Here is a 47,705-nt window from a genome sequence, read left to right as displayed (position 1 = left end):
TTAAAAGAGTTACCAAAAGAATTTAGAAAACGTGTTTTATTAGGTTTTTTATTTAGTGAATTTGACAAAAATGAGTTTAAGAAAAAATATAAAAAACCTTTAGATATTGAGCAATTATACGATGTTGCTTCTTTAATATTATTACCTAGTCAGACAGAAGGTCGTGGTTTACCAATTATAGAAGCCGCAGCATGTGGAACCCCTATTTTTTGTAGACAATATGAACCAAGAGAAGTTTACGACCAAGTTATTGGTCGTCATTTAGATGAATCTTTAAGATTAAATGTCTTAGAATTTAAAGGGTCTAAAATTCCTAAAATTTTAGCTGAAAAAATATGTGACCATGTGTTTTATCCTCAAAACAGAATGGTAGATGTTACTCATAACAGAAGTGTTATAAACAAACGTTATAGCATTGCCTCTTTAGAAAAAAATATGCGCTATATTTTAGAACGTTTGTTTTTACAACTAGACGCTATTGGTATTAATCAAAATAATCAGGTAATCAATTTATTAAAAGAATATAAAGCTTCTGTAAATTTTGAAAACGAAGATTTAAATGCTATTCTAAACAAAAAAACAAGACATTATTTACCTGGGTATGGTAGGTTATCTTTTATGTTGTATTTAAAATCTTTAATTGACCCAAGCTTTTTTAGAGTTGAAGAACAGTTGGTAAAAGGTAAAGTAATGAGGTATGCAAGAATGATGGAAAATGACATTCCAGATTTGGTAAATACCAACCTAAAACAAATTCATAAATATTATAATGCCATAGATGATATTTTTAAATATGTAGAAGGAGAAAAATCAATAAGACACGATCATGCACTTTCTTACAGACATCGTAACAAAAAAGCATATGCATACCAAGATTTTACGTATCAAGAAGTTACAGGTTTGGTAAATATGATATATAATGATATTTTTAAGCCTAAACATTTAGCAGATTTAACTTTAGCACCACAATTTTTTGCTGACTGGGAATTGGCATTATTTCAATTAACTAATAGCAAGTTTTTAAGCATTGATGATCGTAAAATTTTAACTAAAAACTTAAAAAATAATGTACCAAAAGGTTATTTTCCTGGGCGTTATATTAAGCATGAATTAGAATATTTTGTTTTACAACCCATTCGTGCACAATTACACCTAAGTATAGAAGAAGAATTAACAAAAGAAATTTTAAACCCTAATATAGATACTTTAGAAAAAGTATACATATTTATACATGAACCTAGAATTACAAAATGGTTTTCTAGTGCCAATATTAAAAAGTATTTAGAAAGTGGTATAGAACCAGAACTTGGTTTGTTATACAAGGCTGGTGTTGTACAAATAGTAGAAACTAAGCAATGGTCAGAAGGTGTACATTTTCCGCAAATGGGTGTTAACGCTCTTAAAATTCTTAGAAAAATAAAAGAGGCAAATGGCTTTATTATTACCAATGGAGAATATGCAGCAATGATGACTGACATTATTGAAATTGACCATTTTCATATAGGAAAAGCGCAATATGAAATGACTGCAAAAATTATGGGAATTCCTAAAGACAGTGGTTTTATTCAATTTGTACCAGCAGGTGTAAGAACAACATTAGCTTACCCTACTCCTATACAAACAGCTAAAGATTTTAATACCGCTTTAAATAGTGACCTTTTTAATAAACTTAAAGAGCAAATAGGTGAAAAAGAATTATTAGCAATCATAACCAAAGATGCTATTGATAACGGAACACCAATTAATAAGTTGTTAAATCAAATAAAGCAGAAATTAAAAACTACGCAAAAAATAGAAAAAGTAAACGCTTCTTTTGTAGGTGGTGTTTATGATGATGGTTTGCCATGGAGTGGTGTATTGGCAGAAATTGATACTAAAAAACATCATTGGAAATTTGCTGCACATATTGCTAATAAAGAACCAAAAAATGTACCTGCTTTGGTAAAAGAATACCAAAAGAAAAGCAAAAACAAACAAAAAATTGAATTAGCTTGGAATGGTGGATATATATTAAATCCAGAATTGGTTGGTAAATTAGGTTTACCAGAAACCTATATTGGTTCTCCTTTAGGCTTATTAATTATGGATGGTAAAGTGTTTTGTCCTCCTTTATTTAACAAACCAGCATTTATCATTTATAAAGATGGTAAAGTTGATATCAGAAAAGTAAATAGTAAAGCAGGCTTTATTATTAAAGATAAAAATGAATCGATTGAATTTACTGCACATAACTATAACAAACACAGCACTACATCTCCTTGTTTTTATGATTTATCTCACTCTCTAGAAACCATTACTGGTAATGGTAACTATATTGTTAGAATTGCAGGAAATACCGTAAAACAAATAATAAAGACAAATAAAAATGAAGAAGTTTCTTCTATACCTGTAGGAATTACATTATCTATACCTGCAAATTTATTTATAAAAAGCATATTTAAAGAAGGAACCACTTTAGATATTAAATTATTAGAACCAGAATCAAATCATTTTAATTGGAATGAAATTTCTTATGCTATTGAAGCAGGACCAATGCTAATTGATGAAGGAAAGCAGATTTTAAATATGGAAGATGAAGGTTGGAAAACTAAAAATTCTATTAAAACTCAAGCTGCTAGATTAGATTTTACGGATATGAGAGGACCTAAAATTGCTGTTGGTATTACCAAAGAAGGCAAATTAATGGTATTGATGGTAAATGGAAGAATTAGAGAATCTGTAGGAGCTACACATTTTGATATGGTAGACATACTTTTAAAATTCGGGATGGATAAGGCTATGGGCTTTGACCCTGGAGGAAGTAGTACTTTAGTTGTAGACGGAAATATTATGAACATTTCTCCATACAATAAAAACTACGAGAATGATATCTATTCTTTACCTCCGCAACCACGTTTTGTTGCCAATGCTATTGTTGGGTATATAGATGATTAAATATTAAGTCTAATTTTGGATTTTTAATAAAAAAGCTCAAGTTTTTAAACTTGAGCTTTTTTATTTTATATAAAATTCTTGCTTTTTTTTACAAAAATAATTATTATTTATGCTTTAAAGTTAATCTTACGCATACGTAAGCTTTCTGGGGTAACTTCTAAATACTCATCAGATTTAATATACTCCATATTTTCTTCTAAAGAAAAATCTACTTTAGGAGCAATTTTCATAGCGTCATCTGTACCAGATTTACGCATATTTGTTAATTGCTTTCCTTTAATTAAGTTTACTGCTAAATCTGAGTCTTTACTATTTTCTCCAATTACTTGACCAATATAAATTTCTTGGTTAATATCTATAAAGAAACGCCCTCTATCTTGTAAACGATTTAATGCATAAGCTGTTGCTTTACCAGCAGCAGAAGAAATAATAGCTCCTTTTACATCTTCTGTAAAATCTCCTTTGTAAGGTCCGTATTCTGAGAAACGGTGATTAATAATTGCTGTACCTGCAGTAGCTGTTAAAATTTTATTTCTTAATCCAATTAATCCTCTAGAAGGAATAGAGAATTCTAAATGTTGCAAATCTCCTTTTGGTTCCATAATTAATAAATCTCCTTTTCTAAGAGATACTAAATTAATTGCTTTAGAAGCCATATCTTCAGGTACATCAATAGATAATGTTTCCATTGGTTCATGCTTCTTACCATCAATTTCTTTCAGAATTACTTGTGGTCTTCCAACTTGTAATTCATATCCTTCTCTACGCATAGTTTCAATTAATACAGATAAGTGTAAAACTCCACGTCCAAAAACGTTAAATTTATCCTCAGAATCTGTAGTCTCAACTTTTAACGCTAAGTTTTTCTCTAATTCTTTAAATAACCTATCTCTTAAGTGACGAGATGTTACAAATTTACCTTCTTTACCAAAGAATGGAGAGTTATTAATTGTAAATAACATACTCATTGTAGGTTGGTCAATTTCAGTTCTCGGTAACGCTTCAGGATTTTCTAAATCAGCAATTGTATCACCAATTTCAAAACCTTCAACACCTGTTATAGCACAAATATCTCCACAAGGAACTTTATCTACTTGTACTTTACCCATTCCTTCAAAAACATGTAATTCTTTAATTCTTACTTTTTTAGTAGAACCATCAGCTTTACATAACATATAATCTTTTCCAGCTTCTAAATCTCCTCTAAAAATACGTCCAATAGCAATTCTACCTGTAAAAGAAGAAAAGTCTAAAGAAGTAATTTGCATTTGAGCATCTCCTTCGTTATATTTTGTTTCAGGTATTGAATCTAAAACAGCATCTAATAAAGGAATAATATTATCTGTTTCGTTTTGCCAATCTGTACTCATCCAGTTGTTCTTTGCAGAACCATAAATAGTAGTAAAATCTAATTGTTCTTCTGTAGCCTCTAAAGCAAACATTAAGTCAAAAACTTTTTCATGAACTAAATCTGGAGTACAGTTTTCTTTGTCTACTTTATTTACAACTACAATAGGAGTTAATCCTAATTCTAAGGCTTTACCTAATACAAAACGAGTTTGTGGCATTGGTCCTTCAAATGCATCCACTAATAATAAAACACCATCAGCCATTTTTAATACACGTTCTACTTCTCCACCAAAATCGGCGTGACCAGGAGTATCAATAACGTTAATTTTTGTATTCTTATAGTTTACAGAAACGTTCTTAGAAAGAATTGTAATTCCTCTTTCTCTTTCTAAATCATTATTATCTAATAATAAATCTGTACGTTCTTTACGATCATCTAAAATTTTAGCTTGATCTATAATTTTATCTACTAAAGTTGTCTTACCGTGGTCAACGTGGGCAATAATTGCGATATTTCTTATTGATTGCATTTGTGGTTTCTTAAATTTCGTGCAAAAGTAGTTGTTTAAATGTAATTTATTACTATTTTATATGTTATTTTAGGTTGTAATTCATTAAAACACTAAAAATAAATGTCAAAAAATTAAATTACAGGCTTAAAAACAACCATTTTTTAGGTTTAATAATTTACAATTTATATTCTTTTTGATAAAAAAATCAATAGCTGTTTTACTTCTTTTTCCGGATGCACAATACACAACCAATGGTTTTGAAAAATCTACCTCATCAAATTTATCTTCAATTTCATCTAACGGAATGTGTTGCCCTCCTATATGATAATCTTCTCGTTCCCATTCTTCTCTAACGTCTAATAAATTATACTTTTCTAAATTATTTTCTAATTCTACTAAGGTAATCTCTTCGTTTTTTGTTTTTATTCCACAGAAAAAATCATAATCATCTTCTAATTTATCAATAACTATAGCATTGTTTTTTTCGTATTTTAAAATGAATTGACGCATATTTAATGTATCATAAATCAATAGTTTATTGGTTAAAACATCTCCTATTTCACAAATTAATTTGATAACTTCATTTGCTTGTAAACTTCCTATAATTCCCGGTAAAACACCTAAAACACCTATTTCTGAACAATTAGGAGAATCGCCTGGTTTAGGAGGAGTTGGATACAAACACCTGTAACTTGCACTTTTTTTGTAATTAAAAACACTTACCTGACCTTCAAACTTAAAAATAGCTCCGTAAACCAATGGTGTTTCTGTAAGAACAGATGCATCATTGGTTAAATATCGAGTAGAAAAATTATCACTTCCATCCACAATAATGTCATATTGTTTAAATAGAGTAACAGCATTTTCTTTGGTTAGTTTTTCTTGATAAATATCAAACTTTATAAACGGATTTAATTTACTTAATCTATTTGCTGTAGAAACTGCTTTTGACTTGCCAATATCATCAATAGTATACAAAATCTGACGTTGTAGATTACTTTGATCAACCACATCATCATCTATAATTCCGATTTTTCCAACTCCTGCTGCTGTTAAATATTGTAAAACAGGGCAACCCAATCCACCGGCACCAATCACTAAAACTTTGGCTTGTTTTAATTTTAATTGTCCTTTCTCGCCTATTTCATCTAAAATAAGATGACGATTGTATTGCTTTTTTTCTTCTAAAGTTAATTTCATATAAGACTACACACTTTCAAATTGTTCCCAATCTTTCCAAACCACTTCTAATCCATTACTTTTTAGCATCTCTACAATGGTTTCTGTACTTCTTTCGTCCGAAATCTCGAACTGTTCCAAAGATTGAGGAGCAACAGCATAACCTCCTGGATTGGTTTTAGATTCTGCACTGATGGATGTAATACCTAAATTTACAATATGATTTCTAAAAATCTCACTTTCTCTTGTAGACATTGATAATTCTACATCTTCATTAAACAATCTAAATGCACAAATTAATTGTACCAAATCGTGATCGCTCATTGCTACTTTAGGTTCTAATCCGCCAGAATGCGGACGTAATCTAGGAAAAGAAATCGAATATTTTGTTTTCCAATAGGTTTTTTGCAAATATTGCAGATGTAACGCTGTAAAAAAACTATCGGCACGCCAATCTTCCAAACCAAATAAAGCGCCTAAACCAATTTTATGAATACCTGATTTTCCTAAACGATCTGGAGTATCTAAACGATAATCAAAATTAGATTTTTTACCTTTTGGGTGATGTTTTTTGTATTCTTCTCTGTTATACGTTTCTTGATACACCAAAACTGCATACAAGCCATTTTGTACCAAAAGTTCGTATTCTTCTTGATGTAAAGGTTGTACTTCAATCGTAATATTAGAAAATTGAGACCTTATTAATTGTATCGCGTTTTTAAGATAATGTACACCAACGGTTCTATTAGCTTCTCCTGTAACCAATAAAATATGATCGTAGCCTTTGTTTTTTAAAAACGCGACTTCTTTTAATATTTCTGCATCTGTTAACGTTCTTCTTGGTATTTTATTCGTCATACTAAAACCACAATACGTACAAATATTTTGACACTCGTTACTCAAATACATGGGTGCATACATTTGTATGGTATTTCCAAATCGTTTTTTAGTAAGTTGCTGACTTTTCTGTGCCATTTGCTCTAAAAAAGGTTGGGCTGCAGGAGAAATTAATGCTTTAAAATCTTCTAAATCTAACTTATCTTTTGCCAAAGCATTTTTTACCTCAACCTCCGTTTTATCATAAATACTGGCTAATGTAAAATCCCAATTATAAGTATCAAAAAGTGATTTAAAGTGACTCATAATTTTAATTTAAAAATGATGTTAACGGACTACTTGCTACTGCTTTTTTACTTACCGGAGCCAATTTTGCTTCAAAAGCCATTCTACCTGCTTCAACAGCCATTTTAAATGCTTTTGCCATTGCAGTTGGGTTTTGAGAAACTGCAATTGCCGTATTTACTAAAACTGCATCTGCACCTAATTCCATTGCATACGCAGCATGAGATGGCGCACCAATACCAGCGTCTACAATTACAGGTACATTAGATTGTTCTATAATAATTTCTAAAAAATCTTGTGTTTTTAAGCCTTTATTGCTCCCAATTGGCGCTCCTAAAGGCATTACACATTGTGTACCTACTTCTTCTAAACGCTTGCACAAAACAGGATCTGCATGAATATAAGGCATTACTACAAAACCTAATTTCACTAATTCTTCTGCAGCTTTTAAAGTTTCTATAGGATCTGGTAATAAGTATCTAGGATCTGGATGAATTTCTAATTTCACCCAATTTGTACTCAAAGCTTCTCTAGACAATTCTGCTGCAAAAATGGCTTCTTTTGCAGTTCTTACTCCAGAAGTATTTGGCAATAAACGGATGTGGCTTTGTTTTAAATGTGATAAAATATCATCTTCATTATTTTGTACATCTACTCTTTTTAAAGCAACCGTTATCAATTCACTTTCGGATGCCAACAATGCTTCTTCCATCAATTTAGAGGAACTAAATTTACCGGTTCCTGTAAACAAACGAGAAGTAAATTCTTTATCGGCTATATTTAATTTTTGATTCATTTTTTTATTATTTTGAATTGATGTCCGTTTGAGCGCGGTCGACAACTCTTAGTATCTTGGTTTAACTAAGAATCTTTTAGCTGAACTCCATAAGACATTTACTTTTTAATTTAAAACTTCTTGAAATTTAGCAATACTATTTACATCTTTGGTGATGACTCCAGAAACTGCAATTCCGTAAATACCAGTTTCTAGAATAGAGGAAACATCGTTTAATGTGATGCCTCCAATGCCTATAATTGGTGTTTCTGTTTTTAGTTCTTTTAAGAGTTTTCTATAACCTTCAATACCTAAAACCTGACTTAAATTTTTCTTAGTTTTTGTAAATTGAAACGGACCTAAGCCAATATAATCTACCTTCTTTTCAATCAGATTTTTACAATCTTCTAGGGTATTTGCGGTACCTCCAATAATTTGCCAAGATTCTAATTCTTTTCTTACTTCTAAAGGACAAGCATCGGTTTTACCTAAATGCACTCCGGCTGCTTTTACCGCTAAAGCTACTTTATAATAATCGTTGATTATTAATTTTGTCTGAAAATTATCTGTAATCTCTTTTGCCTTTTTTGCCGTTTCTAAAACTGTATTTTCATCAACATTTTTCAATCGTAATTGCACCAATTCTATACCTGCATTACATGCATTTTGTATGTTGTTTAAATGCTCTTGTGGCGTTGCTCCTTGAGAGATATAATGTAATTTATTAATCATTTTTTATAAGTATGAATTCCTAAAAGGGAATTGTTTGAGTTTAAAAATTGTTCTGTGTATAACTTCGCTTGTTTGCAAGCATCTTCTAAAGTCATTTTTACTACAAAATTAGAAGCCAATGCTGCTGATAAAACACAACCACTACCGTGTTTTTCGGATACTTCCTTCGCTGTTGGCGGAATATTAAGTTTTACAATTTTACTATAATACACCTCATCCAAACCTTTTTTATCGGTTCTATGACCTCCTTTTAGATAAATATTTGTTTTTTCTGATATAAAATCGATAGTTTCATCTATGGTTTTATTGGGGAATAATTCTTTTATTTCATTGTAGTTAGGAGTGATAAAAAAACAGTTTTCGAACACCTTTTCTAAAATGAATACATCTTGCTTTGTATGAAATGTAAAACCCGCACTTGCGCTTAAAATAGGATCTAAAATTATTTTAATTTCAGGATTTAGTTTTTTTAATTTTAGAATGACTGTTAACAAAATTTCCCAAGACTGAATAATGCCAATTTTTACAACAGGAATTTTAAAACGATCGAAAAGTGTTTCTATTTGGTTCAGAATAATAGATTCTTCTATCCAAATACAATCTTTAAAAGTAATATCATTTTGAACCGTAACAGCGGTACAAACTGATAATCCATACAAACCATGCGTTTCAAATGTTTTGATATCTGACGTTATTCCTGCTCCGCTGCTAGGATCTAAACCTGCTATCGTTAATATGTAGTTTTTTTGATTCAATTTTTTATTTTTTTAGTTCTCGACTGCGCTCGAACTGACATATAATTATTCATATTCGAGACAAAGAGGTTCCTTCTTTCTTTCGTCAATCGGAATGACTTTTCATTAAATTAACGAGTAAAACTTCTCTTTTATACTTTTAAAACTCTCTAATGAGTTTTTTGCATTCCAAACGCCACCTAAAACACCAACTCCATTAAAACCTAATTCTAAAGTTTGTTTTATAGTGTCTGTATTAATTCCGCCCATTCCGATAATGGTTTTATCAATATTATTCACATCAAAACCTCTGCCTTCATATCCTTCTTTAGAAATAGAAGAAAAAACAGGACTTAATAAATGATAATCAAACTCAAAATAGCACCCTTTTAAAACCTCAGGATCGTGAAACGAAGAACTTATTGTTTTACCAAATAGACTTAGATTTTTAAAATATTCACTTGGGGTATCAATATGATCGATTCTCTTTTGTTCTTGAAAATGAATGCCTTTTAAATTAAAATCGTTTATTAATTCGTGATAATAATGCACCACAATTTTATTGTGATATTTTTTATCTATCTTATTTAAGTAGTTACAATGTTCTTGATAATTTTTATTTGGTTTTCTAAAATGATAATATTCTAAACCTTCTTGAAATAATTGATGAAGTATTTCAATTTCATTCGGAATATCATTTTCTGGTGCAATAAGAACTATCATAATATTTTTGGTTTTGATTTTAAAAAATGAGATTACTTCTTCGTACCTCCTCGTAATGACAATAATTTTTAACTTCTTGTAATTACGAATCTGTTGATTGAGTTAGGGATTAAAGTGGCATCCTTTTGCTTTTTCTGCAAAAGATATAACGGAAAGCCCGACCACGCTTTTTTTCTAAGCGTGGGAACTTCCTAATAATATTACAAATACACTTCTGATCCTTTTTCTTTAAACTCTTTCGATTTTTCTTCGAAACCTTTAGCGATGACTTCATTATCTACAATGTCGTTTTCGGCAGCAAAATCACGAACTTCCTGAGATATTTTCATAGAACAGAATTTTGGTCCGCACATAGAACAGAAATGTGCAATTTTTGCTCCTGCTGCAGGTAAGGTTTCATCGTGATACTCACGAGCACGCTCTGGATCTAAACCTAAGTTAAATTGGTCTTCCCAACGGAACTCAAAACGCGCCATACTCAATGCATTATCTCGGTGTTGTGCTCCTGGATGTCCTTTTGCCAAATCTGCCGCATGCGCCGCTAATTTATACGTTACCACACCCACACGAACATCTTCTTTATTAGGCAAACCTAAGTGCTCTTTTGGTGTAACGTAGCACAACATAGCGCAACCGTACCAACCAATCATAGCAGCTCCAATTCCTGATGTTATATGATCGTAACCTGGTGCAATATCTGTTGTTAACGGACCTAAAGTATAAAAAGGCGCTTCGTCACAAACTTCAATTTGCTTTTCCATATTTTCTTTAATCATGTGCATTGGCACGTGACCAGGGCCTTCTATAAAACATTGTACATCGTGTTTGCGAGCAATCTGTGTCAACTCTCCTAAAGTTTCTAATTCAGCAAATTGCGCTTCGTCATTAGCGTCTGCAATAGAACCAGGACGCAAACCATCACCTAAAGAAAAAGCAACATCGTATTGTTTTAAAATTTCGCAAATATCTTCGAAATGTGTATATAAAAAACTTTCTTTATGATGTGCCAAACACCATTTTGCCATAATAGATCCACCACGAGAAACGATTCCCGTTACACGTTTCGCTGTCATAGGAACATAACGCAACAAAACACCAGCATGAATGGTAAAATAATCGACACCTTGTTCGGCTTGCTCGATTAAAGTGTCACGGAAAATCTCCCAAGTTAAATCTTCTGCAACTCCGTTTACTTTTTCTAAAGCTTGATAAATAGGCACGGTTCCTACAGGCACAGGAGAATTACGAATAATCCATTCGCGCGTTTCGTGAATATTCTGCCCTGTGGATAAATCCATAATATTATCTGCCCCCCAACGGCAAGCCCAAACGGCTTTTTCTACTTCTTCTTCTATAGAAGATGTGGTTGCAGAATTACCAATATTTGCATTGATCTTTACCAAGAAGTTTCTTCCTAAAATCATAGGTTCTGCTTCTGGATGATTGATATTAGACGGAATTACAGCACGCCCTCTTGCTACTTCACTTCGTACAAACTCTGGAGTTATTTTATTAGGAATTGATGCTCCAAAATGTTCACCTTTGTGTTGCTTTCTTATTTCTGTCATTTCATCAATTCGTTGGTTTTCACGAATTGCAATGTATTCCATTTCTGGAGTAATCATACCTTGTTTTGCATAATGCAATTGGGTAACGTTTTTCCCTTTTTTTGCTCGTAATGGTTTCTTTAATAAAGAAAAACGCATGTGGTCTAAACTTTTATCGTTTAAACGCTCGTTGCAATATTCCGAAGAAAATTCGTCTAATTGCTCTACATTTCTTCTGTCTAAAATCCATTTTTCACGAATTCTTTCAATTCCGTTATGGATGTTAATTTCTTTATTGGGATCGGTATAAGGTCCAGAAGTATCATACACCGTTATAGGCTCGTTGGGTGTTTTGCTTTTTGTGATAGAATCTACAGTATCACTCAAAGAAATTTCTCGCATTGCCACTTTAATTTGTGAGTGCAACTTACCTTGAACATAAATCTTTTTTGAATTTGGAAAAGGGTTTCTTGTTACTTGTCCTTTTTTAGGAGCTGTGTCTTTTTTCTTCATTGTTAACAGAAATTGTTGTTTGTTTTTTTGTAAAATTAAGTAATTACTTATCGGCTAACCGCCTTGTGTAGATTTAATAATTAAAACAACATCTTCTTGCTGAAGAGTTTTAGAAGACCAATCCGTTCTTTTTACAACATTGCTATTAATGGCAATTGCAATACCATTGGTTTTTACTTTTAAAAAGTCTACCAATTCTTGTAAGGTTGTGTTTTTAGAAATGTCTTGCGTTTCGTTGTTTACTTTTATCGTCATCATAATTGATTTAAAGTAAACTTTAGAAGAAAAATAGATACAAAACCGTACATATATAAATGTAAAGCATGCATTTAAGAATGACTTTTTCCTACGTTGGTATTAACCAAATCAGGTTCTAAGGATATTTCTCAAACTAGTTTAACTAGCTACTCCTAAAGTTTAATAGTTCAAATATATTATAAAAAAATAATATAAATGATGAAGATGGTATTTTTTATTTTTTGTCTTCTGGTAAATCATCTTGAAATGCCGAAGGTAAAATGTCTGGAATTAATTTGATTAAAAGCGGTAATAATAATGCGCCACCAGGTAATAAGAAAACAGCTAAAGCCGGTACAGCCTTACAAATATCTAGTAACTGTACCTTAATTTTTTCTTTTTCTTCTTCTGATAAATTAGACCGTGTAGATTTCTTAATTAAATAAACAGCTTCTTTACTTTGCTTTAATTCTAAATCAAGTCTCTTTTTATTTCTAATCAACAATAACTTTATCTCTTCGATACTTGTCATTATAATTTCCTTCTTTTTCTTTCTGTTTTTAAAAGATTCAACTCTCTACTTGTTTGTCCTGCAACCGAAGTGTTTTCTTCTGCTCTTCTTATTAAATATGGCATTACATCTCTAACAGGGCCAAAAGGTAAATACTTTGCCACATTATAACCTTGGTCTGCTAAATTGTAACTTATATGATCACTCATACCAAATAATTGTCCAAACCAAAGCCTTTTATCATCTTCTTTTATCTGATATTCTTTTGCTAATTGCATCAATAAATAAGAACTATCCTCATTATGAGTCCCTGCAAATAAAGCCATTTTTTGATGCTCCATCATGTATTTTATTGCAGTATCATAATTGATGTCTGTAGCTTGTTTGTCTGTACAAATTGGTGATGGATATCCTTTTTCTTCGGCTCTTTCTCGTTCTTTTTCCATATAAGCCCCTCTTACCACTTTCATCCCAATATAGAATCCATTTTGTTGTGCTTTTTGATGAAGATCTTTTAAATACTCCATTCTATCATGTCTATACATTTGTAATGTATTAAAGACAATGGCTTTTTCGGTGTTGTAAGTTGCCATTAATTCTTCTATTAATTCATCCGCAGCTTTTTGCATCCAGCTTTCTTCTGCATCAATTAATAAAGGAACATCTTTTGCTACAGCTAATTTACATACTGCATGAAAACGATCAACTACTCTACTCCATTCTTCTTGCTCCAATTCTGTTAAACTTTCTCCTTCTGTTAACTTTTGATATAACGCAAATCGTCCAAAACCCGTTGGTTTAAAAACTGCAAACGGAATTGATTTTTTTTCTTCACAAAAAGAAATGATTCTTAATATTTTTTCTAAAGCGGCATCAAAACTAGCTTCTTCTTCTTTACCCTCTACAGAATAATCTAAAACACTATGTACGTTTCCTTTTTTATACATATTGTCTATAATTGGCAAACAATCATCTTCTGTTACACCACCACAAAAATGATCAAAAACCGTAGACCGGATTAAACCTTCTATGGGTAAATGCGCTTTTAACGCAAAATTAGTTACAGCACTACCAATCTTTACCATTGGTTGACTTTGAATCATTTTAAATAAAAAATACGCTCTCTCTAATTGAGAGTCCGATTTTAATGCAAAAGCAACTTCAGTATTATCAAAAAGTTTCATTTTCTATCTTAAATTATAAAAACAAATATAACTATAGAATGGTAATATTTGTTTTTTTTATTTTTATTTTGCACACTTAATAAATTACCAATGAAATCTATACAAGCAGTTACATATCCTGTTCATTTTCAAGACAAAGCATATAAAGAACTTTCTGATTTAGTGAGCAAAAACAATTATTCTACAATCTTTATTTTGGTTGATGAGAATACTTTTGATCATTGTTACCCTAAATTTATTCAAAATTTAAGTACTGATAAACAAATTGAAGTTATTGAAATTGAGTCTGGAGAAATTAATAAAAATCTAGAAACTTGTGTTGGTGTCTGGAATGCGATTACCGAATTGGGTGGTGATCGAAAAAGTTTATTAATTACTTTAGGTGGTGGTGTAATTACCGATTTAGGTGGTTTTGTTGCTTCTTGTTTTAAACGTGGAATCGATTTTGTAAACATTCCTACTACTTTGCTTTCTATGGTAGATGCTTCTGTTGGTGGAAAAACTGGTGTAGACTTAGGTGTTTTAAAAAACCAAATTGGTTTGTTTGCAAACCCAGAAATGGTTATTGTAGATACAGATTATTTAACTACTGTTACAGAAAGAGAAATTAAATCTGGTACTGCAGAAATTATTAAATATGGTGTTACTTATGATATTACACTTTTTAATGAAATAAAAGACAATAAAAACCTAAAAATTAGCGATTTAATATTTAGGTCTATAGAAATTAAAAACGAAGTTGTTTTACAGGATCCTAAAGAACAAAACTTACGAAAAATTTTAAATTTTGGTCATACTTTAGGGCATGCTATTGAATCTTTTTACTTAGAATCTGAAGACAAAGAAAATTTAACTCATGGTGAAGCTATTGCTATAGGAATGGTTTGCGAATGTTATATGTCGTCAAAATTATTAGGTTTCCCTTCAGAAAAAGTAAACGAAGTAAAAGAAGTTGTTTTATCTATTTACAACAAAACAAATCTTTTAAAAGAAGATTTTTCTAATATCATAGAATTGCTGAAACACGATAAGAAAAATGTTAATGGACAAGTAAATTTTGTGCTTTTAAACGATTTTGAAAACCACAAAATAGATTGTAAAGTTCCTGAAGATTTAATTATGGAAAGTATGGAGTTTTATAATAAATAAAAAGCCCAACCTATATTAAAGATTGGGCTTTAGAGCTACTTGAATGTTTTGGGGGGAAATCATATATTTTATCAAGTAGCTTATTAATTAAAAACCTCCACTTCCTGGGGCTTCTGGAGCACTTTGTGCTTGTGCTTTTTGAGGATTTAGTATCATATAAGTCCCTAATGCTGTTAATGCAGTATATTTACCATAATTCCCTATTTTTTTGAGGGCATCTTTACGCGTAATTTCTTTGTTATTTTTCATCATATTTAGGATTTAAGATTCTCTTTAATTATTCTATAACTATTTTTTGATTCATTTTTCCTTTATCAGTATATAACTGAACAATATAAATACCTTTTGCTATTTTAGGAATCAAAATATTTTTCTCTTTTTCTGCAGTAAACAATTCTTGCATCATTTGTTTTCCTTGTATATCAAATAGCTTTACCATAGCTTTTTGATTTTGTAATCCTGAAATTTTTATGGTGTTATTATCAACTTTATAGATATTAATTGTTTCAGACAAAATAGTACTTGTGTTTAATATAGAACTACTATTTGTATGTATATAAAACCTTCCTATACCATTATATGTATCTGAAAATGTTGCTTTATAATTGGCTTCTGACTCACCTAAAAGAGTAAAAGTATTAGTTAATTTATCTTCTAAATACACATCTAACTTACTTGGTATATTTAACACATCAGCAGAAAAAGTAATTTCAGTTCCTAATTCTGCATTAACACCTACAGGAATAATCATATTTTCATAATTACTATTTGGTAAAGATTGAATTGCCAAGTCTAACCCTTTATCATCTGTTACTAAATGTGTGTATACTTCAAAACTATTATTTCCTGTACCTGAAAAAATAGAACTGTCGTACCCATTATCAAAGCCAGTAGTAGTTCCGTTTACATAATAAATATCTGTACTTTTTGTATTAACTTCATTAGTAATTGCTAATTTAATTTGAAACCTTTTATTAGTAGTTTTACTAAAAATATCTGTTGTTTGATGACTCTGCATGTCCTCTGTTAAAGAAAATGTTCCTCCACCAGGTTTAGCACTCACAAAAAAACCTTGACCAGGGGCAATAAAACGGCTACCTACCTGATTTACTGCCACATAATAACCTACTGATTGATCCCAAAACCAAAGTGTTTCTTCATTTAATACAGAAGAATTAAATGTTAAAATATTACTACTACTATCTGCATCAGAGTTAGCAGGAATATAAGATGGATAAGGATTTCCTATTAAATTAAATTTATCTGCTGATCCTTCTTGTATAGGAATATAAATATTTCCTGTTGGTATTTCACCTGTAAAAGAGACATTGCCTGGAGTAGAAAGTTTTGTTGAATATCCAACTCCAGAATTCATAATTCCTGTACTAGCTGTGGTTTGGTAATTCCATGCAGAACCATTATTTAAATAAGGTGCTAATCCTATATTAATTCCTGAACCTGTAGCTAAATCATTATTAATTCTATAATTTTCAATGGTTTCTCCAACAACAGGAGAAGAAACTAAATACCAATTAGTTGTTGGTAAATTTCTATTATAAGTAATATTTCCATTAGATGTACCAGATACAATTAAGGAACTACCTGAATTAGCTATTAATGTTCCTTTATTAATTAGGTTTCCCTGTAAAGACAAAGCTTTATTTACATCAATTGTTAAGTTACCACCTAAATTTAAATTCTTTGCAACAGCATTAGAAATATCTACGGTTGCATTTTTTCCAGTTTCAATAATTACATTATCTGTTTGAATGGGTGTTCTTGCTAAACTCCAATTCTCTGGAGCTGACCAAGTACCATTTGCTATTGTAAAAATATTACCTCCAACGGTTTCATACCAAGCGATTGTATCATCATTAAAAGAAGCAGAAAAAACATCTAAATCTCCATCTCCATCAACATCTCCTAATGCTAACCCTATAGGATTATCTGCAGTGTTGGTTATTAAAATTTTACTAAAAACAGGATCTACTGCCCCATTATTCTTATACCAAGCAATCGAATCATCAGCTTTTGAAGCAGATAAAATATCTAAATCACCATCACCATCTATATCTCCAACATTTACATTTTGTGCACCATCTGCAGTATTTGTTATTACTATTTTATTAAATGAAGGAGTTACTCCCCCATCATTCTCAAACCATAAAACAGTATCATCTCTGTAAGAAGTTGATAAAATATCTAAATCTCCATCATTATCTACATCTCCAACATTTACACTAATAGCTCCGTCTGCAATGCTTGTTAGTACTATTTTATTAAAAGTAGGATTTACTGCTCCATTATTTTTATACCATGCTATTGTATCATCACTATAAGATGCTGAAAGAATATCTAAATCTCCATCTCCATCTATATCACCGACTGCAACACTATAAGCTCCATCAGCATCATTAGTTACTACAATTTTATTAAAAGTAGGATTACTTGCTCCATCGTTTTCATACCATGCAATAGTATCATCACTGTACGATGCAGAAAGAATATCTAAATCTCCATCTCCATCTATATCACCTATTGAAACACTATATGGTGATAAAGCTGTATTCGTTATTTCCATTTTAGTAAAAGAAGGAATTACAGCACCATCATTTTCAAACCATGCAAGCGTATCATCATAACTAGATGCACAAATAACATCTAAATCTCCATCATTATCTATATCACCTAGAACTATATTACTAGCTCCTGAAGCCGATTCTGTAACAATATTTTTAACAAAAGTTGGATCTGCATTACCATCATTCTGATACCAAGCTATAGTATCATCCCAATATGAAGCTGATAAAATATCTAAATCACCATCACCATCTATATCTCCTATAGTTACATCAGTTGCCATGTCAACAGTAGTATCAATCTTATTATTTATAAAGGTCATTGAATCTGGCACTAAAGTAGTTGCTACAGTAAAATTAAATACTATTGGAGTAGCTAAAGGCACACCAACGCTTTTTACATTTGTGGTAATCATTACTGTAACTATTTCACCAGAGTTAAAATTAGTTGTTGGATTAAAAGTAATAATATTAGTATCACCTCCTGTAAAAACTCCATCAATATTACCTGTTTGAGATCCTGTTATTACAATATTATTTGCCGTTACTGTAGCTGCATCTATATTAGATAGAAAAGTAAGTACAATATCTGTATTTGCTAGAATATTAGTTGCTGTTGCTGATGGACTTGTATTTAATAATATCGATTTAGCAATAGTAAATTGAAAAACTCCTGAATTAGCTAAAGAGAATCCAACACTTTCTAATTCTGGAGTAGTTGTTACTGTAATTATTTCTCCTGGGTTAAAATTAGCACTAGGATTAAAGACAATTGTATTAGTGTTACCACCAGTAAAAACACCTGTAATACTCCCAGTTTCTGATCCTGAAACTAGAATATTAGTTGCTGTTACTGTAGCAGCATCTACAGGAGCACTAAAAACAAGTGTAATATTGGCATCTTCTAAAATATTTCTTGATGCATCTAAAGGAACTGTACTCGTTAAATATAAATCCTCTTCTACCTCATACCAAGCTATACTATCTTCATCAATAGAAGATGAAATGATATCTAAATCACCATCTCCATCTATATCTCCACTAGTTATATTATTGGAAACAAGAGTAGTACTTATTGCCACCTTAGTAAAAGTAGGGTTTGTGGTACCATCATTTTGGTACCAAACTATTTTATCATCTTCATATGAACCTGATAAAATATCCAAATTTCCATCACCATCTATATCAGTTACTACTATATTAACTGGGGTATCTGCACTAGTAGTTACAACCATTTTTGTAAATACAGGATTTGTTGCTCCATCATTTTCATACCAAGCTATTGTATTGTCTACAGATGCAGATAAGATATCTAAATCGCCATCAATATCTACATCACCAACAGTTACACTTTTAGGCCAATCAATAGTATTATTTATTAAAATTTTAGTAAAAGATGGGTTTTCAGCACCATCATTTTCGTACCAATCTATTTTATCATTTACATCTCCGGACAAAATATCTAAATCTCCATCATTATCTATATCACCTACAGTTATACTTGTAGCACCAGAAATAGTATCCGTTAATAGTTGTTTAGTAAAAGTAGGATTACTTGTACCATCATTTTCATACCAATATATATTACTAGAAAGAAGAGAACCTGATAAAATGTCTAGATCACCATCACTATCAATATCACCAACAGTAATAATTCTAGGTAAAATAGCAGTGCTAGTTACTACCCTTCTGGTAAAAGTAGGGTTTGTTGCTCCATCATTTTCAAACCAAACGATTGTAGTATCTGTTTCTGAAACCGCCAAAACATCTAAATCTCCATCTCCATCTACATCACCTATTATTGCACTTCTTGCAGCAAGAGTAGTATTACTAATTATATTTTTAGTAAAAGTAGGGTTTGAAGCACCATCATTTTTATACCAAGCTATTGTACTATCATTTGTAGAAGATGATACCATATCTAAATCTCCATCTCCATCTATATCACCTACAACTACATTATCAACTCTATCAGAAGTAGTACTAACAGTGTTTTCTGTAGAAACAACAGGAGGAGCTACTGCTTTAGTAGTAACTGTAAAATGAAATACTTTTGATGCAGCTAAAGCAATATCTACACTTTTTAAATTTGTAGTGGTAGTTACAGTTATTAGCTCTCCAGGTTTAAAGTTATTGTTTGGATTAAATGTAATACTACTAGAATTTCCTCCTGTAAAAACACCTTCAATTATTCCTGTTTGCGAGCCAGAAATTACAATATTTGTTGACGTAACACTAGTTGCATCTATAGCGCTATCAAAAGTTAGAATAATATTAGCTGCTGCTGAAATATTAGTTGCTGATGCTAAAGGACTTGTGCTTATTAAATTGGGTGCCAAAACCACCTCTTCAGCATTAACCCTGTTATTGTTTACACGACCAACATTTAAGTTGTTATATGCAAGAGTAACAGCATTGCTTTTTAAATTTTTAAGATTTCTATTTACTAAATTTAGATCTGGTGTTAAATATTCAGCATTTGTAAAATTAAAGCTGAGAAAAAACAAAAGAAAGGTTAAATTTTTCATTACAGTTGAATTATTTTAATATGAGTTTAAATATTAAAAACCATATAACTTGGTTTCAATTGCAAAATTAAAGTGTAATAGTAGCGTGTGAAATACGTAGACCTACTAGTCTGAAAAAAACTATTTTGATAAAAAATATTGTTATTAAAAATAAACTACTATTTCATACTTTTCTTTACCAATTTTTAAGGTATAATTTTTATTTTAAAAAAAAGTCCAACCATAAATTGATTGGACTTTTAACACTCTTAAATTGGGGAAAATAATTATTTATTTTTTATCATACTACTTGAAATACTCATAATAAATTAGTCAATATTTTTTTTTATTAAGACTCATACCTTTAACATAATCTTCCATAGTCACAAACAAAAAAATTATAGGAATAAAAACCAAAAAATCTTATTTATCCAAGGTAATTACCTATAATGCATTTAGCTTAAAGAGTTAATAGGCTTACTTAGTTATAATATAATTAAGATGTGAAATTATTCTTTAAAAGTAGTTTATTTAATACGTAGACCTACGTATTAAACAATTTAGGATGTTTAAATGCCCATATTAATAGGGCATTTTGTGAAGATGGTATGTTTAATTTTGAGATAATATTACTTCGATGCTTTTCTATAGTCCTTACAGAGCAATTACGTAGTTGAGCAATCTGTAACGAAGAAAAACCATCTTTTATATATCGTAAAATTTCTATTTCTACAGGAGTTAGTTGTCTATGCTTTTCTAAGGATTTCATCCTCAAAAATAATTATAATAAGAGTATTGTGTTATACGTAAACCTACGTATTGAAGATATTAGCATTCTTTTGTACCCATAATAAGAGTGCATTTTGTGAAGATTTTATTCCTAATTTATGAATAATATTACTTCGATGTTTTTCTACAGTACGTTTAGAAATAAATAGTTCTTCAGCTATATTTGAAGAAGACATGTTTTTTGCTAAATAGTGTAATATTTTTATTTCTGTAGCGGTTAAACCTTCTAAAACATTTTTTCCACTAGAAAGATGAATTGTATTTTGTATATTTTTACTGACATAGGTTTTTCCTTTTAATACTTCTTTTATGCAATTTTCTAGCTCTACTAACTGATCATCTTTTAGAATATAACCTTGAATAGAAGTACTTATTTCTTTAATTATTGCTTCTTGTTTATGTAATGTAAGAATAATTATTTTTACATTTAAGCAATTTTGGATACATAATTTTGCTACTTCTAATCCATTTTGAACTGGCATATCAAAATCTAAAATTGCTAATTGAGGCCTGTGTTTTAAAATTGAATTATAGGCATTATTACCATTGGTAGCTGTTGCTACAATTTTATATCCTTTAGATTTTAAAAACTGCTCATTTCCTGCTAATAATAGTGGATGATCATCTGCCAATACAATAGTTATGCTCATTATTTTTTAACTTTTATTATAATTGTAGTTCCAATTTTTGGTTTTGATCTAATCCTTAAAATAGCATTAATATATTGTGCTCGTTCTTGTAAGCTTTTTAATCCTAAACTTATTAATGAATTCATTGCTTTATCTACGATAAAACCTGTTCCATTATCTTTTAAAACAAATCTTATAATTTTTGTTTCATTTGTAATCGTTAAATTACATGCTGTTGCATTTGCATGTTTTTCTACATTAACAATGCATTCTTGTAGCATTCTAAAAATAAAAAGCGATTTTTCTTTAGATATAAACTTATCAACATCATCTATTTCATAAGAATAAAAAATATCTGAACTTTTTTGAAAAGCATCCATCATATTCTCTAAAGATTTTACAAGTCCTAATTGTTCAAATTGAAATGGATGTAAATTATGAGACATGTTTCTTACTTCATTTATTACATTGTCTATCATTTTTAATTCGGTTGTATTTTTATTTTCTTTTTTAGATACTGTATTTTTTAAGACTAACAAACTTTGCCCAATACTGTCATGTAATTCCTTGGCAACTCTAGAACGTTCTTCTTCTTGAGAACTAATAATCTGACTTGAAAATTGTTCTTTAAGTTGATGTTTTTTTCGTTCTTCCATAAAATACCATAATATAATACCACTCGATCCTATAAATAATAAAAAATAAAACCAATCTGATTTATAAAAAAATTCATCCACAGAAATCGAAAGTACAATTGGTTTCCCTATAATTTCATTTATAGAGTTATTAGCTTCAATTTCTAAAGTGTACTCTCCTGATGATAAATTTGATAATCTAACTTCCGTTTCTATTGCTAAATCAACCCATAAACCTTTATTTAATCTATATCTATACTTAACTTTATTAGAATCATAGATACCAAACAAATTAAATTGCAGTTGTAAATTTTTACTTTCTGGTGGTAAAGAAATAGATTTTAAAGAGGATAATTTTTGTGGTGATGTCTCTTCTACTACTTTCTTAATTGTTTTATCAAAATACGTAGTAGCTGTTAACCTAAGTTCTGCGTCTATTATTTTTTTAGAAATTTCATCTGGATGAAAATAATTAACACCATTTAATGTACCTACTAAAAAATGTCCATCATCAGTTTTTAATGCACTGTGTCTGTTCGCCTCATAAAAACTCAACCCATCATTCATGGTGTATCTTTTAGCTACTTTTGTTTTTGTATCAAAAGAAATTATACCATTGTAGGTATTCATCCAAATCCCCTCTTTATCATCCAATAAAATGGTTGCAATACTTGCTTTTAATTTATCTTTATATAAGAGCGTAAATTCTTTAGTTACTGAATTAAATTGGAATAATTCACCTGATTGGCTTCCTAATAAAATGCCATATTCTGGATGTTTTGCAATGGATATAAAAATGGAATGGATAATTTTTTCTTTTGGATTGTATAATGTTGTTGTTTCATTTTCATAAAGTACTAAGCCTTCTTCACAAGCCAAATATATAATGTTATCAACTTTTAAAATACTTTGTATATAATATTTACTTGTAGAAGTAAGGATTGTATTTTTTTTATTTTTTTTATCAAACTTCATTAAATTATAAAAACTTGTACCATAGTATATATACTTGTCATCTTCAACCATAGTTGTAACTGGATAATAAATAACAGACTTAGTTTCCTTCGTTTTTTTATCTACCCAAATAATACCTTTATTATCATTACTCCAATAATAACTTTCATCTTCAAAAATGCCTCTACCTTCTAATGCAAAAAAAGGGTGATCATTAAAAGTTATTTCATATTTGTTTAATGCTTTCGTTTTTAAATTGATAATATACCAACCTCCATATTCTGTTGTTATTAACACTTCATCTATGTTTAATTGCAACATACTACGAATACTATTTTTTTCTAAAAATGTACTCACATTATCATTATTAAAATGATAATGATAAAATACACCTTTATTTACAAGAAATAACTCTTTAGACAGATCTCTTGAAGCTTTCTTTGAATCATTACTAAAATTGTTTTTAATAGGAGCTCTATAAAGATTATTTTTAAAATCAAACATAAATTGAGAACCACCTTTATCTAATTCTTGTATTATTAAATTTTCTTTAGCATCTAAAAAAAACCATCTGTTATTAAACTTATTTGTAAGTTGATTCTCTAAAAAATTTGTTTTTTTCCATTCTCTTTTTCTCTTACTATATTGATAACATCCTTCAATACCAACAAAATAGACATACACAACACCTTCTCTTTTAAACCAAAAATCTATATTTAAAGAAAAGTTAAGTTGTTTCTTTTTTAGTCCAAGATCAGAAAGTGTAACTTTTTTTATTAAACTACCTTCTTTAGTATACATAAATACTCCTGAACGAAGTTCACTTGCAATAAAATGATCTTCTAAGCCAATAAAATGATTAAACTCTGGAAAACCTTTTCCGTTTTCAGGTATTATTTGTTTTGATGGATATAAAGAAAACTTTAAATTACTATTTAGTTGAAATAAATTTGTTTCATTATTTTTACTTAGATAAGCTAAAAAATATTCTTTATAAGAGAATAAAGAAATATCTTGATATTCTTTTGAAAACGGAAGAACCACCTCTTTAAAAAGTAGTGTTTCTGGGTTTAGTAAGAAAAGTTTTTGTTTATTTTGCCATATAAATATAATATAAAACTGTCCATCTTGTCTTTTAAATAATTTTATAAAATTAGGTGGACCATCCAATAAATCTGGAAAAGGCACAGTATAAAATCTATTACCATCATACCTTTGTATAATTGATGTTCTTTCATCTATTTTTCCTTCTAATAATTCAAGCGTTGATCCAGAAACCCAAAGCCAACCTAAATCATCAAAAATCATAGAATTTACCGAATATACTTCATATCCGTTTTTGCTATTAAAAACTTTATTATTAATTGAAGCATTAATTGATTTTATATTTTGACCAAAAACTGTAATTGATAAAAAAAAGGTAATTAATAATAAATGTTTTTTATTTATAAACAAAGGAAATTAGTTTTATTAGATATTTTTTAAATTTAAACAAAAAATATTTTCTAATTCTAATTATATTAAAATTGTTTATCGGTTTTATTTAAAATAACTTATAAAGTTCCTGAAGATTTAATTATGGAAAGTATAGAGTTTAATTATTAAGTAAATCAAAGTAATATTTTAGAGGTCAGTGTTTAAATTCAATAAATACAGTATTATTATGAATATATTTAAGGGTCAAAATTTTCTAGGGTTTACTAATCGTTTTAAAACGAATTAAGATTGTAAGAAATACTTGGCAGATATTAAATGGAAAGATGAATTTTAATGTAATAAATATTGTCATAAAAAAGGTTAAATAAGAAAAGGTTTTTTACCTACATGTAATAATTATTCTCATCAAGAGTTGTCAACACCAAACACACTTTTTCACAAGATAAAGTTTGGATTTAGATAAGCTTTCTTTATTGTTTTTGAAATAAGTACAAGTACTAAAAGCCTTTCTACAAGTTATGTTTTAGTTCGTTTTAGTGTATCAGAAAAGACTACAAGTTTATTTATGCCCAAAATTAGATAAGCCATGCAAAGTAGTGGAAATAGTTCTATGACCGATATTGTTCATGTGGATGAATTTGCTCTGGGTAGACGAAAAAAAGAAAGTTATAACTGCTATTGATTTAACTGTAGATGAAAAGTTAAAAGAATATATGCCATAAGAATCGAAGATTTTACAGCCAGCTCTTTGCAATATATTTTTGTGAACCATATCAGTAAAGAAGCTAAAGTGATAATTGTATGCAATAACTTATATGGTTGAAAAAAAATAAAGTAGAGAACAGAAAATTATATGTAACTAACAACTAACCTCAAAAATCTATTTATCTTGGAGGTGGGGGTGGCATTTCTCCATCTCTTCGAGGATGATTCATACCTTCTCTTGGTGGTCTATTTTGCCCACCTTTTAAAGCTTGTTTTATAATTTTATCGAATTTTAAAACTTGTTCTTTTGTGCACAAACTTCTTACTTTACCAAAAAAATTAAAAATTTCTACATCTTTCTTTCCTTCTAAAAGACCTATTTTGGTTGATAAAGAATCTATATTATACCCTTCTTTTTGAAAAGAGTTAAAAAGTTCGTCTTTATATTTCATTATAGATTGTTCTATTTCTTGCATTCTTTCTCTATGCATATTATCAAACTGCATAAATTGCTCTTTCTGACTATTTGTAAAATTTAACTTTTCTGTTAAGAAATTACGTTCTGGTCTTGGTTGTTTGTTTTCATGAGTTTTATTTATCAACATAAATATTAAAACTCCATTTAACACAATTAATAAAAATAAAATTATAGGAAGTAATTTAGATTTCATAACCCTTAATTTAAAATAGAACTATTATCTGATTGTAATGAATATTCTTGTGCAAAAGCTTCTATATCTGAAGTTGTTTTTGATTTTTCTACCGAATTATTAAAAACATAAAAAATTGAACCAAGATTTAATAACAAAATAACACTTAAAATTGCCAATTGCAATTGAGGTGTAAACCAAGAAAAAATAAATTTACTTTCTTCTTTTTCTGCATTTAATTGTTGTAAAACTTTATGCTTAAAAAAATGATTTACTTCTACTTTTTCTATAGAATCTAATACCTTAAAAGTATCTTCTACTTGTTGGTTTATATATTCTTTATTTTTCATTTTATTTGTTCTTAAACAATTACTATTTAGTTAGATGCAATAATTTATAAAAACTTGCGTTAATTTTCTTTTTTGTAAAAACTTTCTAATCTTTCTTGTAAACCTTTTTTAGCTCTAAACATTATAGACTCTATAGAAGGCAAACTTTTACCAGTAATTTCAACAATTTCTTGATAACTCTTACCATCAATTTTTGCTAATGTAAAAATTACTCTTTGGTTTTCTGGAAGCGTATTTATTGCTTTAAAAATAATTGCTGATTTTTCTTTATTTTCTAATAAAATACCAGGATGATTTACTTCTGTAAAATAACTTGTTTTGTCTAAAGGAATTTCATTCCCTAAAATAGTTTGCATAAAAGCAAACCTTTTTTTGGTATTTTTTTTTCTAATAAATTCTAAGCATTTATTTGTAGCAATTTTATAAATCCAAGTAGATAGCTTAGAATCTCCTTTAAACTTATGAATTGATTTAAACACTTCTAAAAAAACTTCTTGAGCAACATCTTCTGCATCTTCTTTATTTGGTATAAAAGAAATACAAGTACCAAAAACTTTTTGCTGATAATCACTTAATAATTGACTATAAGCATTCTGTTTTCCTGCTTTTAATTTTTCTATAAAAATATCTTCGCTCAATAATTTATTTTCTAAAAAGTAAACTTACAAAAAAAGACTGCTTATTAAAGCAGTCTTTTTTAAATATTATGTATTTATATTTTACTTTGTCATTGTAACAACTCTTTGAGGTAAAGGTGCTTCATAATTTGCACTTCCTAAAGCTTCTACTATTTGCTGTCTTGTATCCCAATAAACATCCCAATAATTTTCACAATTTACATAAGGTAAAGCCAATAACTCTACACTATTTTCACCTAGGTTGTTAACAGCAACTCTTGGCGCATTTGCTCCTTCTTGTAAAATGTTTTTATCATTTTTAAGAACATCTAATACAATTTGTTTTGCTTTTGCAATATCAGAACCATATCTAATTGCAAATGGCATATCTATACGTAAATTACCTATTTTAGTTAAATTAGTAATTTTATTAGCTGTAATTGCAGAATTTGGAATAATTTCTGTTTCATTTTGAAATGTTTCGATAACCGTAACAAAAACTGAAATTTCTTTTACAAAACCAAAAGCACCATTGGTTTTAATTAAATCACCTACTTTAAAAGGTTTAAAAATAAGCAACATAATACCAGAAGCTATATGCCCTAAAGATCCATTAAATGCTGCCCCAATTGCAACACCAACACCTGCTAATAAAGCTGCAAAAGAAGCTATAGGTAACCCTACAATACCTGCAATAGAAATTATTAATAATAGTTTTAGTATAAAACCAATAGTAGTTAATAAAAAAGGCTGTAAAGTTTCATCAAAACTTCTTTTTTCAAAAAGTTTAGAAATTCCTTTCATAATAAACCTAATAATCCAAAGACCAATAATTAAAGCAGCTATTGCTCCTATTAATTGTAAACCCCAATTTCCTAAACCTGTAGAAATTGAATAATAAAAGTTTTTTAATGATTCTGAAATTGTTTCCATTGAGTATTTTTTTTTTGATTATATTTTCTAAAATTAAGACACCTTTTTTTTAAAAAGTCACGATTAAAATATTTATATCAGATTTTTTAAAGAGTAATTTAGATTATGTATCTTTGTAATACAATTAATATTTATGAAATTACTACTGCTTACTTTAGGTTTATTAGCACTTGCTGTTGCTGGAATTGCCATTAAAATTTGGGCTAAAAAAGATGGTAAATTTGCAGGTACTTGTGCAAGTCAAAACCCTGTATTAAATGAAACTGGTGAATCTTGTGGTTTTTGTGGAAAAACTCCAGATCAGTTTGATACTTGTAATGATACCCAACACAATAATTAATAACTTTTTTACTAAATGATTTTAACTGTACTCTTCTACTCTTTTGTAGTAATTACAGCTATTCAAATTATTTACTATTTAGTCTTTTCTACTTTTTTATTTGACAATAAAAAGGATAAAAAAAAGGTGTTAGAACTTCCTATATCTGTAATTATTTGCGCAAAAAATGAAGCCAAAAATCTTAAGACCTTTTTGCCATCAATAATTAATCAAGAATACTCTAACTTCGAAATTGTATTAATAAATGATGCTTCATCTGATAATACTGATGAAATAATGCAATCATTTAAAAAAGAAAATAACAACATTAAAATAATTAATGTTGAAAATATTGAAGCTTTTTGGGGAAATAAAAAATATGCTTTAACATTAGGAATTAAAGCTGCAAAAAACGATCATTTATTATTTATTGATGCAGATTGCAAACCACTTTCTAAACATTGGATTTATGAAATGGCTCAAAATTTTAATAAAGATAAAACCATTATTTTGGGTTATGGAAAATATAAAAAAGAAAAATCTATTGTAAATTTATTTGTAAGGTTTGAAACCTTATTAACAGCTATTCAATATTTTAGTTATGCAAAACTAGGGTCACCATATATGGCAGTTGGTCGTAATTTGGCTTATGATAGACAAGAGTTTTTTAATGTGAAAGGTTTTATTAATCACATGCATATAAAGTCTGGAGATGATGATTTGTTTATACAAGATGCTGCCAATAAAATAAATACAAGAATTTCAACTTCAAAAAACAGTTTTACAGAATCTTTAGCTCCTAAGAGTTTTGTAGAATGGTTTAGACAAAAAAGAAGACATATTTCTACAGCAAATTATTATAAATTTAAGCATAAATTTTTCTTAGGATTATTCTTTATGTCTAAAGTGCTGTTTTTTATTTTAGCTACTACTCTATTTTTCTTTTATCCTTGGCAAATTATTTTACCAATATTTTTAACATATTACTTAGTTCAATTTATTGTTATCGGTTTTTCTGCAAAGAAATTAAGTGAACCAACACTCATTTATGTATTACCTTTTTTAGAAATTGGGCTACTAATATTTCATTTATCGATATTTATCACTAATTTAACATCAAAACCAAATCATTGGAAGTAAGCAAATCTAAACTTGAAATAAATATCTCTAAAGCAAAAAATGGAAATCAATCTGCTTTTAGATTTTTGTTAAATACTTTTTGGGCAGATGTTTTTAATTTTCAATTAAAAAGAACTCAGAGCGAAAATGATGCAGAAGATATTACTATTCAAACATTTTCTAAGGCTTTTGATAAAATTGATACTTATAACAACAAATACGTTTTTAAAACTTGGTTAATTACAATTTCTAAAAATGTACATATAGATTTAATTCGTAAAAAAAATATTTCTATAGCTGCAGATACTTCTAAAGAACAAGAAGAACAAGCTTATTTGGTTGTTGATGAAAACCCAACTCCTGAAGATAAAATTATTACCGAACAAAATTTAGCAAAATTGTTAAGAGACATTAAACAATTAAAACCTAAATACCAAGAAGTTATACAACTACGCTATTTTCAAGAATTGAGTTATAAAGAAATTTCTGATCAAATAAATGAACCAATGAATAATGTAAAAGTAAAATTATTACGTGCTAAAAAATTATTGGCAGAAATAATTAAGAAATCTTAAATTTGAAAAAATCTTTCTTACAATCTCTAGGACCAGGTTTATTATTTGCAGGTGCAGCAATTGGCGTATCTCATTTAGTACAATCTACAAAAGCAGGTGCAGATTTTGGTTTTGGTCTTATTTGGGCCTTAATATTAGTTCATGTTTTTAAATATCCGTTCTTTCAATTTGGTCCACGTTATGCAGCTGCTACAGGAGAGACTTTATTAGATGGTTATAAAAAGTTAGGCAAAGGAGTTTTAATTGCCTATTACATTCTTAATTTTGCTACCATGTTTACCATACAAGCTGCAGTAACTATTGTTACAGCTGGTTTAGCATCACAGCTTTTTGGTTTAAATGAACAACTAAGTTTGGTAAATTGGGCAACATTATTAATGCTAATTAGTGTTCTATTTTTAGTGATTGGTAAATACAAATTGTTAGACAACTTAATGAAATACATAATAGTAATCTTAACAATTAGTACCATTATTGCAGTTAGTGTTGCATTATTTAGCACAAAAGACACTTTTAATGTAGCTCAAATTATTCCTTCCGGAACTGTAGAGTTGACTTTTTTAATTGCTTTTTTAGGATGGATGCCTGCACCTTTAGACGTATCTATTTGGCACTCTATTTGGTCTATAGAAAAAGACAAAACTACCGTAATAAAAACAAAACGAAAAGATGCCATTTTTGATTTTAATATAGGTTATATTGGTACACTTTGTTTAGGAATTTGTTTTTTATTATTAGGTACATTAGTAATGTATAAATCTGGAGAATCATTTTCTAATAAAGGAAATGTTTTTGCTTCGCAGTTGATAAATTTATACACGCAAAACCTTGGCGATTTTTCTTACATATTTATTGCTATAGCTGCTTTTACAACCATGTTTAGCACAACAATTACTACAATGGATGCTTCTCCTAGAGCAATGAACAGAACTACTAAATTATTAATGAATAAAGAATTAAAATTTGGCTATTGGTTTTGGATTATTTTCTTATTTACAGGTACTTTTTTAATCTTATATTACTTTATGGATAATATGGGTTTATTAGTTAAAACAGCTACAATTCTATCTTTTTTAACAGCTCCTTTTTATGCTATTTTAAATTTTAAATTAATTACAGGTAAGCATACTCCAAAAGAACATCAACCAGGAATTTTATTAAGAATTTTAAGTAGTATTGGTATCGTCTTTTTAATAGGATTTAGTCTTTGGTTTTTAATGAGCTTATAATTTTTTCTTTTCTTCACAATAAAATTATTGCTATGATATCAAACCAAAAACTTACTAAAAAAAAGAAAAATAAATTACGTTTAAAGTTAATAATTGCTACTATTTCCTTTTTTATTATTAAGACTATAATTTCTGATTAAGAACATTTTAAAGATGGAATAACTGGAAGTTTTTAAAATATATCATCTTTATTTTTTAGTCTTTATTTCATTTTTTCCTTTGTATCTTTGCTATTCAAATTCAATAGAAAATGGCATTAGATTCTGTAATACTTCCAGAAAAACCTAAAAAACCAAAATGGTTACGTGTAAAGTTACCTGTTGGAAAAAAATATACTGAATTAAGAAGTTTAGTAGATAAATATCAATTAAATACAATTTGTACAAGTGGTAGTTGTCCTAACATGGGTGAATGTTGGGGAGAAGGAACTGCAACTTTTATGATTTTAGGAAATATATGTACGCGTTCTTGTGGGTTTTGTGGTGTAAAAACAGGAAGACCAGAAACTGTAGAATGGGATGAACCAGAAAAAGTAGCTCGTTCTATTAAATTAATGAAAATTAAACATGCAGTAATTACATCTGTAGATAGAGATGATTTAAAAGATGGAGGTTCTATTATTTGGGCAGAAACTGTAGATGCAATTCGTAGAGCAAACCCAAATACAACTTTAGAAACTTTAATTCCAGATTTTCAAGGTAACACAAAGCAAATAGATCGAATTATAGCAGTGCATCCTGAAGTAGTTTCTCATAATATGGAAACTGTAAAAAGACTTTCTAGAGAAGTTCGTATACAGGCTAAATATGATAGAAGTTTAGAAGTTTTAAGGTACCTAAAAGAAAAAGGAATGCGTACTAAAAGTGGTATTATGCTTGGTTTAGGAGAAACTGAAGATGAAGTTATGCAAACAATGAGAGACTTGCAAGGAGTTGGATTAGATGTTTTAACTATTGGACAGTATTTACAACCTACTAAAAAACATTTACCTGTTCAAGAATTTATAACACCAGAACAATTTAAAAAATATGAAACTTATGGTTTAGAATTAGGTTTTATGTATGTAGAAAGTGGTGCTTTAGTAAGGTCTTCTTATAAAGCACATAAACATGCTATATAACATTAAATTAGTTCAAAATATTAAGAAATTAAAAACCATCTCTTTTATAGAATACTCCTAAAAAGTTAGATACTATTTAGGGGTATTTTTATAGACATAAAAATCAATTATAATTATGTTTAAAAACAAAACTACCAAGATCACTACAAAAAAATAGAGTTCTACTTCCAATTCATTTTGATGTTCAAAAACGGCAAACAGAGACCAAAGCTTTAGCAAATAAACAATTTGAATACTATAAAGTAATTTAGTTAAGTGCACCTGCACATTTGATAGTCAATTCTTTACCTTTTCCTCCACCAGCAGATGATTATACAGGTGGTTCTTGGACAAAATGGTTAAATACCAATTCGTTATAAAAATCTCCTTACCTAATTAGTATTTAGATTTAACAAAACTTCATGAAGTTATTAATAATACAAATGAAGAACGAATAAACCTAACAATAGAATATGATTCCTAATAAATGGGTAAGAGGTATCATCAAAAAACCCCAATAATTTCTCATTGGGATTTATATCTTTTAAAAATAAGATTCTGAAACAAGTTCAGAATTTAACCTTAGCTACACGTTAAATCTAAAGTGCATTACATCACCATCTTTAACAATGTAATCCTTACCTTCTACCCTCATTTTACCAGCTTCTTTTACTTTAGCTTCAGAACCATAAGTTACATAATCTTCGTAAGAAATAGTTTCTGCTCTAATAAAACCTTTTTCAAAATCTGTATGAATTACTCCTGCTGCTTGAGGCGCAGTAGAACCAATAGGAATTGTCCAAGCTCTTACTTCTTTTACTCCAGCTGTAAAATAAGTTTGTAAGTTTAGTAATTTATATGCAGAACGCACTAATCTAGAAACACCAGCTTCTTCTAAACCAATATCTTCTAAAAACATTTGTCGTTCTTCATAATCTTCTAATTCTGTAATATCTGCCTCTGTTCCTACTGCTAAAACAATAACTTCTGCATCTTCTTCTTTAACAGCTTCTCTAACCTTTTCTACATATTCGTTTCCAGAAACTGCAGAATTTTCATCTACATTACAAACATATAATACAGGTTTAGAAGTAATAAATTGTAAAGATTGTACAAATTCAATTTCTTTTTCAGAAAATTCTAAAGCTCTAACTGATGTTCCTTGTAATAAAGTTTCTTCAATTTTAAGCAAAACCACCAATTCTGCTTGCGCTTCTTTGTTACCTGTTTTTGCAGTTCTTTTAACTCTTTCTAGTCTTTTTTGAACTGTTTCTAAATCTTTTAATTGTAATTCAATATCAATAGTTTCCTTATCTCTTACAGGATCAATAGAATTATCTACATGAATAATATTATCGTTATCAAAACAACGCAAAACATGTAAAATAGCATCCGTTTCACGAATATTTGCCAAAAATTGATTTCCTAACCCTTCTCCTTTACTTGCTCCTTTAACAAGACCAGCAATATCTACAATCTCTACAGTTGCAGGTAAAACCTTTTCTGGGTTTACCAATTCTTCTAATTTTTCTAAACGTGTATCAGGTACGTTTACAACTCCTAAGTTTGGTTCTATTGTACAAAAAGGAAAGTTAGCACTTTGCGCTTTTGCATTAGATAAACAGTTAAATAAAGTTGATTTTCCTACGTTTGGTAATCCTACAATTCCGGCTTTCATGTAAATAAATTTTGCGATTGCAAATATAGTTTTTTATTCATAAAAAAACCTCGAATAAATTCGAGGTTTTCATGTTAATAAGGTCTAAGTATATATACTCAGTTATTCATTATGCATAAAGCTTTGTTTCGCTAATAATTCTTCTTCTGTTTCTACAACATCATCATCTGGCACACAACAATCTACAGGACATACTGCAGCACATTGTGGCTCATCATGAAAACCTTTACATTCTGTACACTTATCTGGTACAATGTAATAAAGTTCGTCTGAAACGGGTTCTTGATCTTCTTCTGCGTTTACAGATTTTCCGCTTGGTAAAACTATATCACCACTTAAATCTGTACCATCTGCATATTTCCAATCATCTGCTCCTTCATAAATTGCTGTGTTAGGACATTCTGGTTCACAAGCCCCACAATTTATACATTCATCTGTTATTATAATTGCCATAATTTTCTGTTCTGTTTTTGTACCTTTGCAGTTGCAAAAATAAAGCCAAAATTATTTACAACCAAAATAAATGAATAGTATTCAAAACAGAATTACTGCATTCGCAAAATTAGGAGCCTTTTTAAGTCAGTTTTCTATCGATAATATAAAAAAAATCGATAATATTGAGCATAATGACATCTTTTTTGATGGCTTTTTACATCAAATAAAATTAGCACAAGAAAACAATTCTTGGTTTACTAAAAATAATATCTTATTCTCTTTACAAAGTTTGAGTAAATCTTTAACTGCAAGTAATTTAAATGATTTTATAAGTAACTTAAATATTGATATCAAAAACTCTAAAAAAGTTGCTATTATTATGGCTGGTAACATCCCTTTAGTTGGTTTTCATGATTTTCTTTCGGTACTAATTTCTGGCCATTCTGTGTTAGTAAAGCAATCTTCTAGCGATAAACACTTATTACCCTTTTTGGCAAAGTATTTAGAGTATGTAGAGGAAAGTTTTAAAGGAAAAATCACTTTTACAGAAGAAAAGTTAACCGATTTTGATGCTGTAATAGCTACAGGAAGTGATAATACTGCACGTTATTTTGAATATTATTTTAAAAGTAAACCAAATATTATTAGAAAAAGTAGAAATTCTGTGGCAGTAATCACTGGAAAAGAAACTGAAGAAGATTTTATAAACCTTTCTGATGATGTTTTTCAATATTTCGGTTTAGGTTGCAGAAGTGTTTCTAAATTATATGTTCCTAAAGGATTTAATTTTGATGCATTTTTTACAGGAATGTATGTAAAAAAAGATCTTATTAATAATGCAAAGTATGCAAATAATTACGATTACAACAAAGCTGTTTATTTGATGAGCGAGTTTGATTTATTAGAAAATGGTTTTCTAATGATTAAAGAAGATGAAAGTTACTCTTCTCCTATTGCAACCATTTTTTACGAATATTATGATAACGAAATAGATTTAAAAATAAAATTACATCAAGATAAAGAAAAAATTCAATGTATTGTTGCCAAAGACTTTATAGAAAATGAAGTTGCTTTTGGGCAAACTCAACATCCGAAATTAACAGATTTTGCAGATGGAGTTAATACTTTAGAATTTTTATCCGAAATATAAATTAATTAAAGTTGTCATTTTGAGCGAAATATAATGTAGTCGAAAAATCTATTAGATTTCTCCATAAAGTCGAAATGACATTATAAAAACAATATTAAATTTTTGAATTTTAAAAAAAATGAAAAAACATAATTTTAGTGCAGGACCCTGTATTTTACCACAAGAAGTTTTACAAAAAGCATCAGAAGCAATTGTAAATTTTAATAATGAAGATTTATCTTTAATAGAAATATCTCACAGAAGTAAATCTTTTGTAAATGTTATGGAAAAAGCACGCTCTTTGGCTTTAGAATTGTTAGGTTTAGAAAATAAAGGTTATAAAGCTTTATTTTTACAAGGAGGTGCTAGCATGGAGTTTTTAATGGTTGCTTATAATTTATTGAATAAAAAAGCAGCGTATTTAAATACTGGAACTTGGTCTGATAAAGCTGTTAAAGAAGCGAAATTTTTTGGAGAAATGATAGAAGTTGCATCTTCTAAAGACAAAGGTTACAACTATATTCCTAAAGGATATTCTATTCCTAATGATGCAGATTATTTTCATTGTACAAGTAACAATACTGTTGCTGGTACACAAATAAAAGCTTTTCCAGAAACAAATGTTCCTTTGGTTTGTGATATGAGTTCAGATATTTTTTCTCGTCAATTAGACTTCGAAAAATTCGATTTAATTTATGCTGGTGCTCAAAAAAATATGGGACCTGCTGGAACAACTCTGGTTATTATTAAAGAAGAAATTTTAGGAAAAGTAGAGAGGCATATACCTTCTATGTTAAACTATCAAATTCATATTGATAAAGATAGTATGTTTAATACACCCTCTGTTTTTGCTGTGTACGTTTCTATGTTAACTTTACAATGGTTAAAAGATTTAGGTGGAATTAAATTTATTGAAGAAGTAAATAATAAAAAAGCGGCACTTTTATATTCTGAAATTGATAGAAATCCGCTTTTTAAAGGAATTGTAGCAAAAGAAGACAGAAGTAATATGAATGCTACTTTTGTTTTAACCAATGAAAGCTTAAAAGAAACTTTTGATACTATGTGGGCAGAAGCTGGAATTAGTGGAATTAATGGACATAGAAGTGTTGGTGGTTATAGAGCAAGTATGTACAATGCTTTACCTTTATACAGTGTACAAGCTTTAGTGGATGTAATGCAAGAGTTAGAAAGAAAACAGCTATAAAGCCATAAAAAATACAGAATGAAGTTCGAGTTAAACAATTAAACGTTTCAACTTTTAAACAATTACACAAGAAATTAGAATGAAAATATTAGCAAATGACGGAATTTCTCAAAGCGGAAAAGATGCTTTAGAAAAAGGAGGTTTTGAAGTATTAACTGTAAAAGTTGCTCAAAATCAATTAGAAAATTACATCAACGAAAATAATGTTGATGCAATTTTAGTTAGAAGTGCAACACAAGTAAGACAAGAATTAATTGAAGCATGCCCAAGTTTAAAATTAATAGGACGTGGTGGTGTTGGTTTAGATAATATTGATGTAGAATTTGCAGAAGACAATGGTTTACAAGTAATTAACACTCCTGCTGCAGCTTCTAGTTCTGTAGCAGAATTGGTTTTTGCCCATCTCTTTGGAATGGTAAGATTCTTACACTCTTCTAACAGAGAAATGCCTTTAGAAGGAGATTCTCGTTTTAAAGAATTAAAAAAAGCCTATTCTGCAGGAATTGAATTAAGAGGAAAAACAATTGGTATTATTGGTTTTGGTAAAATAGGACAAGAAGTAGCAAAAATTGCAATTGGTCTAGGAATGAACATTTTAGCTATAGATAAACAAGTTACAAGCGCACCAATTACTCTAGAGTTTTTTAACGGACAAAAAACTACTTTTACAATTGATACTGTAGAAAAAGAAGATGTATTAAAAGATTCAGATTTTATAACTTTACATATTCCAGAGCAAGAAGAATACGTTCTTACTGCAGATGAAATTGATAAAATGAAAGATGGAGTTGGCATTATAAATACAGCTAGAGGTGGTGTAATCAACGAAGTAGATTTAGTAAACGCCATAGAAAGTGGAAAAGTTCAGTTTGCAGGATTAGATGTTTTTGAAACAGAACCTACACCAGCTGTTCAACTTTTAATGAATCCAGAACTTTCTTTAACTCCACATATTGGAGCTTCTACTTTAGAAGCACAAGACAGAATTGGTTTAGAATTAGCAAAACAAATTATAGAACATTTACGTTAATGAGCATTATTGCAGAAAATTTATTAAAAATAAAACAATCACTTCCTGAAGATGTAACCTTAGTTGCAGTTTCTAAAACCAAACCTGTTTCTGATTTACAAGAAGCATATACTGCTGGTCAACGAGTTTTTGGTGAGAACAAAATTCAGGAAATGGTTGATAAGTATGATACTTTACCAAAAGACATAAAATGGCACATGATTGGTCATTTACAACGTAATAAAGTAAAATACATGGCTCATTTTGTTGATTTGATTCATGGAGTTGATAAATTTTCAACCTTAAAAGAAATTAATAAACAAGCTAAAAAACATCAAAGAGTTATAAATTGTTTATTACAAGCAAAAATTGCTAAAGAAGAAACAAAGTTTGGTTTATCTTTTCATGAAATTGAAAACATACTTTCATCCGAAGAAATTAAAAAACTAGAAAACATAAAAATTGTTGGGTTTATGGGTATGGCAACCTTTACAGACAATAAACAACAATTGCAAGATGAGTTTTCATCTTTAAAAAACTTTTTTAATCAACAAAAAACAAAATCTATAACTACAAATTGTGAACTACAAATTTTATCAATGGGAATGAGTGGAGATTACTCTTTAGCCATAGAAAATGGTAGCACAATGATTAGAGTTGGTAGCTATATATTTGGTCATAGAAATTATAATCCTTAAATTTAGCTTAAAGAAAAAGAATTTGTACGCAATTTTAGATATAGAAACAACAGGAGGTAAATTTAATGAAGAAGGAATAACAGAAATTGCTATCTATAAATTTGATGGTCACTCTACTGTAGATCAATTCATAAGCCTCGTAAATCCAGAAAAACCAATTCAAGAATTTGTTGTAAAACTTACAGGTATAAGTAATAAAATGCTTAAAAATGCGCCTAAGTTTTATGAAGTTGCAAAACGAATAATAGAAATTACTTCTAATTGTATTTTAGTAGCACACAATACAGATTTTGATTATAGAATTTTAAGCACAGAGTTTGATAGATTAGGTTATGAATATAATAGAAATACATTGTGTACTGTAGAATTAAGTCAGAAATTAATCTTAAATCAACCTTCTTACAGCTTAGGAAAACTTACAAAATCTTTAGGCATACCAATGTCTGACAGACATAGAGCTTCTGGAGATGCTTTAGCAACTGTTCAATTGTTTAAATTATTATTAGAAAAAGATACTAATAAAACAATTATACAAAGTTCTATAAAATACCATGACAGAAGAAACTACAAACAAAAACTTAAATCTTTATTAGATGACATTCCTACTGTACAGGGTGTTTATTATATACATGATGTAAACGGAAAAGTAATCTTTTTAGGCAGAGGTAACAATATAAAAGCAGAAGTAAATAAACTATTTTTAAAAGTAACCAAAAGAGCCATTAAAATTCAAGAACGAGCAGATTCTATTTCTTTTGATAAAACCGGTAATGAGCTTTTTACCAGATTAAAATATGCAATTGAATTAGAAGCTTTATCACCTAAATTTAATTTTAAAAAGAAACTTAAAAACACAACCCAAAACTTTAATAATGAAGACTTTATAATCATTGAAAAAGGTAGAGAAGTAGAAGAACATGCTGTTATTTTAGTAGAACAAAATGAAGTTTTTGGTTTTGGTTATACCAATCTAAATTTTCAAGAAAAAAGATTAGATATATTAAAAACAGTGTTAACACCTGTAGAAAATAAAATTCAATCTAAAAACATTATTAAAAATTATATTAATAAAAATAAAGTTCAAAAATTAATTAGATTGTAAATGAAAAAAATTGCCCTACTGCTACTTTTATTTTCAACTAGTTTTATAATTGCCCAGAAAAAGAAGTCAACTAAAATGGGTTTAACCACTTTAGATGAACTTAAAATGACAATTTACGATAAAGATTCTACAGCAACAGCAGTAGTTTTGTACGAACATGCAAATCGTTATCCAGATAGAGATAATGATGAAATACCAAGAACAGACTATTATTACAGAATAAAAATATTAAATAAAGCTTCTTTTAATTTAGCAAATATTAAAATAAACCTATATAAAGAACAGAGAATTAAAGACATAAGTGCGAAAACTTATAACTTAACAGATACAAGAACCATGCATGTCTCTTCTGTTTTAAAAAAAGACATCTTTACTATTGAAGAAAATAAAAATTGGAAAACTGTAAAATTTACACTTCCAAATTTAAAAGAAGGATCTATAATCGAATACAAATACAGTATTTTATCTCCATATTTAAGTATTAATGATTGGTATTTTCAATCTGATATCCCAAAAATTAAAAGTGAATTTGATACTTCTATTTTAGGAAATTACAAGTATAATATTAAAAAAACTGGTTATTTAAAATTAGATAAAAATGAACATTCAGTAGATAAAAAGTGTGTTTATGTAGATGGTATTGGTGAAGGTACATGTGCTACTTCTTCTTATGGAATGTATAATATCCCAGCATTTAAAGAAGAAGAATACATGTTAAGTAAAAAAAATTATATCTCTAAAATTTCTTTTGATATAAAATCGATAACAAGCTATAGAGGTGTTGTTGAAAATTTAACAACTACCTGGAAACAAGCTGATAAAAGTTTGAAAAAACGTTTCTTTAACAATCAAACTTCCAAAAAAAGTTTTTTCAAAAAAAACTTACCAGATTCTATTTTATCTATAACAAATAATCTAGAAAAGGCTAAAAATATTTATCGCTTTATACAAAATCATTACACCTGGAATGAAAAATATTGGTCAAATAAAGATGCAAAAGTAAAACAAGCTTTTGATAATAAAACCGGAGATATTGGAGAAATAAATTTATCTCTATATAACAGTTTAAAAGCAGCAGAAATTGAAACTAAATTAGCAGTTTTATCTACTAGAAATAATGGAATACCAACAAAACTTTTTCCTGTAATTTACGACTACAATTATGTTATTGTTAAAACTAATATAGATGGTAAAAATTATTTTTTAGATGCTTCTAATAAATATTTACCTTTTGGACAAGTACCTATAAGAACACTAAATGGCGAAGCTAGAGAAATAAATTATAAAGAAAAAAGTTCTTGGGTAGCTCTTAAACCAAAATATAGTTCTACTGTTAACTTTACTTGTAAATTAAAGCTATCTGAAGAAGGAGTTTTTGAAGGTAATTTAATGATTAGTAAAAACGGTTATTTTGCAGTAGAACAAAGAGAAGAAATATCCTTAAAAAATAAAGACAGTTATTTAGATGATTTTGAAGCCAAATATATAGATGTAGAAGTAGAAGATTATACTGTTAAAAATTTAAATAATCTTGACAAAACTTTACACGAAATTTTTAAGGTTAGAATAGAAATGGGTGAAGAGTTAGGAAACAAATTAAGATTAAATCCTTTTCTATTTAATAGAGTTTCTAAAAATCCTTTCAAATTAAAAGAAAGAAACTATCCTGTAGATTTTGCATACACAAGAAGAAAAAACTATTACCTAAACCTAGAAATACCAGACAACTATAAAATAATCAGTTTGCCTAAAAAAAGAGCTATATCTTTGCCTAATAAAGGTGGTAAATTTACAATAAACATTATTCAGAGAAATAATATTATTACTATTTCTACTAGAATACAGATAAACAGAAGTATCTTTTCTAGTGAAGAATATTTTGCTTTAAAAGAATTTTACAAGCAAATAATTTTATCTGAAAACAGTAATATTGTATTAGAAAAAGAATAAGTTTTTTATTTTAAGGTTTTAAAATACGTCAAATGACGTATTTTTTTTTTATATATTTAGCCAGATTTTTGTTTTGTAACTCTAAATCACTTAATATGAAAAAATTACCTGCATTACTAATTTGCTTATTTTCTACTTTTTTCCTGTTTTCTCAAGATGAATTTGGTACAGGTTTAAAGTTTGATGAGGCAATGTATAACCAAATACCTCAATCTGTACCTATAATAACTAGAAGCTTTACTTCTATGCCTTCATCTTTCAGTTTAAAAGGGTATGCTCCTACTCCAGGAAACCAAGGAAGTCAAGGCTCTTGTGTTGGTTGGGCAAGTGCTTACGGTGCAAGAACAATTGCAAACGCAATAAAAAATGGCTGGAAATATAATACATCTAAAATTAATCAAAACACATTTTCACCAGCATTTGTTTACAATCAAATAAGATATAATGCAAAATGCGAAGGAGCATACATAGAAAATGCCATGAAGGTTATGAATAATAATGGAGCTGCTAAATTAACAGATTTTCCTTATGATTATAAAACCTGTTTAAAAACACCTTCTAATTACGTTTATAGCAAAGCTAAAAACCATAAAATTTTAAACTTTGAAAGATTAGCAAAATGGAACAACCCATACAATTTAGTAAGTAAAGTTAAAAAAGCTATTTCACAAAAAAACCCTGTGGTAATTGGTTTATTTCGTTTTTCTAGCCTAAAAACAGATTACAACAATGTTTGGATACCAAGCTCAGGTAAATCTGGTCATGCAATGGTAGTAGTAGGTTATGATAATAATAAATCTGGTGGTGCTTTTGAAGTAATGAACTCTTGGGGCACTCGTTTTGGTAAAAATGGTTTTTTTTGGATTAAATATGAAGATTTTAAAAGACAAGTTAAAACAGCTTATGTTTTAGTTGACAAAAATAGTAACAACAACGATTTTAATAATAATAATAATAATAATAATAATAATAATATAACCTATAGTAAACTTGGAGGAGAGCTTACATTAAAATTAAGCAATGGTAATAGCATGCCAATTAAATTAGCAGATGGTGCAACAAGAAATTTTAATATTGTAAAAGCCACCAAAACTACCTATAAAGTAAACAATACATATACTTCTGGTACTCAATTTAGAATATACTTAAAAAGTAAACAAAGAGGTTATGTATATCTAATTGGTTATGGTTCTGGAGATAAATCTGTAAACAAACTATATCCGTTTGAAAATTTTAGCGATTATTTTAATTATACCAATAGTGAAATTGCATTACCTAGTGAAGATTATTTTATAGAATTTGATAATCAACCTGGTAGAGATATTCTTTGTGTACTTTATAGTAAAGAAAAATTAAATATCAACGATATTGTTAGTAAAGCCAGGTATGGTTCTGGTGATTTTGTTTCTAGAGTAAAAAAAGCATTAAGTTATAAAATGTTTAAAGGTACAGATATCTCATTTAGTGAAAATAAAGTTTCATTTAACGCAAGTTCCAAAAACTCTTCTGCAAAAGTTGTTCCTATTTTTATAGAAATGAACCACCAATAAAATCAAATTATGAAAAAGTTAAAAACTTCCCTCCTTTTATTCTTTTTATTATCATCAATAGTTTATGGTCAAAATAGCGGTAATTATGTTTACCAAGAAAATTTTGATAGCAAAGGTACATGGCCTGCAGGTAGTAATGAAAACATAGAATTAAATGTTTATAATGGAAGGTATTATTTTGAACATAAAAGAACAAATGAATCTTGGAAAATAACTTCTACCAGTTTTAATTTAGACACATCAAAAGATTTTGAATTAGAAATCTCAATTCAAAAAATTTCAGGAGTATCTAGTTCAGGAATTTCATTCTTATACGATTTTAAAGATGGTAATAACTATAAAGAATTTGGTTATACCTCTAGTGGATATTATAGAGTTGCAGAATCTATAGAAAATTCATATACTAATCTAAAAGAATGGACCAAAAACAGCAATGTAAAAACAGGAAACTATGGAATAAATAAACTTAAAGTTTCTAAAAAAGGGAGCTCTGTTACTTTTTATATAAATGGTTCTTCTGTTTATAGCACTTCTTTTAAAAATTTTGTTGGTAAGAAAATAGCATTAGCTCTTTATAAAAATCAAAAAATCTCTATAGATTATATTAAAGTAAAACAAATAAATAGCTCATCAACTAATTATACTAACAGTTCTAAAAAAACAATTCTTTTTGATGGTTTTAATAGCAATGCAAATGATTGGTCTATTCAAAATGATAATGACGTTACATTAGACATAAAAAATGGAGACTATATTTTTGATCATAAAAGAGAAAGTGGTGGTTGGTCATCTACATTAGAAGAAAAAATTAATACTTCAAGAAACTTTAAAATTAGTGCTCAAATCAAAAAAATTTCTGGTATTCAAAATAACGGATTTGGTTTAATTTATGGGAGAAAAGATTCTAATAATCAAAATCAATTTTTCTTATCAGGTAATGGATCTTATGTCATAAAACATTTAAAAAATGGAAAGCAATCCTTTACGAAAGATTGGACAAAATCTAACCATATTAAAACAGGTAATGGAGCTGTAAATTATTTAAAAGTACAAAAAGAAGGTACCAAATTAAAATATTACATCAACAGTAATTTAGTTCATACCTCCTATTCATATCAGTTTTTTGGAGACAGAACTGGTTTTATAATATATGGTAAACAAAAAATTTCTATAGGCTATATTAGTATGGCATATACAGATAGTAAAACCAATATCAAAAAAGATAACACAACAAAAACTATTATTTATGATAGCTTTTATTCTAATAAAAATGAATGGGGTATAGCAGATAATGATAAAGCTAAACTAGAAATTAAAAACAGTAAATATTATTTCGAATATAAAGGAGATAAAGGTTGGACAAGTAGTAAAGGTTTTGATTTTGATAATACCAGAGATTTTAAGGCAGAAGCTTCTATTCAAAAAATATCTGGAATCAAAAACAATGGTTTTGGTTTAGTTTTTGGAAGAGAAGATAGTAAAAATCAACACCAATTTTTAATAAATGCTTTAGGTAGTTACTCTATTGATACTTATGATAATGGAAAATTAACAACACTTGTAGATTGGACAAAATCTTCTTCAATTAAAAAAGAAAATTACTCTACAAATATTTTAAAAATTGAAAAAAGAGGAAATAAACTACAGTATTACATTAACAATTCTTTAGTTTATACAGATACTAACATGACTATTTATGGTAAACGCTATGGATTTTCTATTTTCGATCCTCAAAAAATTGCAATAGATTATTTCTATCTTTCTTATTTAGATAATGGTCCTAATGATACCAATATCTTCAACAACAATACAAAGTTTAAAGGAGATTTATTTTTTAGCGATAATTTTAATAGCACAAATACAAATGAATGGTCTACTCAAAATAATGAAAAAATTCACTTTAGATTTTTAAATGGTAAATACCATGTACAACATAAAAGAAAGGATAAAGGTTGGTCTACTTACATTACAAAAAAATTCGATAGCTCCAAAGATTTTGAAATAGAAACCAAAATAGATAAAATAAGTGGTGTTACAAACAATTCTTATGGATTAACTTGGGGGTTAGATGATAACAATAGTTTTCGATTTTTTATAGCAAGTACAGGTTATTATAAAATTTCAAGAACTGTAAATAATAAAGAAGAAGTAATTGTAAAATGGACTAAATCTTCTAATGTTAACCAAAATAATGGTGCTTCTAATATTTTAAAAGTTAGAAGAGAAGGAGAAAATTATAAATACTTTATTAATGATAGATATATTACAAAAACAGATTTCGAACCTTTTTACGGAGACAAAATTGGATATGTAGTATATGCAGACCAAGAAATTGCAGTAGATTATTTAAAAATTTATCAATTAAAAAATAGTAATAACAATACAATTGTTACTAACAAAAAACTAAAACTGCCTCTTTTTGATGATTTTGATGGAAATACAAATGGTTGGAATTTAGAAGATTCAGATGATTATTCTGTTGCAATTGCTAACAGTAAATTATTACTACATAAAAAACAAGAAGGTGGTATTTTTATTAGTAGAGATGTTACTATAGACACATCTAAAGATTTTATAATAGAAACCGCATTAAGCAGAGTAACCAAATCTACAGACGGACTTTATGGTATTACTTTCGGAAGAAAAAATTCTTCTAATGAATACTCGTTCTTATTTTCTGGTAACGGAAGTTACATTTATAGAAAATTTGATAATGATGTGTATAAAAAAATTATTCCTTTTACAGAATCTTCTGCTATTAAAACAGATTTAGGCGCTTCTAATAAGGTTAAAATTGTAAAATCTGGCAATTTATTACGTTTTTATATAAACGATCAATATGTAAATGAAACACCTTTTGAAGGTTTTTTTGGAAGTAAATTTGGATATACACTTTATTATGATAAAAAAATAGCTGTAGATTATTTAGATATTAGATATCAATCTTCTAGTTTTAACAATCCACCAGTAGTTGTAATATCATCACCAAATGTAGAAGCAAAAAGAGGTTTTAAAATTGTAAAAACAAAAAGAATTCAGGTTCAAGGTAGAGCTACAGATGCTGATGGAATTTACGAAATAACTGTAAATGGTATAGAAGCAAACGTAGCTGAAGATGGTACATTTACAGCAAACGTACCTTTAAAATATGGTAAAAACGATTTAATCGTTAAAGCTACAGATTTAAAACAATCTTCATCTACTAAAACATTTATAATTAAAAGAACTTCACCAATTGTAGATGATACAACCATTACAGATAATACTATAGATAAATTAGATATTGGTTTTGGTAAATACCATGCTTTAATTATTGGTGTTAGTGAGTACAAAGACGAAAGTATTGTAGATTTAAATGGAGAACCTACTAAAGATGCAGATGCACTAGCTAGTTTATTAATATCTAAATACAATTTTAACCAACAAAATGTTACTGTTTTAAAAAATCCGACAGAAAACCAAATTATAAAACAGTTTTACACACTAAGAAAAAACGTTGGTAAAAATGACAATTTAGTAATTTTCTATGCAGGACATGGTAATTATGATGAAGCAAGTGAAAAAGGATATTGGATGCCTGCAGATGCAGAAATGGAATTTGAAGGAAATGTAATTTTAAATACAAGTATTGTTTCTTATATAAAATCGATAAACTCTAAACATACTTTGCTAATTGCAGATGCTTGTTTTAGTGGTAGTATTTTATCTACAAACAGAAATTATAGTAAAGCTTCAAACGCCGTAAAAACTAAATATTCTTTACCAAGTAGAAGAGCAATTACAAGCGGAACCTTAACAACCGTACCAAATAAAAGTGTATTTATGAAGTACTTGTTAAAAAGGTTAAGAGACAACACCAAAACATATTTATCAGCTGGCCAACTATTTAACATGATAGAAGACCCTGTAATTAATAATACTTCTGGAGATAACAAACCACAATACGCACCAATTAGTAGAACAGGTGATGAAGGTGGAGATTTTATTTTTATCAAGAAAAATTAAAAACTTTTTTACATTATTTTAGCTCTTATTTTAATTAAAATAAGAGCTAATTTTTTATAGTAATTATTAGCATTATATTTGTAATACAATTCATGTATTTTGAAAACAACAAAACAATCTAAACCTTCTTCTTGGAAAAACAATCTTCATGAAATTATTTATGAAGCAGATACAAGAGCTGGTAAATTTTTTGATGTAATTTTATTAATAGCAATTCTAGCAAGTGTTTTGTTAGTAATGCTAGAAAGTGTAGATAGTTTTGATAAAAAATACCATTCGTTCTTAAATTTTTCTGAGTGGATTATTACCATTTTGTTTTCTCTAGAATATATTGCAAGAATTATTTCTATAAAAAAACCATTAAAATATATTTTTAGCTTTTATGGAATTGTAGATTTATTATCTACTTTACCTAAATACTTATCATTATTTTTTATTGGTTCGCATCATCTTGCTGCTTTAAGAGCTTTACGCTTATTAAGAATTTTTAGAGTTTTAAAATTAGCACGTTATGTAGGTGCATCAAATAATTTAATGACAGCTTTAAAAGCAAGTAAAGCCAAAATTTCTGTTTTTTTGTTTTTTGTTTTTATACTCTGTATCATTCTTGGTAC

At 28.6% G+C, this 47,705-nt stretch carries 37 protein-coding genes and 1 riboswitch (1 of these 38 only partly in view); of the genes, 16 read left to right on the top strand and 21 right to left on the bottom strand.

The genetic code is table 11. From position 1 onward, the window contains the following. Positions 1-2,934: phosphodiester glycosidase family protein (locus ABJG40_RS10820; protein WP_348024593.1), on the top strand; the 2,934-nt coding region annotated here is incomplete at its 5' end. A 107-nt stretch (positions 2,935-3,041) separates the two neighbouring features. Here the strand turns inward: ABJG40_RS10820 and typA are convergent. The 11 genes from typA to ABJG40_RS10765 all read right to left on the bottom strand — a co-directional run bounded on the left by typA (position 3,042) and on the right by ABJG40_RS10765 (position 14,053). After that, positions 3,042-4,814: a translational GTPase TypA gene (gene typA, locus ABJG40_RS10815; RefSeq protein ID WP_348024592.1), complete on the bottom strand. Its 1,773-nt coding sequence runs from the start codon at positions 4,812-4,814 to the stop codon at positions 3,042-3,044. Between the two features lie 126 nt (positions 4,815-4,940). Further along, positions 4,941-5,996, bottom strand: a complete 1,056-nt coding sequence (locus ABJG40_RS10810) for a HesA/MoeB/ThiF family protein (RefSeq protein WP_348024591.1) — start codon at positions 5,994-5,996, stop codon at positions 4,941-4,943. A gap of 6 nt (positions 5,997-6,002) precedes the next feature. Then, complete coding sequence (thiH, locus tag ABJG40_RS10805; RefSeq protein ID WP_348024590.1) at positions 6,003-7,118, bottom strand: 2-iminoacetate synthase ThiH; 1,116 nt, start codon at positions 7,116-7,118, stop codon at positions 6,003-6,005. A 4-nt stretch (positions 7,119-7,122) separates the two neighbouring features. Further along, complete coding sequence (locus tag ABJG40_RS10800) at positions 7,123-7,893, bottom strand: thiazole synthase (protein WP_348024589.1); 771 nt, start codon at positions 7,891-7,893, stop codon at positions 7,123-7,125. A gap of 105 nt (positions 7,894-7,998) precedes the next feature. Continuing rightward, positions 7,999-8,604 (bottom strand): thiamine phosphate synthase, encoded by a 606-nt coding sequence (thiE, locus tag ABJG40_RS10795; protein ID WP_348024588.1) that lies wholly within the window; start codon positions 8,602-8,604, stop codon positions 7,999-8,001. Next, positions 8,601-9,359: a hydroxymethylpyrimidine/phosphomethylpyrimidine kinase gene (locus tag ABJG40_RS10790; protein WP_348024587.1), complete on the bottom strand. Its 759-nt coding sequence runs from the start codon at positions 9,357-9,359 to the stop codon at positions 8,601-8,603. The genes thiE and ABJG40_RS10790 overlap by 4 nt, the downstream gene beginning before the upstream one ends. Before the next feature lie 105 nt (positions 9,360-9,464). Further along, the gene (locus tag ABJG40_RS10785; RefSeq protein WP_348024586.1) at positions 9,465-10,061 is read right to left on the bottom strand and encodes a thiamine phosphate synthase; all 597 of its coding nucleotides are present in this window, start codon (positions 10,059-10,061) and stop codon (positions 9,465-9,467) included. A 200-nt stretch (positions 10,062-10,261) separates the two neighbouring features. Further along, positions 10,262-12,121, bottom strand: coding sequence for a phosphomethylpyrimidine synthase ThiC (gene thiC / locus ABJG40_RS10780; RefSeq protein ID WP_348024585.1), 1,860 nt, complete (start codon positions 12,119-12,121; stop codon positions 10,262-10,264). Between the two features lie 54 nt (positions 12,122-12,175). Further along, a complete protein-coding gene (gene thiS / locus ABJG40_RS10775; RefSeq protein WP_348024584.1) occupies positions 12,176-12,379 on the bottom strand; it encodes a sulfur carrier protein ThiS in 204 nt (67 codons plus the stop codon). A gap of 68 nt (positions 12,380-12,447) precedes the next feature. Further along, positions 12,448-12,543, bottom strand: a riboswitch (TPP riboswitch). A gap of 50 nt (positions 12,544-12,593) precedes the next feature. Next, positions 12,594-12,890, bottom strand: a complete 297-nt coding sequence (locus ABJG40_RS10770) for an LETM1 domain-containing protein (protein WP_348024583.1) — start codon at positions 12,888-12,890, stop codon at positions 12,594-12,596. Beyond that, a complete protein-coding gene (locus tag ABJG40_RS10765; protein ID WP_348024582.1) occupies positions 12,890-14,053 on the bottom strand; it encodes a proline dehydrogenase family protein in 1,164 nt (387 codons plus the stop codon). The genes ABJG40_RS10770 and ABJG40_RS10765 overlap by 1 nt, the downstream gene beginning before the upstream one ends. A 90-nt stretch (positions 14,054-14,143) precedes the next feature. On the opposite strand from ABJG40_RS10765, the gene aroB reads away from it, so the two are divergent. Continuing rightward, positions 14,144-15,202 carry a 3-dehydroquinate synthase gene (aroB, locus tag ABJG40_RS10760; RefSeq protein WP_348024581.1) on the top strand — a complete coding sequence of 353 codons (1,059 nt, stop codon included), beginning with the start codon at positions 14,144-14,146 and terminating at the stop codon, positions 15,200-15,202. A gap of 87 nt (positions 15,203-15,289) precedes the next feature. Here aroB and ABJG40_RS10755 read toward each other — a convergent pair whose 3' ends face one another. The 8 genes from ABJG40_RS10755 to ABJG40_RS10720 form a co-directional block, all read right to left on the bottom strand. Then, positions 15,290-15,454 carry a hypothetical protein gene (locus ABJG40_RS10755; protein ID WP_348024595.1) on the bottom strand — a complete coding sequence of 55 codons (165 nt, stop codon included), beginning with the start codon at positions 15,452-15,454 and terminating at the stop codon, positions 15,290-15,292. Between the two features lie 25 nt (positions 15,455-15,479). Beyond that, positions 15,480-20,309: an FG-GAP-like repeat-containing protein gene (locus tag ABJG40_RS10750; protein ID WP_348024580.1), complete on the bottom strand. Its 4,830-nt coding sequence runs from the start codon at positions 20,307-20,309 to the stop codon at positions 15,480-15,482. A gap of 791 nt (positions 20,310-21,100) precedes the next feature. Beyond that, on the bottom strand, positions 21,101-21,727 hold the full coding sequence (locus ABJG40_RS10745; protein WP_348024579.1) for a response regulator transcription factor: 627 nt from the start codon (positions 21,725-21,727) through the stop codon (positions 21,101-21,103). Next, positions 21,727-24,750: a sensor histidine kinase gene (locus tag ABJG40_RS10740; protein ID WP_348024578.1), complete on the bottom strand. Its 3,024-nt coding sequence runs from the start codon at positions 24,748-24,750 to the stop codon at positions 21,727-21,729. The genes ABJG40_RS10745 and ABJG40_RS10740 overlap by 1 nt, the downstream gene beginning before the upstream one ends. An 866-nt stretch (positions 24,751-25,616) precedes the next feature. Beyond that, positions 25,617-26,108 carry a hypothetical protein gene (locus ABJG40_RS10735; RefSeq protein ID WP_348024577.1) on the bottom strand — a complete coding sequence of 164 codons (492 nt, stop codon included), beginning with the start codon at positions 26,106-26,108 and terminating at the stop codon, positions 25,617-25,619. A gap of 5 nt (positions 26,109-26,113) precedes the next feature. Then, entirely contained in the window at positions 26,114-26,437 is a 324-nt protein-coding gene (locus ABJG40_RS10730; protein ID WP_348024576.1) for a hypothetical protein, read from the bottom strand. A gap of 59 nt (positions 26,438-26,496) precedes the next feature. Continuing rightward, a complete protein-coding gene (locus ABJG40_RS10725; protein WP_348024575.1) occupies positions 26,497-27,075 on the bottom strand; it encodes an RNA polymerase sigma factor in 579 nt (192 codons plus the stop codon). A gap of 81 nt (positions 27,076-27,156) precedes the next feature. Further along, positions 27,157-27,987, bottom strand: coding sequence for a mechanosensitive ion channel family protein (locus ABJG40_RS10720; protein WP_348024574.1), 831 nt, complete (start codon positions 27,985-27,987; stop codon positions 27,157-27,159). A 133-nt stretch (positions 27,988-28,120) separates the two neighbouring features. Here ABJG40_RS10720 and ABJG40_RS10715 point away from each other — a divergent pair, with 133 nt between their 5' ends. The 5 genes from ABJG40_RS10715 (at position 28,121) to lipA (ending at position 32,349) form a co-directional block, all read left to right on the top strand. After that, entirely contained in the window at positions 28,121-28,327 is a 207-nt protein-coding gene (locus ABJG40_RS10715) for a membrane or secreted protein (RefSeq protein ID WP_348024573.1), read from the top strand. Positions 28,328-28,342: 15 nt separating this feature from the next. Beyond that, positions 28,343-29,446, top strand: a complete 1,104-nt coding sequence (locus ABJG40_RS10710) for a glycosyltransferase (protein ID WP_348024572.1) — start codon at positions 28,343-28,345, stop codon at positions 29,444-29,446. Beyond that, entirely contained in the window at positions 29,437-30,000 is a 564-nt protein-coding gene (locus ABJG40_RS10705; protein ID WP_348024571.1) for an RNA polymerase sigma factor, read from the top strand. Before ABJG40_RS10710 ends, ABJG40_RS10705 begins: the two co-directional genes overlap by 10 nt. A gap of 2 nt (positions 30,001-30,002) precedes the next feature. Further along, positions 30,003-31,229, top strand: coding sequence for a divalent metal cation transporter (locus tag ABJG40_RS10700; RefSeq protein ID WP_348024570.1), 1,227 nt, complete (start codon positions 30,003-30,005; stop codon positions 31,227-31,229). 250 nt (positions 31,230-31,479) lie between these two features. After that, positions 31,480-32,349, top strand: coding sequence for a lipoyl synthase (gene lipA, locus ABJG40_RS10695; RefSeq protein WP_348024569.1), 870 nt, complete (start codon positions 31,480-31,482; stop codon positions 32,347-32,349). 565 nt (positions 32,350-32,914) lie between these two features. On the opposite strand, the gene ychF is transcribed toward lipA, so the two are convergent. After that, positions 32,915-34,006, bottom strand: coding sequence for a redox-regulated ATPase YchF (gene ychF / locus ABJG40_RS10690; RefSeq protein WP_348024568.1), 1,092 nt, complete (start codon positions 34,004-34,006; stop codon positions 32,915-32,917). A gap of 102 nt (positions 34,007-34,108) precedes the next feature. After that, positions 34,109-34,459 carry a 4Fe-4S dicluster domain-containing protein gene (locus tag ABJG40_RS10685; protein WP_348024567.1) on the bottom strand — a complete coding sequence of 117 codons (351 nt, stop codon included), beginning with the start codon at positions 34,457-34,459 and terminating at the stop codon, positions 34,109-34,111. A gap of 70 nt (positions 34,460-34,529) precedes the next feature. On the opposite strand from ABJG40_RS10685, the gene ABJG40_RS10680 reads away from it, so the two are divergent. The 9 genes from ABJG40_RS10680 to ABJG40_RS10640 form a co-directional block, all read left to right on the top strand. Further along, positions 34,530-35,591, top strand: coding sequence for an acyl-CoA reductase (locus tag ABJG40_RS10680; protein ID WP_348024566.1), 1,062 nt, complete (start codon positions 34,530-34,532; stop codon positions 35,589-35,591). A gap of 118 nt (positions 35,592-35,709) precedes the next feature. Beyond that, a complete protein-coding gene (gene serC, locus ABJG40_RS10675) occupies positions 35,710-36,777 on the top strand; it encodes a 3-phosphoserine/phosphohydroxythreonine transaminase (RefSeq protein WP_348024565.1) in 1,068 nt (355 codons plus the stop codon). A gap of 79 nt (positions 36,778-36,856) precedes the next feature. Next, a complete protein-coding gene (locus tag ABJG40_RS10670) occupies positions 36,857-37,807 on the top strand; it encodes a D-2-hydroxyacid dehydrogenase (protein ID WP_348024564.1) in 951 nt (316 codons plus the stop codon). Continuing rightward, the gene (locus ABJG40_RS10665; RefSeq protein WP_348024563.1) at positions 37,807-38,484 is read left to right on the top strand and encodes a YggS family pyridoxal phosphate-dependent enzyme; all 678 of its coding nucleotides are present in this window, start codon (positions 37,807-37,809) and stop codon (positions 38,482-38,484) included. Before ABJG40_RS10670 ends, ABJG40_RS10665 begins: the two co-directional genes overlap by 1 nt. Positions 38,485-38,506: 22 nt before the next feature. Continuing rightward, positions 38,507-39,586, top strand: coding sequence for a 3'-5' exonuclease (locus ABJG40_RS10660; RefSeq protein ID WP_348024562.1), 1,080 nt, complete (start codon positions 38,507-38,509; stop codon positions 39,584-39,586). Further along, on the top strand, positions 39,587-41,536 hold the full coding sequence (locus tag ABJG40_RS10655) for a DUF3858 domain-containing protein (RefSeq protein ID WP_348024561.1): 1,950 nt from the start codon (positions 39,587-39,589) through the stop codon (positions 41,534-41,536). Between the two features lie 95 nt (positions 41,537-41,631). Continuing rightward, the gene (locus tag ABJG40_RS10650) at positions 41,632-43,086 is read left to right on the top strand and encodes a C1 family peptidase (RefSeq protein ID WP_348024560.1); all 1,455 of its coding nucleotides are present in this window, start codon (positions 41,632-41,634) and stop codon (positions 43,084-43,086) included. Positions 43,087-43,095: 9 nt separating this feature from the next. Next, the gene (locus ABJG40_RS10645; protein ID WP_348024559.1) at positions 43,096-47,091 is read left to right on the top strand and encodes a hypothetical protein; all 3,996 of its coding nucleotides are present in this window, start codon (positions 43,096-43,098) and stop codon (positions 47,089-47,091) included. 96 nt (positions 47,092-47,187) lie between these two features. Next, positions 47,188-47,705, top strand: the 5' portion of a protein-coding gene (locus ABJG40_RS10640) for an ion transporter (RefSeq protein ID WP_348024594.1). 316 nt of this gene lie beyond the right edge of the window; the window shows 518 of its 834 coding nt (coding positions 1-518); it begins with the start codon at positions 47,188-47,190; its stop codon lies off the right edge, out of view.

The organism is Polaribacter sp. (assembly GCF_039939415.1).
Taxonomy (GTDB): domain Bacteria; phylum Bacteroidota; class Bacteroidia; order Flavobacteriales; family Flavobacteriaceae; genus Polaribacter.
The sequence above is the reverse complement of the archived record's forward strand: the minus strand, read 5'-3'. Positions and strand labels throughout refer to the sequence as shown.

What these genes read in the sequence shown, in the direction of transcription:
- typA (WP_348024592.1), bottom strand. Translation starts at nt 4,814, where the DNA reads ATGCAATCAATAAGAAATATCGCAATTATTGCCCACGTTGACCACGGT.
- ABJG40_RS10810 (WP_348024591.1), bottom strand. Translation starts at nt 5,996, where the DNA reads ATGAAATTAACTTTAGAAGAAAAAAAGCAATACAATCGTCATCTTATT.
- thiH (WP_348024590.1), bottom strand. Translation starts at nt 7,118, where the DNA reads ATGAGTCACTTTAAATCACTTTTTGATACTTATAATTGGGATTTTACA.
- ABJG40_RS10800 (WP_348024589.1), bottom strand. Translation starts at nt 7,893, where the DNA reads ATGAATCAAAAATTAAATATAGCCGATAAAGAATTTACTTCTCGTTTG.
- thiE (WP_348024588.1), bottom strand. Translation starts at nt 8,604, where the DNA reads ATGATTAATAAATTACATTATATCTCTCAAGGAGCAACGCCACAAGAG.
- ABJG40_RS10785 (WP_348024586.1), bottom strand. Translation starts at nt 10,061, where the DNA reads ATGATAGTTCTTATTGCACCAGAAAATGATATTCCGAATGAAATTGAA.
- thiC (WP_348024585.1), bottom strand. Translation starts at nt 12,121, where the DNA reads ATGAAGAAAAAAGACACAGCTCCTAAAAAAGGACAAGTAACAAGAAAC.
- thiS (WP_348024584.1), bottom strand. Translation starts at nt 12,379, where the DNA reads ATGATGACGATAAAAGTAAACAACGAAACGCAAGACATTTCTAAAAAC.
- ABJG40_RS10770 (WP_348024583.1), bottom strand. Translation starts at nt 12,890, where the DNA reads ATGACAAGTATCGAAGAGATAAAGTTATTGTTGATTAGAAATAAAAAG.
- ABJG40_RS10765 (WP_348024582.1), bottom strand. Translation starts at nt 14,053, where the DNA reads ATGAAACTTTTTGATAATACTGAAGTTGCTTTTGCATTAAAATCGGAC.
- aroB (WP_348024581.1), top strand. Translation starts at nt 14,144, where the DNA reads ATGAAATCTATACAAGCAGTTACATATCCTGTTCATTTTCAAGACAAA.
- ABJG40_RS10755 (WP_348024595.1), bottom strand. Translation starts at nt 15,454, where the DNA reads ATGATGAAAAATAACAAAGAAATTACGCGTAAAGATGCCCTCAAAAAA.
- ABJG40_RS10750 (WP_348024580.1), bottom strand. Translation starts at nt 20,309, where the DNA reads ATGAAAAATTTAACCTTTCTTTTGTTTTTTCTCAGCTTTAATTTTACA.
- ABJG40_RS10745 (WP_348024579.1), bottom strand. Translation starts at nt 21,727, where the DNA reads ATGAGCATAACTATTGTATTGGCAGATGATCATCCACTATTATTAGCA.
- ABJG40_RS10735 (WP_348024577.1), bottom strand. Translation starts at nt 26,108, where the DNA reads ATGAAATCTAAATTACTTCCTATAATTTTATTTTTATTAATTGTGTTA.
- ABJG40_RS10730 (WP_348024576.1), bottom strand. Translation starts at nt 26,437, where the DNA reads ATGAAAAATAAAGAATATATAAACCAACAAGTAGAAGATACTTTTAAG.
- ABJG40_RS10720 (WP_348024574.1), bottom strand. Translation starts at nt 27,987, where the DNA reads ATGGAAACAATTTCAGAATCATTAAAAAACTTTTATTATTCAATTTCT.
- ABJG40_RS10715 (WP_348024573.1), top strand. Translation starts at nt 28,121, where the DNA reads ATGAAATTACTACTGCTTACTTTAGGTTTATTAGCACTTGCTGTTGCT.
- ABJG40_RS10710 (WP_348024572.1), top strand. Translation starts at nt 28,343, where the DNA reads ATGATTTTAACTGTACTCTTCTACTCTTTTGTAGTAATTACAGCTATT.
- lipA (WP_348024569.1), top strand. Translation starts at nt 31,480, where the DNA reads ATGGCATTAGATTCTGTAATACTTCCAGAAAAACCTAAAAAACCAAAA.
- ychF (WP_348024568.1), bottom strand. Translation starts at nt 34,006, where the DNA reads ATGAAAGCCGGAATTGTAGGATTACCAAACGTAGGAAAATCAACTTTA.
- ABJG40_RS10685 (WP_348024567.1), bottom strand. Translation starts at nt 34,459, where the DNA reads ATGGCAATTATAATAACAGATGAATGTATAAATTGTGGGGCTTGTGAA.
- ABJG40_RS10680 (WP_348024566.1), top strand. Translation starts at nt 34,530, where the DNA reads ATGAATAGTATTCAAAACAGAATTACTGCATTCGCAAAATTAGGAGCC.
- serC (WP_348024565.1), top strand. Translation starts at nt 35,710, where the DNA reads ATGAAAAAACATAATTTTAGTGCAGGACCCTGTATTTTACCACAAGAA.
- ABJG40_RS10670 (WP_348024564.1), top strand. Translation starts at nt 36,857, where the DNA reads ATGAAAATATTAGCAAATGACGGAATTTCTCAAAGCGGAAAAGATGCT.
- ABJG40_RS10665 (WP_348024563.1), top strand. Translation starts at nt 37,807, where the DNA reads ATGAGCATTATTGCAGAAAATTTATTAAAAATAAAACAATCACTTCCT.
- ABJG40_RS10655 (WP_348024561.1), top strand. Translation starts at nt 39,587, where the DNA reads ATGAAAAAAATTGCCCTACTGCTACTTTTATTTTCAACTAGTTTTATA.
- ABJG40_RS10650 (WP_348024560.1), top strand. Translation starts at nt 41,632, where the DNA reads ATGAAAAAATTACCTGCATTACTAATTTGCTTATTTTCTACTTTTTTC.
- ABJG40_RS10645 (WP_348024559.1), top strand. Translation starts at nt 43,096, where the DNA reads ATGAAAAAGTTAAAAACTTCCCTCCTTTTATTCTTTTTATTATCATCA.